The organism is Pseudarthrobacter sp. NamB4 (genome assembly GCF_005796185.1).
Lineage (GTDB): Bacteria > Actinomycetota > Actinomycetes > Actinomycetales > Micrococcaceae > Arthrobacter.
The window spans coordinates 56,273-113,943 of sequence record NZ_VAHM01000007.1 but is presented as its reverse complement, the minus strand read 5'-3'; the positions used below and the strand labels follow the sequence as shown (position 1 = coordinate 113,943).

At 65.3% G+C, this 57,671-nt stretch carries 48 protein-coding genes and 2 pseudogenes (2 of these 50 running past the window's edge); 37 read left to right on the top strand and 13 right to left on the bottom strand.

What is annotated here, in order from left to right:
• From FDW81_RS08735 to FDW81_RS08685, 11 genes are all read left to right on the top strand, one after another.
• Window positions 1–876 carry the 3' portion of a dihydroorotase gene (locus tag FDW81_RS08735; RefSeq protein ID WP_138133798.1) on the top strand. Its footprint begins 465 nt before the window's first position, so the window shows 876 of its 1,341 coding nt (coding positions 466–1,341); its start codon lies beyond the left edge, outside the window; the stop codon is at window positions 874–876.
• Complete coding sequence (locus FDW81_RS08730; RefSeq protein WP_138133797.1) at window positions 876–1,394, top strand: hypothetical protein; 519 nt, start codon at window positions 876–878, stop codon at window positions 1,392–1,394. Before FDW81_RS08735 ends, FDW81_RS08730 begins: the two co-directional genes overlap by 1 nt.
• A 4-nt stretch (window positions 1,395–1,398) precedes the next feature.
• Window positions 1,399–2,667, top strand: a complete 1,269-nt coding sequence (carA, locus tag FDW81_RS08725; RefSeq protein ID WP_138133796.1) for a glutamine-hydrolyzing carbamoyl-phosphate synthase small subunit — start codon at window positions 1,399–1,401, stop codon at window positions 2,665–2,667.
• Window positions 2,667–5,981, top strand: coding sequence for a carbamoyl-phosphate synthase large subunit (carB, locus tag FDW81_RS08720; protein ID WP_138133795.1), 3,315 nt, complete (start codon window positions 2,667–2,669; stop codon window positions 5,979–5,981). The genes carA and carB overlap by 1 nt, the downstream gene beginning before the upstream one ends.
• Complete coding sequence (pyrF, locus tag FDW81_RS08715; RefSeq protein ID WP_138133794.1) at window positions 5,974–6,852, top strand: orotidine-5'-phosphate decarboxylase; 879 nt, start codon at window positions 5,974–5,976, stop codon at window positions 6,850–6,852. The genes carB and pyrF overlap by 8 nt, the downstream gene beginning before the upstream one ends.
• Window positions 6,853–6,963: 111 nt before the next feature.
• Window positions 6,964–7,281 (top strand): integration host factor, actinobacterial type, encoded by a 318-nt coding sequence (gene mihF, locus FDW81_RS08710; protein ID WP_171027145.1) that lies wholly within the window; start codon window positions 6,964–6,966, stop codon window positions 7,279–7,281.
• Between the two features lie 45 nt (window positions 7,282–7,326).
• Window positions 7,327–7,920, top strand: coding sequence for a guanylate kinase (gene gmk, locus FDW81_RS08705; protein WP_138133792.1), 594 nt, complete (start codon window positions 7,327–7,329; stop codon window positions 7,918–7,920).
• 15 nt (window positions 7,921–7,935) lie between these two features.
• The gene (gene rpoZ / locus FDW81_RS08700) at window positions 7,936–8,196 is read left to right on the top strand and encodes a DNA-directed RNA polymerase subunit omega (RefSeq protein WP_003800778.1); all 261 of its coding nucleotides are present in this window, start codon (window positions 7,936–7,938) and stop codon (window positions 8,194–8,196) included.
• Between the two features lie 39 nt (window positions 8,197–8,235).
• Window positions 8,236–9,483, top strand: coding sequence for a bifunctional phosphopantothenoylcysteine decarboxylase/phosphopantothenate--cysteine ligase CoaBC (gene coaBC, locus FDW81_RS08695; RefSeq protein ID WP_138133791.1), 1,248 nt, complete (start codon window positions 8,236–8,238; stop codon window positions 9,481–9,483).
• An 86-nt stretch (window positions 9,484–9,569) separates the two neighbouring features.
• Entirely contained in the window at window positions 9,570–10,805 is a 1,236-nt protein-coding gene (metK, locus tag FDW81_RS08690; protein WP_240720091.1) for a methionine adenosyltransferase, read from the top strand.
• Window positions 10,806–10,906: 101 nt separating this feature from the next.
• Window positions 10,907–13,084, top strand: a complete 2,178-nt coding sequence (locus FDW81_RS08685; RefSeq protein ID WP_171027144.1) for a primosomal protein N' — start codon at window positions 10,907–10,909, stop codon at window positions 13,082–13,084.
• Here the strand turns inward: FDW81_RS08685 and FDW81_RS08680 are convergent.
• The 4 genes from FDW81_RS08680 to FDW81_RS08665 are packed head-to-tail and all read right to left on the bottom strand — an operon-like array spanning window position 13,081 to window position 16,972.
• Window positions 13,081–14,184: a glycosyltransferase family 1 protein gene (locus FDW81_RS08680; RefSeq protein ID WP_138133790.1), complete on the bottom strand. Its 1,104-nt coding sequence runs from the start codon at window positions 14,182–14,184 to the stop codon at window positions 13,081–13,083. The genes FDW81_RS08685 and FDW81_RS08680 overlap by 4 nt on opposite strands.
• Window positions 14,181–15,107, bottom strand: a complete 927-nt coding sequence (locus FDW81_RS08675; RefSeq protein ID WP_138133789.1) for an alpha/beta fold hydrolase — start codon at window positions 15,105–15,107, stop codon at window positions 14,181–14,183. The genes FDW81_RS08680 and FDW81_RS08675 overlap by 4 nt, the downstream gene beginning before the upstream one ends.
• A gap of 10 nt (window positions 15,108–15,117) precedes the next feature.
• On the bottom strand, window positions 15,118–15,987 hold the full coding sequence (locus FDW81_RS08670) for an aldo/keto reductase (protein WP_138133788.1): 870 nt from the start codon (window positions 15,985–15,987) through the stop codon (window positions 15,118–15,120).
• A 10-nt stretch (window positions 15,988–15,997) separates the two neighbouring features.
• On the bottom strand, window positions 15,998–16,972 hold the full coding sequence (locus FDW81_RS08665; protein WP_138133787.1) for a sugar-binding transcriptional regulator: 975 nt from the start codon (window positions 16,970–16,972) through the stop codon (window positions 15,998–16,000).
• A 125-nt stretch (window positions 16,973–17,097) separates the two neighbouring features.
• On the opposite strand from FDW81_RS08665, the gene FDW81_RS08660 reads away from it, so the two are divergent.
• The 9 genes and pseudogenes from FDW81_RS08660 (at window position 17,098) to FDW81_RS08620 (ending at window position 29,944) form a co-directional block, all read left to right on the top strand.
• Window positions 17,098–18,924, top strand: coding sequence for a glycerol-3-phosphate dehydrogenase/oxidase (locus FDW81_RS08660; protein ID WP_138133786.1), 1,827 nt, complete (start codon window positions 17,098–17,100; stop codon window positions 18,922–18,924).
• A gap of 93 nt (window positions 18,925–19,017) precedes the next feature.
• Complete coding sequence (locus FDW81_RS08655) at window positions 19,018–19,767, top strand: MIP/aquaporin family protein (protein ID WP_138133785.1); 750 nt, start codon at window positions 19,018–19,020, stop codon at window positions 19,765–19,767.
• 75 nt (window positions 19,768–19,842) lie between these two features.
• Window positions 19,843–21,357 carry a glycerol kinase GlpK gene (gene glpK / locus FDW81_RS08650; protein ID WP_138133784.1) on the top strand — a complete coding sequence of 505 codons (1,515 nt, stop codon included), beginning with the start codon at window positions 19,843–19,845 and terminating at the stop codon, window positions 21,355–21,357.
• Window positions 21,358–21,761: 404 nt separating this feature from the next.
• Complete coding sequence (gene leuS / locus FDW81_RS08645; protein WP_138133783.1) at window positions 21,762–24,296, top strand: leucine--tRNA ligase; 2,535 nt, start codon at window positions 21,762–21,764, stop codon at window positions 24,294–24,296.
• Window positions 24,297–24,360: 64 nt separating this feature from the next.
• The gene (locus FDW81_RS08640; protein ID WP_138133782.1) at window positions 24,361–25,347 is read left to right on the top strand and encodes a DegV family protein; all 987 of its coding nucleotides are present in this window, start codon (window positions 24,361–24,363) and stop codon (window positions 25,345–25,347) included.
• 48 nt (window positions 25,348–25,395) lie between these two features.
• Entirely contained in the window at window positions 25,396–26,349 is a 954-nt protein-coding gene (locus FDW81_RS08635) for a helix-hairpin-helix domain-containing protein (RefSeq protein ID WP_138133781.1), read from the top strand.
• Window positions 26,350–26,373: 24 nt separating this feature from the next.
• Window positions 26,374–28,397 (top strand): annotated as a pseudogene (locus FDW81_RS08630) (ComEC/Rec2 family competence protein).
• Between the two features lie 464 nt (window positions 28,398–28,861).
• Window positions 28,862–29,140, top strand: a complete 279-nt coding sequence (locus tag FDW81_RS08625) for a hypothetical protein (protein WP_138133780.1) — start codon at window positions 28,862–28,864, stop codon at window positions 29,138–29,140.
• 333 nt (window positions 29,141–29,473) lie between these two features.
• A complete protein-coding gene (locus FDW81_RS08620) occupies window positions 29,474–29,944 on the top strand; it encodes a hypothetical protein (RefSeq protein ID WP_138133779.1) in 471 nt (156 codons plus the stop codon).
• A 465-nt stretch (window positions 29,945–30,409) separates the two neighbouring features.
• Here FDW81_RS08620 and FDW81_RS08615 read toward each other — a convergent pair whose 3' ends face one another.
• A complete protein-coding gene (locus FDW81_RS08615) occupies window positions 30,410–30,838 on the bottom strand; it encodes a cupin domain-containing protein (RefSeq protein WP_205754604.1) in 429 nt (142 codons plus the stop codon).
• A gap of 471 nt (window positions 30,839–31,309) precedes the next feature.
• Here FDW81_RS08615 and FDW81_RS18705 point away from each other — a divergent pair.
• The 3 genes and pseudogenes from FDW81_RS18705 to holA all read left to right on the top strand — a co-directional run.
• Window positions 31,310–31,579 (top strand): annotated as a pseudogene (locus tag FDW81_RS18705) (phosphotransferase); the annotation flags it as partial.
• A 54-nt stretch (window positions 31,580–31,633) separates the two neighbouring features.
• Window positions 31,634–31,825, top strand: a complete 192-nt coding sequence (locus tag FDW81_RS18420) for a hypothetical protein (RefSeq protein ID WP_240720085.1) — start codon at window positions 31,634–31,636, stop codon at window positions 31,823–31,825.
• A 243-nt stretch (window positions 31,826–32,068) separates the two neighbouring features.
• Entirely contained in the window at window positions 32,069–33,085 is a 1,017-nt protein-coding gene (holA, locus tag FDW81_RS08605) for a DNA polymerase III subunit delta (protein WP_138133778.1), read from the top strand.
• A 91-nt stretch (window positions 33,086–33,176) separates the two neighbouring features.
• Here the strand turns inward: holA and rpsT are convergent, their stop codons facing one another.
• The gene (gene rpsT, locus FDW81_RS08600; protein ID WP_138133777.1) at window positions 33,177–33,437 is read right to left on the bottom strand and encodes a 30S ribosomal protein S20; all 261 of its coding nucleotides are present in this window, start codon (window positions 33,435–33,437) and stop codon (window positions 33,177–33,179) included.
• A 187-nt stretch (window positions 33,438–33,624) separates the two neighbouring features.
• A complete protein-coding gene (locus tag FDW81_RS08595) occupies window positions 33,625–34,209 on the bottom strand; it encodes a type II toxin-antitoxin system PemK/MazF family toxin (protein ID WP_138133776.1) in 585 nt (194 codons plus the stop codon).
• 183 nt (window positions 34,210–34,392) lie between these two features.
• Here FDW81_RS08595 and lepA point away from each other — a divergent pair, with 183 nt between their 5' ends.
• A complete protein-coding gene (lepA, locus tag FDW81_RS08590; RefSeq protein ID WP_171027143.1) occupies window positions 34,393–36,246 on the top strand; it encodes a translation elongation factor 4 in 1,854 nt (617 codons plus the stop codon).
• A gap of 36 nt (window positions 36,247–36,282) precedes the next feature.
• Window positions 36,283–37,512, top strand: a complete 1,230-nt coding sequence (gene hemW / locus FDW81_RS08585; RefSeq protein WP_138133775.1) for a radical SAM family heme chaperone HemW — start codon at window positions 36,283–36,285, stop codon at window positions 37,510–37,512.
• Between the two features lie 125 nt (window positions 37,513–37,637).
• On the opposite strand, the gene FDW81_RS08580 is transcribed toward hemW, so the two are convergent.
• Together FDW81_RS08580 and FDW81_RS08575 are read right to left on the bottom strand one after the other, a co-directional pair.
• A complete protein-coding gene (locus FDW81_RS08580) occupies window positions 37,638–38,057 on the bottom strand; it encodes a DUF4870 domain-containing protein (protein ID WP_138133774.1) in 420 nt (139 codons plus the stop codon).
• Between the two features lie 152 nt (window positions 38,058–38,209).
• A complete protein-coding gene (locus tag FDW81_RS08575) occupies window positions 38,210–39,064 on the bottom strand; it encodes a DUF3097 domain-containing protein (protein WP_138133773.1) in 855 nt (284 codons plus the stop codon).
• Window positions 39,065–39,238: 174 nt separating this feature from the next.
• Between FDW81_RS08575 and hrcA the strand changes: the two genes are divergently transcribed.
• The 3 genes from hrcA to FDW81_RS08560 all read left to right on the top strand — a co-directional run bounded on the left by hrcA (window position 39,239) and on the right by FDW81_RS08560 (window position 42,243).
• Window positions 39,239–40,252, top strand: a complete 1,014-nt coding sequence (hrcA, locus tag FDW81_RS08570; protein WP_138133772.1) for a heat-inducible transcriptional repressor HrcA — start codon at window positions 39,239–39,241, stop codon at window positions 40,250–40,252.
• Between the two features lie 81 nt (window positions 40,253–40,333).
• Window positions 40,334–41,461, top strand: a complete 1,128-nt coding sequence (gene dnaJ / locus FDW81_RS08565) for a molecular chaperone DnaJ (RefSeq protein WP_138133771.1) — start codon at window positions 40,334–40,336, stop codon at window positions 41,459–41,461.
• Between the two features lie 2 nt (window positions 41,462–41,463).
• Window positions 41,464–42,243, top strand: coding sequence for a 16S rRNA (uracil(1498)-N(3))-methyltransferase (locus FDW81_RS08560; protein ID WP_138133770.1), 780 nt, complete (start codon window positions 41,464–41,466; stop codon window positions 42,241–42,243).
• Between the two features lie 24 nt (window positions 42,244–42,267).
• On the opposite strand, the gene FDW81_RS08555 is transcribed toward FDW81_RS08560, so the two are convergent.
• Window positions 42,268–43,215: a GerMN domain-containing protein gene (locus FDW81_RS08555; protein WP_240720104.1), complete on the bottom strand. Its 948-nt coding sequence runs from the start codon at window positions 43,213–43,215 to the stop codon at window positions 42,268–42,270.
• Window positions 43,216–43,573: 358 nt separating this feature from the next.
• Here FDW81_RS08555 and FDW81_RS08550 point away from each other — a divergent pair, with 358 nt between their 5' ends.
• The 5 genes from FDW81_RS08550 to FDW81_RS08530 all read left to right on the top strand — a co-directional run bounded on the left by FDW81_RS08550 (window position 43,574) and on the right by FDW81_RS08530 (window position 49,078).
• Window positions 43,574–44,662: a PhoH family protein gene (locus tag FDW81_RS08550; protein ID WP_138133768.1), complete on the top strand. Its 1,089-nt coding sequence runs from the start codon at window positions 43,574–43,576 to the stop codon at window positions 44,660–44,662.
• Window positions 44,659–45,132, top strand: coding sequence for an rRNA maturation RNase YbeY (gene ybeY, locus FDW81_RS08545; RefSeq protein WP_138133767.1), 474 nt, complete (start codon window positions 44,659–44,661; stop codon window positions 45,130–45,132). Before FDW81_RS08550 ends, ybeY begins: the two co-directional genes overlap by 4 nt.
• Window positions 45,129–46,460, top strand: a complete 1,332-nt coding sequence (locus FDW81_RS08540) for a hemolysin family protein (protein WP_138133766.1) — start codon at window positions 45,129–45,131, stop codon at window positions 46,458–46,460. Before ybeY ends, FDW81_RS08540 begins: the two co-directional genes overlap by 4 nt.
• Window positions 46,444–47,403 carry a GTPase Era gene (gene era, locus FDW81_RS08535; RefSeq protein ID WP_138133765.1) on the top strand — a complete coding sequence of 320 codons (960 nt, stop codon included), beginning with the start codon at window positions 46,444–46,446 and terminating at the stop codon, window positions 47,401–47,403. Before FDW81_RS08540 ends, era begins: the two co-directional genes overlap by 17 nt.
• Window positions 47,404–47,560: 157 nt before the next feature.
• The gene (locus FDW81_RS08530) at window positions 47,561–49,078 is read left to right on the top strand and encodes an LCP family protein (protein ID WP_240720083.1); all 1,518 of its coding nucleotides are present in this window, start codon (window positions 47,561–47,563) and stop codon (window positions 49,076–49,078) included.
• Window positions 49,079–49,171: 93 nt separating this feature from the next.
• On the opposite strand, the gene FDW81_RS08525 is transcribed toward FDW81_RS08530, so the two are convergent.
• Entirely contained in the window at window positions 49,172–51,124 is a 1,953-nt protein-coding gene (locus FDW81_RS08525) for a M13 family metallopeptidase (RefSeq protein ID WP_138133763.1), read from the bottom strand.
• A gap of 255 nt (window positions 51,125–51,379) precedes the next feature.
• Between FDW81_RS08525 and leuA the strand changes: the two genes are divergently transcribed.
• The 3 genes from leuA to FDW81_RS08510 all read left to right on the top strand — a co-directional run bounded on the left by leuA (window position 51,380) and on the right by FDW81_RS08510 (window position 54,828).
• Window positions 51,380–53,119, top strand: coding sequence for a 2-isopropylmalate synthase (leuA, locus tag FDW81_RS08520; RefSeq protein ID WP_138133762.1), 1,740 nt, complete (start codon window positions 51,380–51,382; stop codon window positions 53,117–53,119).
• A gap of 90 nt (window positions 53,120–53,209) precedes the next feature.
• Window positions 53,210–53,962, top strand: coding sequence for a DNA repair protein RecO (gene recO / locus FDW81_RS08515; protein WP_138133761.1), 753 nt, complete (start codon window positions 53,210–53,212; stop codon window positions 53,960–53,962).
• Between the two features lie 2 nt (window positions 53,963–53,964).
• On the top strand, window positions 53,965–54,828 hold the full coding sequence (locus FDW81_RS08510; protein ID WP_138133760.1) for an isoprenyl transferase: 864 nt from the start codon (window positions 53,965–53,967) through the stop codon (window positions 54,826–54,828).
• Between the two features lie 92 nt (window positions 54,829–54,920).
• Here the strand turns inward: FDW81_RS08510 and FDW81_RS08505 are convergent, their stop codons facing one another.
• A complete protein-coding gene (locus tag FDW81_RS08505; protein WP_138133759.1) occupies window positions 54,921–55,940 on the bottom strand; it encodes an alpha/beta hydrolase in 1,020 nt (339 codons plus the stop codon).
• A 75-nt stretch (window positions 55,941–56,015) separates the two neighbouring features.
• On the opposite strand from FDW81_RS08505, the gene FDW81_RS08500 reads away from it, so the two are divergent.
• Window positions 56,016–57,086, top strand: a complete 1,071-nt coding sequence (locus FDW81_RS08500) for a quinone-dependent dihydroorotate dehydrogenase (RefSeq protein WP_138133758.1) — start codon at window positions 56,016–56,018, stop codon at window positions 57,084–57,086.
• 116 nt (window positions 57,087–57,202) lie between these two features.
• On the opposite strand, the gene FDW81_RS08495 is transcribed toward FDW81_RS08500, so the two are convergent.
• Window positions 57,203–57,671 carry the 3' portion of a DUF3043 domain-containing protein gene (locus tag FDW81_RS08495; RefSeq protein WP_138133757.1) on the bottom strand. The gene runs 134 nt beyond the window's last position, so the window shows 469 of its 603 coding nt (coding positions 135–603); its start codon lies beyond the right edge, outside the window; the stop codon is at window positions 57,203–57,205.

Below are 57,671 nucleotides of genomic sequence, written 5' to 3'. Positions count from 1 at the left end.
ATTTGCGTCCACGATCCGCTGCTGATGCGCCGCGCGCTCGAGTATGTCAAAGCCTTCGATGGCGTGGTGGCCCAGCATGCCCAGGAACCGCGCCTCACGGCCGGCGCGCAAATGAACGAAGGCGAAGTGTCGGCCGTCCTGGGCCTCGCGGGCTGGCCGGCAGTGGCGGAGGAGAGCATCATTGCCCGCGACGTCCTGCTGGCCCAGCACGTTGGTTCCCGGCTGCACGTCTGCCACGTCTCCACGGCAGGGTCGGTGGAAATCATCCGCTGGGCCAAGGGACGGGGCATCAACGTCACGGCGGAGGTCACGCCGCACCACCTGCTGCTCACCGACGACCTCGTCCGCAGCTATGATTCAGTCTTCAAGGTCAACCCGCCGCTGCGCACGGATGCGGATGTCCAGGCGTTGCGCGCCGGCCTCGCGGACGGCACCATCGACGTCGTGGGCACCGACCATGCCCCGCACCCCAGCGAGCACAAAGAATGCGAGTGGGCGCAGGCTGCCATGGGCATGACCGGCCTGGAAACGGCGCTCTCGGTGGTCCAGCACACCATGATTGAAACGGGTTTGATGACCTGGGCCGATTTTGCCCGGGTCACGTCCACGGCGGCGGCGAGGATTGGCCGCCTCGCCGACCAGGGCCGGCCCCTGGAGGCAGGGGAACCTGCCAATGTCATCCTGGTGGACCCGGCCGCGCGCTGGACGGTAGACCCCTTCCGGATGGCCACCATGGGCCGCAACTCACCCTTCAAGGGAAGGAAGCTGCCCGGCAAGGTGGTGGCCACGTTCTTCAAGGGGCACCCCACTGTCCTCAACGGAGAACTCAACACGCCCTACGCGTTCACTGACGCCACCGCGGCAGGCGTAGCCTGATGGACAAAATTCTGCCCGGACTGGCGATGCTGGCGATTGTCGCCGTCGTCTTTGTCCTCCTTGCCATTGGCTGGCGCAACAGGCTGCGCCGCCAGTCCGACGTCGAACAGCTGCCTCCGGTGCCGGCGGCTCCCGGCCAGCCCACCGCCATCGCGGAGGGGCAGTACGTTGCCAGTACCACAGCAGGGGACTGGCTGGACCGGATCGCCGTGCACAGCCTCGGGATCCGGACCAACGCAACGCTCGCGGTGTACCAGCACGGCGTCCTCTTTGACCGTTCCGGGGCTCCCGCCCTCTACATCCCCGCAACGTCCCTCACCGACGTCCGGCAGGACAGCGGAATGGCCGGAAAGTTCGTGGAGAAGGACGGCCTGCTGGTGCTGGCCTGGCTTCTCGGCGCCCATGCGCTGGACACCGGCTTCCGCACCCGCCGTGCGGCGGACAAGGACATCCTCTTCGAAGCACTACAGCAATTGATCTCTTCAGCCCCGGCGGCTGACGCCAACAGTGGAAAGTAAGACAGTGACAACAAACACAGCAACCGCCTCCGCTCCGGCAGCCCCCGCGGCGCTCGTTCTCGAAGACGGCCGCATTTTCCGCGGGACCAGCTACGGCGCCACCGGAACCGCCCTGGGTGAAGCAGTCTTCGCCACCGGCATGACCGGCTACCAGGAGACCATCACGGACCCCTCCTATGCCCGCCAGCTAGTGGTGCAGACGGCGCCGCACATCGGCAACACCGGCGTCAACAATGACGACGCCGAGTCCCGCCGCATCTGGGTGGCCGGCTACATCGTCCGCGACGCAGCCCGCCGCCCGTCCAACTGGCGCTCCGAGCGTTCCCTGGACGAAGAACTCGCTGAGCAGGGCATCGTGGGCATCCAAGGCGTGGACACCCGCGCGATCACCCGCCACCTGCGCGAGCACAAGACCATGCGCGCAGGCATCTTCTCCGGCGACGCCGCCCGGGCAACGGACAAGGAACTCCTCGACGCCGTACTGGCCAGCGCCCCCATGGAGGGCTCCCGCCTGGCGGAGGAAGTGAGCGTGGACAACGCCTATGTGGTGGAGCCGAAGGACTACGGCTGGGAAGGGGACCCGCGCTTCAGCATCGCGGCGATCGACCTCGGTATCAAGGCCATGACCCCGGTACGGTTCGCCGAGCGAGGTGTCCGCGTCCATGTCCTGCCGGCCACGGCGACGCTCGACGACGTGAAGGCAGTCAATCCCGACGGCTTTTTCATGTCCAACGGTCCCGGCGACCCCGCCACCGCCGATGCGCAGGTAGAGCTGCTCCGGTCAGTCCTGGATGAGAAACTGCCTTACTTCGGCATCTGCTTCGGCAACCAGATCCTGGGCCGCGCCCTCGGCTTTGGCACCTACAAGCTCCGCTACGGCCACCGCGGCATCAACCAGCCCGTGATGGACCGCCGCACGGGCAAGGTGGAAATCACCTCCCAAAACCACGGCTTCGCCGTGGACGCACCGCTCGACGGCGCCACGCAGGCCCCGGAGGCACGCTACGGGCGCGTCGAGGTCAGCCACGTCAGCCTGAATGACGACGTGGTGGAAGGCCTCGCCTGCCTGGACATCCCCGCCTTCTCCGTCCAGTACCACCCCGAGGCGGCGGCAGGCCCCCACGACGCCGCCTACCTGTTCGACCGCTTCATCGACCTGATGAAGGGGACCCGGGACGGCAGAACCGCCAACCTGTCGAAGGACCCGGTTGACTCCGCCCACTCCGCCGGCGTTGATCACAAAAACGAAAACAAGACTGAGGACAAGAAGTAATGCCCAAGAGAACTGACCTTAAGAGCGTCCTGGTCATCGGTTCCGGCCCGATCGTCATCGGCCAGGCCGCCGAATTCGACTACTCCGGCACGCAGGCGCTTCGCGTCCTCAAGGAGGAGGGCCTGCGGGTCATCCTGGTCAACTCCAACCCGGCCACCATCATGACGGACCCGGAGTTCGCCGACGCCACCTACATCGAACCCATCACCCCCGAGGTGGTGGAGAAGATCATCGCCAAGGAACGCCCCGACGCGGTCCTGCCCACCCTGGGAGGGCAGACTGCCCTGAACACGGCCATTGCCCTGGACAAGAACGGCGTGCTCGAGAAGTACAACGTGGAGCTGATCGGCGCCAACATCGCCGCAATCGAGCTGGGCGAGGACCGCGAGAAGTTCAAGGGCGTGGTGGAGCGCTGCGGCGCCGAATCCGCCCGCAGCCACATCATCCACAGCATGGACGAGGCATTGAAGGCCGCTGACGACCTCGGCTACCCCATGGTGGTCCGGCCCTCCTTCACCATGGGCGGCCTGGGCTCGGGCCTCGCCTACAACGAAGATGACCTCCGCCGTATAGTGGGCCAGGGCCTGCAGTACAGCCCCACCAGCGAGGTGCTGCTCGAAGAGAGCATCCTTGGTTGGAAGGAATACGAGCTCGAGATGATGCGGGACAAGAACGACAACGTCGTGGTGGTCTGCTCCATCGAGAACTTCGACCCCGTGGGCGTCCACACCGGTGATTCGATTACCGTGGCGCCGGCCCTTACCCTGACCGACCGCGAGTACCAGCGGCTGCGGGACATCTCCATCGCCGTCATCCGCGAAGTGGGCGTTGACACCGGCGGCTGCAACATCCAGTTCGCCGTCGATCCCACCACCGGGCGCGTCGTCGTCATCGAGATGAACCCCCGCGTGTCCCGTTCGTCAGCGCTGGCCTCCAAGGCAACCGGCTTCGCCATTGCCAAGATCGCCACCAAGCTTTCCCTGGGCTACACGCTGGATGAGATTCCGAATGACATCACCCAGAAGACGCCGGCGTCCTTCGAGCCCACCCTCGACTACGTTGTGGTGAAGGTACCGCGCTTCGCCTTCGAGAAGTTCCCGGCCGCGGACAACACCCTGACCACCACCATGAAGTCCGTGGGCGAGGCCATGGCCATGGGACGTAACTTCACTGAGGCCCTGCAGAAGGCGCTGCGGTCGCTGGAGCAGAAGGGCTCGCAGCTGGACTTCAGTTCCGTTCCCGAATGGGAAGTGGCTGAGCTCATCGAAAAGGCAAAGCGCCCGACGACGGAACGGCTCCACCAGGTCCAGCGCGCCCTCCTGGGCGGCGCCACGGTTGAACAGCTCTTCGAGGCCACCAAGATCGACCCCTGGTTCCTTGACCAGCTGCAGCTCCTCAACGAGATCTCCCGCGAAATCCGCCAGGCCGGTGCGCTCACCAAGGAGATGCTGCAGCGTGCAAAGCGCCACGGCTTCTCTGACGAGCAGATCGGTGTCCTCACGCACAACTCCGAGGCTGTGGTCCGCGGAGTCCGCCAGGCGCTGGGCATCCGCCCGGTCTACAAGACCGTTGACACCTGTGCCGCCGAATTCGCCGCCTACACGCCGTACCACTACTCGGCCTATGACGAGGAGGACGAGGTTGCGCTGCACGCCAAGCCGTCCATCCTGATCCTCGGTTCCGGCCCCAACCGCATCGGCCAGGGCATCGAGTTCGACTACTCCTGCGTGCACGCCTCCATGGCACTGCGCAAGGCCGGCTATGAGACCGTGATGGTCAACTGCAATCCGGAAACCGTCTCCACCGACTACGACATCTCCACCCGCCTGTACTTCGAGCCGCTGACGCTCGAGGACGTGCTGGAGGTCATCGCGGCGGAGGAGCGCACCGGCGGCGTGATGGGCGTTTTCGTCCAGCTCGGCGGCCAGACGCCCCTGAAGCTTGCCCAGCAGCTGGCGGACGCCGGTGTGCCCATCCTCGGCACCTCCCCGGAGGCCATAGACCTTGCGGAGCACCGCGGCGCATTCTCCCGCGTCCTGGACAAGGCCGGCCTGACCTCGCCGAAGAACGGCACCGCCGTCTCCTTCGAGGACGCCAAGAAGATCGCCGACGAGATCGGCTACCCGGTCCTGGTCCGCCCCTCGTACGTCCTGGGCGGCCGCGGCATGGAGATCGTCTATGACGAGCCCAACCTGTCCCGCTACATCGCCAACGCCACGGAAATCACCCCGGACCACCCGGTGCTGATCGACCGCTTCCTGGAAGACGCCGTCGAAATCGACGTCGACGCCCTCTTCGACGGCACCGAAATGTACCTCGGCGGCATCATGGAGCACATCGAGGAAGCCGGCATCCACTCCGGCGACTCCGCCTGCGTGCTGCCGCCCATCACCCTGGGCACCAACGTCCTGGAGCGTGTGCGGACGGCAACCCGTGCCATCGCCGAAGGCGTGGGCGTCCGCGGCCTCATCAACATCCAGTTCGCCCTGGCTTCCGACGTGCTGTACGTCCTCGAAGCCAACCCGCGCGCTTCACGGACGGTCCCGTTCGTGTCCAAGGCCACCGGGGTGCAGATGGCCAAGGCCGCTGCCCTGATCGGCACCGGCGTCACCATCAACCAGCTCCGCACCGCCTACAAGATGCTGCCGGAAGTGGGGGACGGCTCCTCCCTGCCCCTGGACGCACCGGTCAGCGTAAAGGAGGCGGTCCTGCCATTCAGCCGGTTCCGCACCCTGGAAGGCAAAGTGGTGGACTCCCTGCTCGGGCCGGAGATGCGCTCCACCGGCGAGGTGATGGGCATCGACAAGCACTTCGATACCGCCTTCGCCAAGAGCCAGGCAGCCGCCAACAATGCACTGCCCACCGAAGGCAAGATTTTCGTCTCCGTCGCGAACCGGGACAAGCGCTCGGTGATCATGGGCGTCAAGCGGCTCTCCGACCTGGGCTTCGAGATAGTCTCCACCGGCGGCACCGCCGACGTCCTGCGCCGCAACGGCATCCAGGCCACCCCGGTCCGCAAGGTGGCAGAAGGCAGCAGCGCCGAAGGTGAAGGCACCATCGCCGACCTCGTCATTGCCGGGGAAATCGACATGGTCTTCAACACTCCGTCCGGCGGCGAGGCACGCAGCGACGGGTACGAACTCCGCGCGGCTGCAACGTCCATCGGCATCCCCTGCATCACCACCGTGGCCGAATTCAATGCCGCGGTCCAGGCGATCGAAGCGATGCGGACCTACGAATGGTCCGTCACCAGCCTCCAGGAGCACGCAGCTGCCTTGGCAGAGTCCCAGAAGGCGGCCCTGCAGCGTGCCTGAGCCGGTAACAGGCACTCAGCACGTACCAGGCGCCGGCCGGGAGCCCTTCGGCTCCCGGCTGGGCGCGGCCATGGCTGCCCGCGGACCGCTCTGCGTGGGCATCGACCCGCACCCGGCCCTGCTGAAGGCCTGGGGACTTGACGACGACGCCGCCGGGCTGAGGCGCTTTTCCCTGACAGTTCTGGAGGCGGTGGCTCCGCTCGCTGCCGCCATCAAGCCACAGGTGGCCCTGTACGAACGCCACGGTTCCGCCGGGATGGCCGTCCTGGAGGACCTCCTTGCGGAAGCGCGGGACGAGTCGGTGCTCACCATCGCCGACGCCAAGCGCGGGGACATCGGATCCACCATGGCCGCCTACGCTGACGCCTGGCTCCGCGACGGTTCCCCCCTTGCGGCAGACTCAGTGACCCTCAGCCCGTACCTTGGCTTCGAGTCGTTGCGGCCCGCGCTGGACCTCGCGGCGGACACCGGACGCGGCGTGTTCGTCCTGGCGCTCACGTCCAACCCGGAGGGCGCCTCCGTTCAGCACGTCGGGGGAGAGGATTCGGTAGCCCGCAGGATCACGCAGGCGGCCGCAACTGAAAATGCGCGTTACCAGGGCAGCATGGGTTCCGTGGGCCTGGTGGTCGGGGCCACTGTCGGCTCCGCAATCTCCGACCTGGACCTCGACCTCGCCGCCGTCCGGGGGCCGCTGCTGGCACCCGGCCTCGGGGCCCAGGGCGCTACGCCGGCTGATCTGCGTGCCACGTTCGGTACCGCGTATCCGCAGGTCCTGGGCACCTCGAGCCGGGACATCCTGTCCGCCGGACCGGAGCTGCAGGGACTTCGTGAGGCGGCCCGTCGGACGCTGGACGGACTCCGCGGCGAATAGCGGCCCGTTTCACCGGATGCATTGATTCGGGCACCACCAAAGGGTAGTTTCAGGACAGGTCCAAGGGCGGCCGCCCTTGGAAGAAATCCGCCGAATCCGGGGGTGTCCTCCATGGTCCTGCGACCCTTGTCAGCGTCGGAACGGGCTGAGGCCCTGACCAAGGCAGCAGCAGCCAGAGCAGCCCGCGCGGCCGCCAAGGAAAGCCTGAAGAACGGTGAGAGGTCCGCCGCCGACATCATCAACTCGGCATTGCAGGACGACGCCCTGGCAAGGATGAAGGTTTCAGAACTGCTGGAGGCGCTGCCCGGCATCGGGAAGGTCCGTGCCGCTGCCATCATGGGCCAGCTGGGGATTGCTGCCTCCCGGAGGGTCCGTGGCCTGGGCGTTCATCAGCGCCGGGCGCTGGTAGATTTTATAGACGAGAACTAGGGCGGGCCGCAGCCCGCCATACCCCGAACTTCGGCAAAGGAATACGTGAGCAAGAAACCTGGACTGACAGTCCTCGCTGGTCCGACGGCTGTTGGCAAAGGCACCGTGTCCACCTACATCCGCGACAATTATCCCGAGGTTTGGCTGTCCGTATCGGCCACCACGCGGGCTCCGCGCCCCGGCGAGCAGGACGGCGTCCACTACTTCTTCAAAAGCAAGGAGGAGTTCGAGCAACTCATCGCAGACGGTGAACTGCTCGAATGGGCAGTGGTCCATGGCCAGAACACCTACGGCACCCTGAAGAGCACGGTAAACCAGGCGATTGCCGAGGGGCGCTCGGTGCTGCTGGAGATTGATCTGCAGGGTGCCCGGCAGGTGAAGGCGGCCGTTCCGGACGCGCAGTTCGTCTTCCTGGCCCCGCCGAGCTGGGACGAAATGGTGCGCCGACTGGTGGGGCGCGGCACGGAAACGCCCGAGGAACAGCAGCGACGCCTGGAAACCGCTAAACTGGAACTTGCTGCTGAACCGGAGTTCGACCACACCGTCGTCAATGACGACGTCCGCCGGGCAGCGGACGAGCTTGTTTCACTCATGGGGCTGACCCCGCATCCACACCTGCCGGAACCGTCAGCCCGCTAGAAATTTGGAGAATTCGTGTCCACGAACCTTGAAGGCATCATCAACCCGCCGATCGACTCGCTGCTCGAGGCAGCCGACTCCAAGTACGGCCTGGTGATCTTCGGTGCCAAGCGTGCTCGTCAGATCAACGCTTACTACGCCCAGCTGCACGAGGGCCTCTTCGAGTACGTCGGCCCGCTGGTCGACACCAAGCTGAACGAAAAGTCGCTCTCGATCGCCCTCCGTGAAATCAACGAAGGCAAGCTGGTCTCCACGCCGATCGAAGCCGCAGAGTAATCCTGCTGCTGAACCTGACTTGCTGTTGACGGAGGTCACGTGCGCATAGTCCTCGGAGTCGGGGGAGGGATCGCCGCCTACAAGGTGGCATCGCTCCTCCGGCTTTTTACTGAAGCCGGGCATCACGTCACGGTCATTCCCACCGAGGCATCCACCCGGTTTGTCGGCACCGCCACCTGGGAGGCCCTGTCCGGGAATCCGGTCAGCAACAGCGTCTTCGACGACGTCCACCAGGTCAACCACGTCCGGCTGGGCCACGAGGCAGACCTTATTGTTGTGGCACCGGCGACCGCCGACCTGCTGGCGAAGGCTGCCACCGGCCAGGCCGGCGACCTCCTCACCAACACCCTGCTGATGGCGCGCGGGCCGGTCCTGTTCGCGCCCGCCATGCACACTGAGATGTGGCAGCACGCGGCAACCCGCGCCAACGTCGAAACCCTCCGGAGCAGGGGGGCTGCCGTGCTGGAGCCCGCTACCGGCAGGCTGACCGGGGCCGATTCCGGCCCGGGCAGGCTCCCTGAACCCGAGGTGATCTACGATGCTGCCATGGCCCTTGTGCAGGGCCAGTCAGATTTCCAGCTGCCGCTGGCCGGCCGGATCGTCACCATCAGTGCCGGCGGCACCCGCGAGCCGCTCGATCCCGTGCGCTTTCTCGGGAACCGGTCCTCGGGGAAGCAGGGCGTCGCCCTGGCGGTAGCGGCGAGGAACGCCGGTGCAACCGTCCGGCTGCTGGCAGCCCACATGGATGTACCGCCGCCGGCCGGGGTCGAGGTTGTGCCCGTGGAGACTGCCCTGCAGCTGCGGGAGGCAGCGCTGGCAGCGGCAGCTGATTCCGACGTCGTCATCATGTCTGCGGCCGTTGCCGACTTCCGCCCGACAGAGATCTCAGACACCAAGATCAAGAAACGCGATGACCATGCCGATCCGGTGATCACGCTGGTACGGAACCCGGACATCCTCCGGGAACTGGTGGAGCTGAGGAACCTGAAGGGCGCCGGAGCGGGGGAGAAGCAGCAGCTGATTGTCGGTTTTGCCGCCGAAACGGGGGACAGCCAGGGGGACGTGCTGGCCTATGGCGAAGCGAAGCTGCACCGCAAAGGCTGTGACCTGCTGGTGGTCAACCATGTGGGAACGGACAAAGTCTTCGGCCAGGACCACAACTCGGTGGTCATCCTGGCCCGGTCCGGTTCCGGACCGCAGGAGGCGACCGGAACCAAGACCGAGGTTTCAGCGGCCATCATCAGCCGCATCGGGCTTGAACTGAATTCCGTTTCGCCCCGCGCCTGAGTGTTTCAGGACACCTTTGCTTAGCACGGAGACATCTGCCGACGTCTCCGGGCGGGCGCGCAAACTTCAACCAGTAAGGTAATTAAGTGACTTTACCGCTGCACCTACCCCAGACGTCCTGGGCCTCGCCTTCCGCGCTTCGGCTCTTCACCTCCGAGTCGGTTACCGAGGGCCATCCGGACAAGATCTGCGACCAGATCAGCGACGCCATCCTCGACGCGTTGCTGGCCGCGGACCCGGAATCCCGGGTGGCAGTGGAAACCATGGCCACCACCGGCCTGGTCCATGTTGCCGGCGAGGTCACCACGGACGCCTACGTGGAGATCCCCCAGATTGTGCGCGAGACCATCCTGGGAATCGGCTACGACTCTTCCGCCAACGGTTTCGACGGCGCCCGCTGCGGCGTGTCCGTTTCCATCGGCCAGCAGTCCAACGACATCGCCGGTGGTGTCTTCAATTCCCTGGAGGCCCGCGAAGGGCGCCAGGAGGATGACTACGACCTCCAGGGCGCAGGCGACCAGGGTTTGATGTTCGGCTACGCCAGCGACGAAACCCCCTCCTACATGCCGCTGCCCATCTGGCTGGCCCACCGCCTGTCCGAACGGCTCACCGAGGTCCGCAAGACGGGCGAACTGGCCTACCTCCGCCCGGACGGAAAGACCCAGGTGACCGTGGGCTACGACAAGGACCTTCCCGTCTCCGTCGAAACCGTGGTGATCTCCAGCCAGCACGCCGAAGGCGCAAGCCTGGAGCAGCTCCGCGCGGACCTCGCATCAGTGGTCATCGAACCTGTCCTGGCAGGCGCCAATCTGGACATTTCCCGGGTCCGGAACATCCTCAACCCTGCCGGCGAATTCGTCATCGGCGGTCCCGTAGGTGATGCCGGCCTGACCGGCCGCAAGATCATTGTGGACACTTACGGCGGAATGGCCCGCCACGGCGGCGGCGCCTTCTCCGGCAAGGACCCGTCCAAGGTGGACCGCTCCGCCGCTTACGCCATGCGCTGGGTAGCCAAGAACGTGGTGGCTGCCGGCCTGGCCAAGCGCGCCGAAATCCAGATCGCCTATGCCATCGGCCAGGCCCGGCCCGTGGGCACCTACGTAGAGACGTTCGGCACCGAAACCGTTGATCCTGCCCGGATCAGCGCTGCGATCGCGGAGATCTTCGACCTGCGGCCGCGGGCCATCATCGACGCACTGGACCTGAAGCGGCCCATCTACGCCAAGACTGCGGCGCACGGCCACTTCGGCCGCGACGAGCCGGACTTCACCTGGGAGCGCCTGGACCGCGTGGACGAACTGAAGGCTTTCTTCAACGCCTAAAGTTCGGGGCGGCCGGGCTGCTCCTGCGCCGCCGGCAGCAATGTCCGTGCCCCGTGCTTTGATGGCCGTGTCCAGCCGGAAGCCGAACGGAGGTAACTGCCATGGCTGCTGACCCGCCCTTCGCTGCCGGGAAAACCGTCCAGCCGGCACTGGATCTCCCGGGCTCCGTGCAGCCGTCCCTGCTGCAGGGTTTCCCCCCGGCACCCCGGGCATCCGGGCCCCGGCTCGCCGAACACCTGCCGGTGGCCAAGGTGCTGGTGGAATCGACCCTTCCGCATCTGGACAGGCTCTTTGATTACGGCGTTCCGGACACCCTGGACAGCGCCGCCAGTCCCGGTGTCCGGGTAAAAGTCAAGTTCAACGGCCAGGAGCTCAACGGGTTCATTATGGAGCGCGTGGGCGAGTCCGACGCCGGCCACACCCTGGTGCCGGTGGCGAAAGTTGTTTCGCCGGTCCCCGTTCTCACGCCTGCAGTGCGGGAGCTGGTTTCCTCCGTGGCCGCCCGGTATGCGGGGACAGTCAGCGATGTGCTCCGCGTCGCCGTCCCGCCCCGGGTCGCACGGCTGGAGAAGGAGTTGGCCGCTCCGGCAGAGGATGCAGCGGCGAATGCGGAAGGGACTGCAGCGCCGGAAATCACTCCACAGAAGGCGGCGGCACCAGGTGAAGAGCTGGCCGGTGCCAGCTGGAGGATGTACCGCAACGGCACTGCCTTCCTGCGCCACGTGGCCGGGGGCGGTTCGCCGAGGGCAGTGGTGAACCCGCTGCAGGGTTACGGTCCGGGCGGGTGGCCGCAGCTGGTGGCAGAAGCCGTGGCCGCGGCCTGCTCATCGGGCCGCGGCGCCGTGGTGGTGGTGCCCGATTACCGGGACGTGGACCGGCTTGAAGATGCCCTGCGGCCCCTGCTGCCGGAAGAGGCAGTTGCCCGCCTGACGGCGGATGATGGCCCGACGCCCCGGTACCGGAATTTCCTTCGGCTCCTGACGGGGACGGCCCGGGTGGCCATTGGGACCAGGTCCGCGGCTTTCGCCCCTGTGCGGAACCTGGGCCTGGTGGCCTGCTGGGACGACGGCGACGACCTCCATATCGAGCAGCGTGCCCCCTATGCCCACGCCCGCGACGTCCTGCTCCTGCGTGCAGAGCAGGAGGGCACCGCCTGTCTCCTTGCAGGCCACGCACGCAGCACGGAGGCGCAGCGGCTGGTGGAAGCCGGTTGGGCGCTGGCGGTGGAGGCCAGCCGACCGGACGTCCGCCGGACTGTGCCGCGCGTCGTCAGTACTGCCGACAGCTTCGAACAGGAGCGGGATCCGCTGGCCAGGATTGCCCGGCTTCCCGGCGCAGCATGGCGTGCTGCCAAGGAGGGCCTGGAGCGCGGACCCGTCCTGGTGCAGGTGGCCCGCGCCGGGTACGCGCCGTCGTTGGCGTGCGAAACCTGCCGTGAGCCGGCACGCTGCGGCGCCTGCCAGGGGCCCCTGGCGCTGGCCGGGGCCAACGGCACCTCGGCGATGCCCCAATGCCGCTGGTGCTCCACGCCTGCGCCGGACTGGCGCTGCGGACACTGCGGCGGACGCCGCCTCCGCAAGGGAGCTACCGGTGTCATCCGCACGGCCGAAGAGCTGGGCCGGGCCTTTCCCGGCACCACCGTTGTCACTTCTTCCGGGGACCAGGTGAAGGCAGAAGTCGGTGCGGGCAGGGCCCTGATCGTCGCCACGGTGGGGGCTGAGCCTGTGGCAGCCGGAGGATATGCTGCCGCCCTGTTGCTTGATGGGGATTCCCTGCTGCGGCGCGAAACCCTCCGGGCCGGTGAGGACACCGTGCGGCGGTGGTTCAACGCGGCAGCGCTGGTTCGCCCTGCCACAGATGGCGGTTTGGTGGTGGTAACGGCCTCGGACACGGCTGCCGTCGGCGCCCTGCTCCGCTGGGACCCTGCCGGTTACGCCCATCGGGAGCTGGCCCTCCGGGCAGAGCTGCAGCTTCCCCCTGCGGTGCGCATCGCGTCGGTCACCGGGCCACGCGCCGCCGTCGAGCAGTACACCGCCGCGGTGGCGGCCGAACTCGGCTCCGCCGGCATCTTCTTGCGCAGCGCCGGCCCTGCACCCCTGGTGCTCAGTGGTCCGCCGTCCGCCCGCCGCTCGGTGGAGGATGTCCGCACCCTGCTCTTTTTCCCCTACGCCCAGGCGTCTGCCGTCACCCGCGTCCTGCGCGTCGCCCGGGCGGCGGCAGCAGCCAAGCGCACCATGGAGCCTTTCCAGCTCCGGCTCGACGGGGTTGACGTGCTTTAGCCGGGGCTGCCGTTGCGGGACGTGGCCTTGCGCCGCCCCAGCACCACGTCGTGGGCAACCTGCACCAGCTGGCGGGCGGACTCGTCCCAGCTGAATTCCTGTGCCCGGGCAAGGGAACGCCGGGAGAGGTCCTGCCAGCGGGTCTCGTCCTGCAGCGTTGTCACGGCAGCGGCAAACTGCCCGGGGGAGGCCGGGTCCACGTAGAGGGCAGCATCGCCCCCGACCTCCCTGAAGATGGGGATGTCGCTTGCTATGACGGGGGTGCCCAGGGCCATGGCCTCCACCAAAGGAAGCCCATATCCCTCCGCGCGGGACAGGCTGACAAGCGCTGTGGCCGACCGCAGGAACGTGTCGTACTCCTCGTCCGTGACGCCATTGTGGAACACTACGTGGGCATTCGGCGGCACGAGCCGTTCCAGTTCCGCACGGCGCTGAGGCGTGATGCGGCTGAGCAGGTGGAGGGTATAGCCCGGGAGCCCGGCCATGCCCGCCACCATGGTTTCCACGTTCTTGTATGGCATGAAGGAGCCCATGTACACCAGTGACTGGTCCGCTCCGGCCTCGGGGGAGCGGGGCTCCTGCGCCGGCTGCGGTGCGTTGCTGATGATCCGGACCGGGCGGCGGGTGAGCCGGTACTTTGCCATCAGTGCTTCAGTGGTCCTGCTGATGGTGGCAACAGTATCCGCCCGGTTGAGGAGAAGCCGCTGCGGCCAGTACGCCTTGTGGTAGAGCCGCCAGAGGAGCCGCACGGGCGCCGGCAGGAACCCTGGAGGGGTTGGGTGCTCGTAATAAATGAGGTCGTGGAGGGTCAGGACCAGTCCGTACTTGCGGCCCCACGTGCCCATCGTCTGCATGGGGCACACCACCACGTCAGCGCCGAGCTTGTTGATGGTGCCCGCCACAAAAAGCTCCCGCGGTGACAACGGGCTGCTGATCAGCGTGTAGGGAACGTCCGGCAGCAGGGCGAGTTGCCGGACGTCGGAAACCAGCATGGAGACGTCGGCGATTTTGGCTGTGGCGGCGATCAGGCTTGCCCCATAGCGGCTGATGCCGTCGTGGTGGTCGGTCTTGGTGAAACGTGCATCGATGAGGATCTTCACGCGGGATGGTCCTTAAGGAAGCTGCGGATGAAGGCGGCTGCCGGTTCGGGTGTTTCGTAATGGATGAGATGGCCGACGCCGGGAATCACCTGGAGTTCGCCGTCGGGGAGCAGCGCGGCCAGTCGGCGCTGGTCGCCGAGGACGGCAATTTCGTCCTTTTCGCCTGCTATCAGGAGCACCGGCAGGGTCAGCCGGGGGGCTACTTCTGCCACGTGGCTGGTGACCGATGCGGTGAACGACTCAAGCAGGCTCTCGCGGCTTGCAAAGGCGCTGAAGTAGGTGTGGTGCTGCCCGTGGATAAAACGCCGGAGGTCCCGGTCGCCGGTCTTGGCCATGGTTTCGCTCATCACCCGGACGATCAGCGGATTCCGCAGCAGGGCCAGTCCCACGGGCCGGGGAAGGCGCGCGGACAACCGGTAGTACAGCACCGCCAGGCGGGTCATCAGGCCTTTTGGTCCTTCAAGCGCCGGTGCTGCAATGGGATTGATGAGGATGAGGGGATGGACGGATCCAGGGTTGCCGGCAACATAGTGCGCGGCAATGATGGAGCCGAAGGAATGGCCCAGCAGGACGGTATCCGGGCCCAGGCCCAAGGCTGCCATGAACTCCGTTATGAACGAGCCGTAACGCTGCACGGAGTGCTCAGCCGACCTGAACGCCTCGGAGTCCCCAAACCCGGGAAGATCCGGCATGATGATGCGCATGTCGGGAAGCTGGTCTGCTACCCGCAGCAGCCCGTGGTGGTCTCCCCTGAAGCCGTGGATGACCAGGATGGTCCGCGTTTCCGGAGTGGCAGGCAAGGGTTCGTAGGTCCAAAATGCAACCTTGCCGCCGTCGAGCTCCACTGAGGAGGCAGAGGTGCGGGCGGCGAGGTCAGGGCTGAAGTAGGCAGGCGCGGCTGCTCCGGGGTGCGCTGTGGTCATCTGGTGCAGCCTAGCTGACGTGGTCCGGGTGTGAGCCGGTGCGGTGGCCGCGGTCCAGCCCTGCAAGCGCCGCCATGTCCCGTTCGGAGAGCTCAAAATCGAAGACGTTCAGGTTTTCACGGATGCGGGCTTCCGAGCTGGCCTTGGGGATGGCGATGTTGCCGAGCTGCATGTGCCAGCGGAGGATCACCTGCGCAGGAGTCTTGCGGCGTTCCGCGGCGCAGGCCTGCACCACGGGATCGGCGAGAACCTGGCCGCGGCCCAGGGGGCTCCACGCCTCGGTGCGGATGCCGAGTTCCTCGTGGATCTTGCGGAGCTCTGCCTGCTGCAGCCACGGGTGAAGCTCAATCTGGTTGACCGCGGGCACCACCTCTGCCGATTGGAGCAGCCGCTCAAGGTGAGCGGGCTGGAAATTGCTGACGCCGATGGCGCGGACTTTTCCTTCCCGGTAGAGAGTTTCCAGGGCGCGGTAGGTTTCCGGAAAAAGGCCCCGCTTGGCGCACGGCCAGTGGATCAGGTACAGGTCCACGTAATCCAGGCCGAGGTTGACCATGGAGGTATCGAACGCCCGCAAGGTCGCCTCATAGCCATGATCGGTGTTCCACACCTTGGTGGTGACGAAGAGGTCTTCCCTGGAGAGTGCCGGAAAAAGTTCACCTGATCCCCCGCGGTCCCCCTCCCCGCCCAGCTGCGAACTCATCCCGCGGGCCAGCCCGGTTTCGTTGCCGTACATGGCGGCAGTATCGAAATGGCGGTAGCCGGCGGCGAGCGCGATGGCAACCAGCTTTTCCGCGTCAGCTGCCGGGACCTTGTACAGCCCGAATCCGAGCTGCTGGATCAGCACGCCGTTGTTGAGGCTGAGCCGCGGAGAGGTTTTCATAGCCACGACTTTACCCACTCACTGTGGCGAGGCCCTCGAAGTCGACCAGGCGCCGTGCGGTGGCCTCATCTAGGATCAGGTCGGTCGCCAGGCCTGCGGCGAGGGCGCCGCGAAGCCCGTTGATCTTGGACACGCCGGAAACCACGCAGATCCTCCGCCTGACCTGGCGCAGGTCAGCAAGGGCAGGCCCTGTGGACCGTTCATTAAGGACAATGCCGTCCGAGGATCCGTCGCCGCGGAAGAAGACGGTGGCAACGTCGCCCACCACATCGGACGTGGCCAGGATATTGAGGTCAGCCTCGTCCAGGTATCCGCCGGCGTACACGTGGCTGGGATAGTCGGCATCCACGGAACCCACGCCGAAGATGGCGATGCTCATCTTTTCCTGGAGCTCGAGGATTCTTTGCACGCTGCGTTCATTCCACATGGCGGTTTTGGTGGCTGCATGGTCGAAAAATGCCGGCACGGGGAACTGTTCCACCCGTGCTCCGTAGGCGCTTCCAAACCGGCGCATGATGTCGCTCGCATAGGTGATGCCGGTGGTGTGCATGTTGCCCGCGCCGTTCAGCTGCACCACCACGCTGTCGTGGGTGATCTTGCGGGTGAGGTGCCGGCTGACGGCGCTGAGGGTTGATCCCCAGGCCACCCCGATGATCGCGTTAGAGTCCACCAGCGGCCCGATGGTCCTGGCTGCCTGCATGGCCACCCGGTCAAGTGTTTCCGCTTCATTCAATGTCTCCAGGACCGGCACCACATGTACATCCACCCCGAAACGCCGGCGGATCCTGCCCTCGAGCTCAGGTCCCGTGTCCAGCGGATTGCGGATCTGGATTTGCACCAGGCCGGAGTCGCGGGCGGCGGACAGGAGCCGGGAAACGGTGGATCTGGAAGTCCGAAGCTCCCGTGCGATCGCGTCCATCGTCAGGTCCTGCAGGTAGTACATTTGTGCAGCTCGAAGGGCATCTGAGTGCCTTGAAGCGTCCATGGCCGCTCCCTTCTGCACGTTTGTGCATAGTGCTTGACTCCATTTTCCATTAGTCCAAACAATAGTGGAGAACGGCGGCGTACCCCTGCGGTGCCCGCGCCATACGAAGCCCCAAGGGAGTCATTTTGGGACCCAAGGATTCAACCAACCCGCTTGTTGCGCCGGCGGCGAAGCCTGGCGCCGAGCGGAGCTCAGTCCATCATCTCCGCCGCCGGCCCCACGCGAAGGTGCTGGTGGTCGGAGGAGGCATCAACGGCGTGGGCACCTTCCGTGACCTTGCACTGCAGGGCGTGGACGTGGCCCTCGTCGAACGCGGGGATTACTGCCAAGGAGCCAGCGGCGCCTCCTCCCACATGATCCACGGCGGCATTCGCTACCTTGAGAACGGCGAGTTCCGCCTGGTGCGGGAATCAGTAGTGGAGCGCAACCGGCTCCTCCGGATCGCCCCGCACTATGTCAAGCCGCTGCAGACCACCATCCCCATCTTCAGCACGTTCTCCGGCGTGCTCTCGGCGCCTCTCCGTTTCCTGACGCACAGGCAGCACGGAAAGCCCAAGGAACGCGGCGCCTTCCTGATCAAGCTCGGCCTCAGCTTGTACGACTCCTTCTCGCGGGACGGCGGCACCGTGCCCCGGCACCAGTTCCGCAGCGGCGAACGGGCCCGCGCTGAATTTCCCAGACTGCGCTCCGACGTCAAGTACACTGCCACCTACTTTGACGCCTCGGTCCACAACCCGGAGCGGCTCACGCTCGATGTCCTCCAGGACGGTGAAAAGGCCGGGGACGCGGCAACGGGCGAAGGAAATGCCCAGGGCAACACCGCCCGGGCCAGCAACTACGTCTCGCTGCAGTCCATGACCGGGCAACCCAATCCTGGGACCGGGAGGGGCAGTACCGTCCGGCTGCGGGATGAGCTGACGGGTGAGGAATTCGACTTCACGGCAGATGTCATCGTCAACACCACCGGCGCCTGGGTGGACCTGACCAATGAAGCAATGGGCACCGACTCCACGTTCATGGGCGGCACCAAGGGTTCGCATATCGTGCTTGACCACCCTGACCTTCTCGACGCCTGCCGCGGCCGGGAGATCTTCTTCGAGCACACGGACGGCCGGATCGTCCTGATCTACCCGATGGGGGACCGGGTCCTGGTGGGTACCACCGACGTAGACGCGGACATGGCGGAAGATGCTGTCTGCACGGACGAGGAAATCACCTACTTCTTCGACCTGATCGGCCACGTGTTCCCCGACATCGCGGTAACGCGCGAACAGATCGTCTACACGTTTTCGGGAGTGCGGCCCTTGCCCCGCCACGATGCCACCCAGCCGGGGTTTGTTTCGCGGGACTACCGTATCGAGCGCAGCGGTCCTGCCGAGGGGACGGAGGGTGCCGGCGCTGTGGTGCTGAGCCTGGTGGGCGGTAAATGGACCACCTTCCGGGCCCTGGCTGAGCACTTGGCCAACGACGTTCTAGCCGAAATCGGCATGGAGCGCAAGGTGTCCACCGCGCAGCTTCCCATCGGCGGTGGCGCAGGCTTCCCTGCTGATGAAGCCGGAGTGCAGAAGTGGATCAAGGCGCACATGGGGTCCGGCCGGGACGCTGACCGTACCGCCGGCCTGCTGACCCGCTACGGCACCCGTGCGGAGGCCGTGATGGAGTATCTGGACGCGGCGCCGGACAGGCTGCTGCACTCGACCCGGGAGCTGAGCGCCCGGGAACTGGAATTCATGGCGGCGAATGAGCAGGTGGGACACCTCGTGGATGTCCTCATCCGCCGGACCTCGCTGGCCTTCCGCGGGCTGGTGACCGGCGAACTGCTGAATGAAGTGGCGGACGTGCTGTCAGGTCCACTGGGTTGGGGTGCTGCTGCCCGCGCAGCGGAGATCACGCATGCCCAGGAAGTGCTGCAGCGGTTCCACCGCGTAGAGACCCACAGCCTGGTCGCCTAGGGCCCGGCTGCAGGCCGGGGCGGCAGCCCGCCCCGGCCACCGGTCCTTCAACCCGCGAAGGGCCTCCATCAGAAAATAAAAAAGGAGTCAAAGATGTCTCTTGGAATAGTTTTCTTATCTGAAGTATTTGGAACGGCAATGCTGACCCTGCTGGGCTGCGGCGTCGTCGCCAACGTCGCCCTGAGGGGAACAAAGGGCAACAGCGGCGGGTTCCTGATGGTCACCTGGGGATGGGGTGTTGCCGTCTTCGCGGGCGTTTACGTTGCCGCACAGTCCGGGGCCCACCTGAACCCTGCGGTGACCCTGGGCCTGCTCCTCAACGGAAAGACCGAATACGCGCCAAACGTCCCGGTGGACGCCGTCTCCACGCTGACTTACTTCGGCGGCGAACTGCTGGGGGCATTCCTGGGTGCTGTGGTCTGCTGGCTCGCCTATAAGCAGCACTTCGATGCAGAAGAGGAAGTTGCCAGCAAACTGGGCGTCTTCTCTACCGGACCCGCCATCCGCTCCACCCCGTGGAACCTGGTCACCGAGATCATCGGGACCTTCGTCCTGGTCTTCGTGATCCTGACCTTCGGCGGGACCCCGTCAGGCCTTGGACCGCTTGCCGTTGCACTGCTCGTCGTCGGCATCGGCGTGTCCCTCGGCGGCCCCACCGGGTACGCCATCAACCCGGCCCGCGACCTTGGTCCCCGCATCGCCCACGCCGTGCTGCCCATCAAGGGCAAAGGCTCCAGCGACTGGGGCTATTCCTGGATTCCGGTGGTGGGCCCGCTGGTTGGCGGAGCCCTCGGCGGCCTCGTGGCCAGGATCGTCCCCATTATCGCCACCGCCGCAGCCTGACTTTCCCTATTAGCGCAACAAATCCACTGCTCAAAGCCGCAACAAGAAGAGCCGCAACAAGACAAGGACGTCATTATGAACCAGTACGTGATCGCCATCGACCAAGGCACCACAAGCACCCGCGCCATTATTTTTGACCACAGCGGCGCAATTGTCTCCTCCGGCCAGATGGAACACGAACAGATTTTCCCCCAGGCAGGCTGGGTGGAGCACGACGCCACGGAGATCTGGAACAACACCCGTGGGGTCATCGGCTCCGCCCTCTCCAAGGCGAACCTGACACGGCATGACATCGCCGCCGTCGGCATCACCAACCAGCGCGAAACCGCCGTGGTGTGGGACAAGACCACCGGCAAGCCCGTGTACAACGCCATCGTGTGGCAGGACACCCGCACCCAGAACATCGTGGACGAACTGGCCAGGGACGGCGGCGCGGACCGCTTCAAACAGAAAGTGGGCCTGCCGCTGGCCACCTACTTCTCAGGCACCAAGATCAAATGGATCCTGGACAACGTGGACGGTGCACGTGAGAAGGCAGAAGCCGGGGACCTGGTCTTTGGCAACACCGACGCCTGGGTGCTGTGGAACCTGACCGGCGGCGTGGATGGCGGCGTCCACGTGACCGACGTCACCAACGCATCCCGGACCCTGTTCATGGACCTCGAAACGCTGCAGTGGGACGACGAAATCCTCGGCATCTTCGGCGTACCACGCAGCATGATGCCGGCAATCAAGTCCTCCTCGGAGGTATACGGCACCGTGCACAGCTCCCAGCTGCTCCGCGAGACGCCCGTGGCGGGCATCCTGGGCGACCAGCAGGCCGCCACGTTCGGCCAGGCCGCCTTCGAAACCGGTGAAGCCAAGAACACCTACGGCACGGGCTGCTTCCTGATCTTCAATACCGGCGAAGAGATCGTCCACTCCAAGAACGGGCTGCTGACCACCGTGGGCTACAAGCTCGGGGATGCAGCGCCGCACTACGCCCTGGAGGGATCGATCGCGGTCACGGGCTCGCTCATCCAGTGGCTGCGGGACAACCTGGGCATGATCAGCAGCGCGCCGGAGGTGGAAACCCTGGCGGCATCGGTGGAGGACAACGGCGGCGTCTACATCGTCCCTGCCTTCTCCGGCCTCTTTGCCCCCTACTGGCGCTCGGATGCCCGCGGGGCCATCGTGGGCCTGACCCGGTTCGTGAACAAGAACCACATTGCCCGGGCAGCGCTTGAGGCCACCGCCTTCCAGACCCGCGAGGTGCTGGACGCCGTCAACGCGGACTCCGGCGTGCCGCTGAGTGAGCTGAAGGTCGACGGCGGCATGGTCGCCAACGACGCACTGATGCAGTTCCAGGCGGACATCCTGGGCGTTCCCGTCATCCGGCCCAAGGTGGTGGAAACCACTTCGTTGGGAGCTGCCTACGCGGCAGGCCTGGCCGTCGGGTTCTGGAAGGACCTGGGCGAGTGCTCTGCCAACTGGTCGGAGGACAAGCGCTGGGAACCGCAGATGGACAAGGCCGAGCAGGAACGCCAGATGCGGCTCTGGAAGAAGGCAGTCACCAAGTCCATGGACTGGGTCGACGAGGACGTGAGGTAGCCAGTCAAATAGCAGTTCGTGGTTGCGGCGGGCCCCCGTCTCACCACGCAAGGAAGGCGGGCCCTGCCCCGCCCGCTTCGCGGTGCCCACCACACCCGGGCGAGGGGCCGCCTTCCTTGCTTTCGCTATAGTCACCCTTCAACCACGAACAGTAAGTGTTCCCTGCGACCTCAGCCGCTCGTTTGCGACTTACGCTTGGGGGTGGCCGAGGTGCGCTAAAGTGGGTCTATGCGTGCGATCCTTCTGCTTACTTAGCCGCCCGGTATCCGGAACGACGGATAACGTGCGGCAGCCCCTCCATGGCGAGGGGCTTTTGTGTGTCCGGGCCAGTTCCCGGGCCGGCAGCAGCAGGATCAGGCCGTTATGGCAGCACAGATGCCGTAACAGAACAGAAGAGGGCAGCAGTGGGCGTTCAGCCGGAGACAGAGACCGGAACAGCAGCATCAGTGTCGGCGGAAGTGCCTGAGGAGGGCACCTACAGTTTTACCGCCATGGAGGCCAAGTGGCCGCAGGTGTGGGAGGACCTCAAGGTCTTCACCCCCCTCGACGACGGGTCCCGCGAACGCCGCTACGTGCTGGACATGTTCCCGTACCCGTCAGGCGACCTGCACATGGGCCACGCCGAGGCGTTCGCCATGGGGGACGTCGTGGCACGCTACCTTCGGCAGAAGGGCTATGACGTCCTGCACCCGATCGGCTGGGACTCCTTTGGCCTGCCGGCGGAGAACGCAGCGATCAAGCGGAACGCCCACCCCAGCGAGTGGACCTACGCCAACATCGACACCCAGGCTGCCTCGTTCAAGCGGTATGCCATCTCGGCCGACTGGTCACGCCGGCTGCACACCTCGGACCCCGAGTACTACCGCTGGACGCAGTGGCTGTTCAAGCGCTTCTACGAGCGGGGCCTGGCCTACCGCAAGGACTCTCCGGTCAACTGGTGCCCCAAGGACCAGACGGTGCTGGCCAACGAACAGGTAGTCAACGGCGCCTGTGAACGTTGCGGCACCACCGTGACCAAGAAGTCGCTCAACCAGTGGTACTTCAAGATCACGGACTATGCGGACCGGCTGCTGGATGACATGGAACAGCTCCGCGGCCACTGGCCCGAGCGCGTCCTGGCGATGCAGAAGAACTGGATCGGCCGCTCCGAGGGTGCCCACGTCAACTTCGTGATCGAGGCCGACGGCGGCAAGCCCGCCAGGGAGGTCACGGTCTTCACCACCCGCCCGGACACCCTCTACGGTGCAACATTCTTCGTGGTGGCCGCCGACGCGCCGCTCGCCGTCGAACTCGTCACGGACGAGCACGCTGCTGCCCTGGACGAATACCGCGAAAAGGTCAAGGTCCTCTCCGAGATCGAGCGCCAGTCCACCGAGCGGGAGAAGACCGGCGTCTTCACCGGCCGCTACGCCATCAACCCGCTGAACGGGGAGAAGCTGCCGGTCTGGGCCGCCGACTACGTCCTGGCCGACTACGGCACCGGCGCCATCATGGCCGTCCCCGCCCACGACCAGCGCGACCTCGACTTCGCCCGGACCTTCCACCTGCCCGTGCGGGCAGTCCTCAACACCGGCGGGGAGGACCCCGCGGCCTCGGGTGTTGCCACGGCGGGGGAGGGCACCCTGATCAACTCGGGTGACCTGGATGGCCTGCCCAAGGCCGAGGCCATCCCGGCCGCGATCGCCATGCTTGAGCGTCAGGGGACCGGCGAGAAGTTCGTGAACTTCCGCCTCCGTGACTGGCTGCTCAGCCGCCAGCGGTTCTGGGGCACCCCGATCCCCATCATCCACTGCCCGTCCTGCGGGGAGGTTCCGGTGCCTGACGAGCAGCTGCCCGTCACCCTGCCTTCGGACCTGCGCGGTGAGGATTTGGCACCCAAGGGCACCTCGCCCCTGGCCGCAGCCGAAGCCTGGGTCAATGTGGAGTGCCCCTCCTGCCACGGCCCCGCCAAGCGGGATACGGACACCATGGACACTTTCGTGGACTCGTCGTGGTATTTTCTGCGCTTTGTCTCGCCGCACTACACCGAAGGTCCATTTGATCCGGAGAAGATCAACGACTGGATGCCCGTGGGCCAGTACGTGGGCGGTGTTGAGCACGCCATCCTGCACCTGCTCTATGCGCGATTCTTCACGAAGGTCATCAACGACCTCGGAATGATTAAAGCCAACGAGCCCTTCAGCGCGCTCCTCAACCAGGGCCAGGTGCTCAATGGCGGCAAAGCCATGAGCAAGTCCCTGGGCAACGGCGTGGACCTGGGCGAGCAGCTGGACAAGTACGGGGTGGACGCCGTCCGCCTCACCATGGTTTTCGCTTCCCCGCCCGAGGACGACGTGGACTGGGCCGACGTCTCGCCCTCCGGTTCGGCGAAGTTCCTGGCCCGCGCCTGGCGCCTCGCCCAGGACGTATCCAGCGAGTCCGGCGTTGACTTCACCAGGGGTGACCGCGCACTGCGGTCCGTCACGCACAGGACTATCGCCGACGCCGACGAACTGCTCGATGCCAACAAGTTCAACGTGGTGGTGGCCAAGCTGATGGAGCTGGTCAACGCCACCCGTAAGGCCATCGACTCGGGTGTTGGCGGCTCGGACCCAGCCGTCCGTGAAGCTGCCGAAGCCGTTGCCGTTATCCTGAGCCTCTTCGCGCCGTACACGGCGGAGGACATGTGGAGCGTCCTGGGCCACCCTGCCTCCGTTGCCAATGCAGGATGGCCCACGCACGACGAAGCTCTGCTTGTCCAGGACACCGTCACCGCCGTGGTGCAGGTCCAGGGCAAGGTTCGGGATCGCTTGGAAGTTTCTCCCTCGGTGTCGGAGGACCAGCTGCGTGAGCTGGCGCTGGCCTCGGAGAACGTGCAGCGCGCCCTCGACGGCCGTGGCATCCGCACTGTCGTCGTCCGCGCGCCTAAACTGGTCAACATCGTCCCGGCCCAGCGGTAAGCAGCCACGCCGGGACCCCGCCGCCGGAACAGCTCCGGCGGCCCGATGACCTTCAGGAGGCCGCGTGCAGGACGCCAATGCAGCAGCCTGGGCGTGGTTCCGTGCACGAATAACGGGCCTTCGCTCCGCGCCCAAGTCCGGAGCCGCCGTCGTCCGTACTGCAGTGGTGACCGATTCCGCCGCTGCGCTGCCCCGGGAATGGGTGGCCGCGCTTTCCGGAGACGGCGTCCTCACGGTGATTCCCATGCCCGTGATGGTGGGCGAGGAGATTTACGGCGAGGGCGAGGACGACATTTCCGAAACCATCGCACTGGCCCTGGCCAGTGGAACACCGGTGAAGACGTCCCGGCCCTCACCGGGACAGTTTGAGCAGGCCTACCGGACCGCCCGTCGACGGGGCTTCGAGGCTGTGGTTTCGGTCCAGATCTCCGGCGAACTCTCGGGCACGGCAGACGCAGCCCGGCTGGCCGCAGCGCGGGTGGACATCCCGGTGGAGGTTGTTGACTCCCGGACGGTGGGGATGGCACAGGGTTTGGCCGTCCAGGCGGGCGTCCGTGCAGCTGCCGGCGGCGGTGGCGCTGCAGCGGTTGCCGCTGCCGCAGCCAGCCAGGCAGCCCGCACCAACGTGTACTTCTATGTGCCCAGCCTCGAACAACTACGCCGCGGGGGACGCATCGGCGCGGCGGCGTCGCTGCTCGGGACGATGCTGTCCATCAAGCCCATCCTGGCCCTCGACGGCGGCCGGATTGTCCCGCTGGAGAAGGTGCGGTCTACCGCCAGGGCCGTGTCCCGGCTGGAGGAGATCGTCGCCGCCGATGCTTCCGCCCGCCCGGCTTCGGCGGTCCGCCTCGCAGTTCACCATTTCGGGAATCCCGAGGAGGCAGCAGGCCTGGCCGGACGGCTGGCGGCAGCTTTGCCCGGCTGCCCTCCCGCCCAAATCAGCTCACTTCCCGCGGTCCTTGCCGCCCACGCGGGGCTGGGGGTCCTGGCCGTGATCGTCGGGGAGGAACCGACCGGTGCCGGCAGTCTTTCGGCCGGGCTTTCCACATAGCAGCCAGCTGGCCTGTTGGGTCCGTCCGGGTGTTTCTAGCCTGAAGCTATGGCACGCCGGGACGCTGGAGCAGCAGGTCCTCCGGCGCGCCATGCCAGGAACCGCCTCCAGGCCGCGCTCGGCGAATCAGCCCGGGGGCTGCTGCTGGAGGGCGACGGGAACGAGCCCTTCGTATACCGGGGCCAGACGGCTGATGGCGCGGCCAGTTCCCGGGACGCACCAGCCAAGCCCGGGCGGGACGCTGATCCCGCCGCTCCTGCCGCAGCAGGTCCGGTCCTTCGGTGGCGGGTGGGGCTGCGCCTTTCGGTCTTCCTAGGCATCCTTGCCGTTCTTGCCGGGGCGTGGTTCTGGTGGCAGGCGGCCTCCGGGCGGCCCGAAATCCTGCCGCTCAGCGGCGTCAGCACCGGGGGCGCGGCACCTGGCGGGCCAGTGGGAAGCGCAGTTGCGGAAAGCGCTGGGACCGGTGACCAAGCCGGGACCGACGACCAAGCCGGGACGGACGACCCCTCAGGGGATGCTGTACCCGCCGGGGCTGTCGTGGTCCATGTCGCCGGGGCGGTTGCCAGCCCCGGCGTGGTTAGGCTGGCGGCAGGAAGCCGGGTCCATGACGCTATTTCTGCAGCCGGAGGTGGTGTCCCCGGAGCCGACCTGAACCGGCTGAACCTCGCCCTTGTTGTGCAGGACGGGCAAAAGATCCACGTTCCGCGGGAAGGGGAGGAAGAAACCGTGGCCGGCCCGGACGCCGGTGGCCAGGAGGGGGAAGCCCAGGGTGGGGCAGGCCTGGCTGGCGAGGGCGGGACACCGGGAGGGGCGAAAGTAAACCTCAATACGGCGGGCGTGGACGAACTGGATGCCCTGCCGAAGGTTGGCCCGGTGCTCGCCCAGCGCATCGTGGACTGGCGCAAGGAACACGGTAAGTTCAGCAGCGTACAGGAGTTGGATGCGGTGGACGGGGTAGGACCCAAGATGCTCGAAGCGTTGCTGCCGCTGGTGACGGTGTGACCAGGGATTCGGCAGGCTGCTCCAATGGGTAGCGGCAGCGGAACCTCCCGCACGAGTCCCTGGAACCGTTATGTGGAGGCGGCGGTTAAAGGCGAGGCAGCTGCGCCCCGGACTGTGGTGGAGCAGGAGACTGCAGCCGGCCTCCTCCCCGATGCTGCCGGCGTCCCGCAGGTCCGCTCCGCATCTGCTGCAGGCCGCCGTCGAACCCTGACGCTGCCTGCTGCCTCCCTGCGCCGGCTCCGGAGTCAGTGGACCCGGCCGCTGGAAACCGTATGGAAAGCAGCGGTGGCGGAATTGGCGGGGAACAGTGCCGTAGCGGGCAAAGACACACCGCGCCGTCGTACAGATGTGCGGCTCGCCCTGCCCGCGGCAGCAGTCTGGGGCGCGTCAATCGCCGGGCTCTGGCTGCAGCCGGCCCCGTTGGCCGGGCTGTGCTGTGCACTGATCGCCTTTGCCGTGCTCTTGCTTTGCCGTGCACGCCGGCAGCCCTCACCCGGCTGTCGCCGGCGGCCGAGTGCGGGGATGACGGGCCAAAGTTCGGCCCGGCGGAGCTTCCTCGCCACGGGGGCGGCAGCGTTCTTCCTTGCAGCGGCCGCGGCAGCGCACTCGGCGGTGGCGTCCACCCATCGCTTCGAAGGCCCCCTGTCAGAGGCGGTTGCGGCAGGAAAATCAGTGGTGGCCGTAGTTGAGGTCGGCGGGATCCCCCGTGCCCTGACTGCGCCGAACCAGGCTGGCCCGCCAGCCCGCTGGTCGGTACCCGTCCGGACCCGGGACATCAGCACCGGTGGCGTGCAGCTCCGCACCCGGGCGCAGATGGTGGTCATGGGCAGCGGCGGTTGGGCCTCGTTGGTGCCGGGCCAGCTGGTCCGTGTGACAGGGAAGCTGCGGCCCCCTGATCCCGGGAGAGAGGAGGCGGCCGTCCTCACTGCCTCCTCCGGGCCTGGGTCAGTTGCGGCCGGACATCCCGGTTCAACAGCAATGCTGCAGGGAGCAGTCAGGGAGCTGCGGGAACGTTTTGTCGCCGCGGCGTCTTTCCTCGCCCCCGATCCCCGCGGCCTGCTCCCGGGTATGGTCACAGGAGATACCAGCGCCTTGGATGAGGGGTTGAAAGCTGCCATGAAAAACGTGGGCATGACTCACTTGACTGCTGTCAGCGGGGCCAACTGCAGCCTGGTCCTCGGGGCGCTTCTGTTGGGGTGCCGAAGCTTGCGGCTGCCACGCGTGCCGGCAGCCGTGCTGGCGGGAGCTGGCCTGTGCCTGTTCGTGGTTCTTGTGGGGCCCGATGCGAGCGTCCTGCGCGCAGCCCTCATGGGTGTGGTGTCCGTTATCGCGCTGGCCAGCGGGAGGTCCGGGCGTGGATTGAGCTTTTTGTGCCTTGCTGTGATCGGCCTGCTGCTGGCCGATCCCGGGCTGGGGTCCAGTTTCGGATTCCTCCTGTCCGTCCTGGCTACCCTGGGGATCATCATCCTGGGCCGGCAAATCATCGACTGGGTGCCGCTGGTCATTCCGCGCTGGGTGGCTGCGGCCGTTGCTGTCCCGTTGTCCGCGCAACTGCTGTGCGGCCGGTCACCGTGCTGCTGCAGCCCCAGTTCTCCACGTACTCCCTGCTGGCAAACGTCATTGCTTCACCGCTGGTTGCACCCGTGACGCTGCTGGGAACCGCAGCGGTGCCGCTGGTGCCTTTGGCCCCGTGGGCAGCAACAGCACTGATTGGTGTTGCTGGAACCTTCAGCGGCGGAGTGGCCGCGACCGCCAGGTTCACTTCGCAGCTTCCGGGCGCATCCCTCCCATGGCCCGAGGGCGTTCCAGGCCTGCTGACCATGCTGCTGCTGTCAGTGCTCACGTTCGCGGTTGTCTGGGCTGGGGCGCATCCAGGACGGCTTGCCGCAGCTGTTCTTGCCTTGCACGGGCGCGTAGTCATGCTCCTGGAAGTCATGGGATCACGGTTCACAAAATCCGCGGCGCGTCGCGGCTTCCGGCCCGTCACTAAGCACCGACAAATCCTTTCCCGTCCTCCGGAGGGGGCCTGGAGCAGAACCAGCAGGTAGCCCCATCTGCCGCCGCCCGTGGGTCGACGTAAGGGACGCTTTCCTTCGTGGAGCCTCTGACCTCGTTGCCGGCAGCCGTCAAATTTGCCGCGCTGGCCACGGCCGTCTTACTGCGTGGGACACCGGCTTCGGCAGCACGGCCCGGAACGTGCTAACTGTCAGCGCTGAGGATGACCCGGCATTCAGCCGGATCGCAGAGCAGTGGCTCCGGGCAACCCCGGCCCCGGATGCGTCCTGGAAGTTCGCCGCTGCTCTCCAAACCTAGGTGCGGTCACCGAGCCAGCGCAGCCCCTCGGGAAACCAATCCTCTAAGCGTCCAGACTTATCCTGCCGCCCAAACCTGCACGAGAGACCGTTCGACGACTGCGGTCACCACCAGGTCCCTCATCCGGTCGCGACCTGCGAGTAGACCCGGAACCGATACAGGCCCGGCTTCTCGATCGTGCCCGGATCAAGAAGGTCTGGTGAAAGGCACGATCGGAGTCGCCCTCGATACCGTCGTCCTGATTCCAGCCGAGGTCGAACTGTCCGTAGTCGCTTCCAACAATTTGGAGTACCGTCCGGTCCTCACCAATGGCGCGGGTGATGCAGTCTTCCTGCTTGAGTGCTTTGAGCATATGGCCGGCTGCAAGCCAAGGGCGGATTATGGAAATCACCGACAGTTGAAACGGGTTTCGCCAGGATCGCCGGGGCCGATCAGGTCAAGGGGGGCGTATGAGCGCGAGTATTCCGGTGGCGGCTAAGAAACCACGTACCGCGGCACTGCCCAAACACCCAATTCCTGTTCCTGGGCCACCCAAGAAGCCTTTCGAGCGGCCCCGGGCAGCCCAACAAAGTCTGCCTTCCAGCCGGCGCGAACATGAGGTACGGCGGTTGATCCGCGATCTCGCCGCCCTTGCGGCCTCTCATCGTCCACGCATTTCACGAAGTGATTCGCGCGATTACGGCTCCCTGTGATCGTGGGAGTCATGGGTATCTCGCTTGCAAAGAGTCCCGGTGTTTCGGTTCCAAAGACCCTGTTGCGGCACTTCTGCCAGCCCTAGTCTGGCATCATCCATCACATCAAGGAGGCATACATGCGCACATCAGAAACAATGACCGAAACTGAGCGGCTCCATCGTCTCTCCGAAAACCTCATGAGTCAGCTGGGCAAGGGCAGGGAATGGGCCACGCCCGGGGTCCAGGCTGCGCTCCAAAGAGCGGTGGCCGGACTGGATACAGGGATTGAGACTGCCTCCCCGCGCCTTCAGGCGCTGTTGCGCAGGTTGGCCGACGAGCTTGCTGGCAGTGTGGAGACGCTCACTCCCCAATTCCAGGAACGGTTGCGGCGTGTAGGCCCGAAAGCCGCCCCAGTCCCGGTCCCGCCTGTCCGATCGGCATCCAAAGCCCGGTGGTGGATCCTTGGACTGGTTGCCCTGGCAGCCGGGGCAGCACTGTGGCGCTCCCTGCAGTCTTCCAAAGAAGAGTCAGCGCCGTTGGTGAGTGATGAGGAAGCCAGCAGCCCAGATCGGAACCTCGACACAGACCTTGCCGCCGGCCGGATCTAGAAGCGACGACTGGGGAAGCGGCAGGAGGAGGTTTGAAAGCCATGACGCCGGCCGGTCTGGCCGAAACAGCTCATCTAACTGGTTCCCCACGGTTTGCGCTGCCCGGAAGTGCACCCATAGGTCGTGGTCTTCCATGACCCGGGCAGCCCCTTCTCGCAGCTCTGTTTGGAGGCTAAGTATTTCAGAATGCAGCTCGGAGTTCCGTTGCAACCAGGCGCAGTCTTTCGAGGCTGATCCGGCGAGCCCGATAAGTATTGCCGAAGCCCTGCCTAACTTTCGGGCCAAGTTATCTGTCAGTTCAATCATGCGAATCCCCCAACTTCGTTATGTACCTAGACCTACAGATGGATACCTGCGGTAAGGCTCCCCCGGGCGGCGGCTGCGGCCCTGCACCATCCATACTGTGAGGTTCTCGACTCTTGACTTGTAGGGTGACCTGCCTTCAGAGGACAAGCCCGTGCCGCTCTACCAGCGGCATCGTTGCCTCGAAGTCCACCTCGGTGCCGTACTCGGCCGCCAGAGCGGGAAGTGTATCCGGGGAGTATTCGCCACCAGCTCGGCGAGTCGGCGGAACAGCGCCTCAATGCCGGCAGAAACGATTATCTCCAACACACGAAGTTCGTCGTCGCCGGCATTCCAGAAGGTGTGCCAGCGTCGGCGAGGTTCAGCCACCTCCCCGATAACCCCGAGCGTGCCGGCCAGCACGTACGTGTATTCGTCTTCGCGGCTGTGCCTGTGCATCGGGGCGGCCAACGCCTTGGGGGCGAGCACGTGTTCCATCAGTGCCACGCGTCCGGAGGAAGCCGCGCTCTCGATAAGGTACCTGTCGAGCAGTCCAGGCTCTCCGGTAATGTCACCTTCACCCGCGCGGACGACGTGAGGACCAGACAGCATATCCGTACCGCAATGGTATGTCCGTGGGAATCCGTGCGGATACCCACGTAACTTGGGACCGCTCGGCCTGGTTCAAGACGGGTTGCCACAGTCTCCACCAAAGTGCGGTCATCGGAGCCAGAACTGACCCGTTAGCCTGCTGGGCAATCCTGGCACCGGAACCGGCTCAGTGCCGGACAAGCTGCGTTCGTGGAGGCCCGGCTCCCGGGCGTTCGCTTCCTGAATGATCTTTCCTGGAATCTCGCGGACACCGCGGTGCTCGAGTGTCGCACGGGGAGCTCAGAGACGTAGTCAAGGTTGCGGGACCTTCGAATCACCGCATAGGGCGTGAGATAGACGCGCACGGGTCCTTTACCGGCGTCTGGACCTGCGAGGACAGGGCGCCCAGGCTCGTACATGCCGACCGCTCTCTAAACCTCCTGGTGACGGATTACCTGGAAGGTTGCCTTGCAGAGGGAAGTGCAGCCGAACATGACGCAGACACATACCTGCAAGCGGGAATTCTCCTGTGCATTCCACTCCCAAACGGTACGGACTGACTTGCGATACGAGGCCGCAGCTCCGGCTAAGGCGATGGCCTGGCTGGACACGCACAACCGCATCCAGAAACCCCTGGCAGCGCAAGTGCGAGCCGTACTCGCCGCATACCGACCGGAGCCGGTAGCGGTCGTGCCGACCCACGGTGACTGGCAACCACGCAACTGGCTCATAAACGGAGCTGAACTGAGGGTCATAGACTTCGGTCGGTTGCGTTCAGCCGGCCATCACCGATTTCTGCCGCCTGGCCGTGCAGCAATGGCGCTCCCGTCCCGAACTGCAGGTGCCTTTTTCGAAGGATACGGTCCAGATCCAGGGGAGAGCAGGCTCTGGAACCTAACGCTGCTGCGCGAAGCTGTCTCCACCGCCGCCTGGGCTCTCCAGGTCGATGACCACGAGTTCGAGAAACAGGGTTACCGGATGCTCCGTGACGCCCTGGCCATTTGCTGAAGCACCCCAGCCAAAGGACCCGTTTAATGGGCCTGCGTCTGCCGGAGCCTCCGACCTTGTCACATGTCCTCGTGTCCCTGCTGGATCACTGCATAACGACGGAACCATCCACGAACGGCAAACGCTGAGGCACCCACTGCCCGAAAACGAGCAGCACGAAGGCCATGACAGTTCCAGCTTGGAGCAGAGGGCTGGACATGGCAGGCTGGGATACTCCACAAACCTTCCCGGAAGGAACCCGCGATGGCCGCTGTGCAAAAGCGAGCAACCCGTTCCACGGCATCGAATCCGGCCCCCTGGCGGGATGTGAGTCCCGCATCAATCGTCCTGATCAGCGGCCCCGAGGAGTACCTGGGGATCAGGGCGATGGACAGCATCCGGACAAAGGTACGGGCAGCAGCGCCGGACGTGGAGCTGAGCCGCATCAACGCTGCCGCCTATGAGGCGGGGACCCTCCTCATGCAGGTCAGTCCGTCCCTTTTCGGTGAAAGCAAACTCATCGAGGTCGAAGCCGTCGAGGCCATGAACGACGCCTTCCTGGCGGACGCGCTTGACTACCTGGGGCATCCTGAGTCCGACGCTGTCCTGGTCCTCCGGCACAGCGGGGGAGCCCGGGGAAAGAAGCTCCTGGATGCGGTGAAGAAGGCGGGCTGGCCTGTAGTGGACTGCCAGCCGCTTAAGAAGGACGCTGAGAAGGTAGCCTTCGTGTCCGCGGAATTCAAGGCGGGCGGCAGGCGCATTGAACAGGAAGCAGTCCAGGCCCTCGTGAACGCCGTGGGAGCCAATCTGTCAGAACTTGCGTCGGCGTGCAGCCAGCTGATCGCCGACGCGGGCACCACTGTCACCACCGACATCGTGGACCGGTACTACGGGGGCCGCATTGAAGCGACGGCTTTCAAGGTCGCCGACGCGGCAATGGCCGGCAATGCCCCCTTGGCGCTCTCAACACTCCGCCACGCCCTGGCTACCGGTGCGGACCCCGTTCCCTTGGTAGCTGCGCTGGCCGCCAAGCTCCGCACCGTAGCGAGGGTTGCCGGTGCTTCCGGATCCTCAGCGCAAATCGCCGCAGAACTTGGAATGCAGCCCTGGCTGGTTGAGCAGGCGCAGCGCGAAGTACGCCAATGGTCGCCGGAGGGCCTGGTCCGGTCGATCCAGGCCACGGCCGAGGCCGACGCCCAGGTCAAAGGACTCTCCCGTGACCCGGTCTATGCAGTGGAACATGCGGTGACGGTGATTGCCATGTCCGTGCAGGGCCGGTAGCGCTGCCGTTCCCTCCGGCAGGGCTTTAAAGACGCGTGGCCGGCACCCGAGGGTACCGGCCACAGCCTTCAGTCCAAACGAACTGGAAACCTTACAGTGCGTTGACCTTCTTGGAGATCGCCGACTTGCGGTTCGCTGCGTTGTTCTTGTGCAGAACACCCTTGCTGACAGCCTTGTCCAGCTTGCGGCTGGCAACCTTCAGGGCAGCAGCAGCTGCATCCTTGTCCGTGGACTCAACGGCGGTGTTGACGGCGCGGATGGCCGTCTTCAGCTCGGACTTGACTGCGTTGTTGCGCAGGCGTGCCTTCTCGTTGGTGAGGATGCGCTTTTTCTGGGACTTGATATTCGCCACGTGTGAACTCTCTTTTTAATGCGGAAATGGTCTAGAGGGCTTTCAGATTGGCCATTGACTGAGCGGCGTGGGGATACCTATGGCGGCCAACCATCAGTGGCCGTCGACCTGCACGGACACACAGCTCAAAATAATAGCAGGTCAGCGGCGTCGCTGGCCATTTCCAGGGTCCGTCAACCTGCAGTGCCTACGTCCAGCCATGCAGCCGCCGCAGCCCCGCCGCAACATCCTCGAAACGGGCGGGGTCGAGCACTGCCCCTTCCCGCCGGATATTCTCTTCCCGCAGCTGCAGGATACGGTCGATCCGGGCCTCGCTGGGTCGGTTTTGCCGGTCCCATCCGCCTGCACCGAGGTCCACATAATCTCCAGAGGAAGAAGATGCCGAAACACGGTCCCGACTCGTAAGCATCAGTCCCAGGAGATACTGCCCGCTGCGCCCCACCAGGAGGACAGGCCGGTCTTTTCCGCGCGTGTGGTCCTCCTCATAGGGGACCCACGCCCACACCACTTCACCAGGGTCCGGGTTGCCGTCCGGCTGCGGGGCATACCGAACGGCAGCGCGGCCCCGGAAATCACCGGGATAATCAACTCCGGGGGAGCGGGGTGCAGCGGCAGGCATTCCGGCAGATGCCTTGCCATTGGTCTTCCCGGGAACCCTGTGGGAGTCCGGGCGGGCCCCCTGACGTGCTCCAGGGGCGGGCGGGCGCGAATTCTGGAGCAACCTGAGCCCTGCTTGGACTGCGGACGTCAGCGAACGAAGATTGAAAGCCATCCGCCCACCCTATCGCCGGACACCGCACGCTCCCTCGCAGGAAACAAACACCACCCCTGCCCGGATGCGGTGCGGTGGGCCGGGACGTGGGACACTGGAGGTTGAAGAAGTGCGGCATAACCGCGGGTGCCCTTGGTGCGGCCTGTGGCTTGGCCGCGGAAATGCCAACAGTAAGGATTCTGCGTGTCTCCCATGGCCCGCACCGCCCCGGTGCCCGCCGCGACAGATCCGGCCATCATCCGGAATTTCTGCATCATCGCGCACATTGACCACGGTAAGTCCACCCTGGCCGACCGCATGCTGCAGTCCACCGGCGTGGTGCAGGCGAGGGACATGAAGGCCCAATACCTGGACCGCATGGATATCGAACGTGAACGCGGTATCACCATCAAGTCCCAGGCCGTCCGCATGCCATGGGAAGTGGATGGCGTCAGTTATGCCCTGAACATGATCGACACCCCGGGCCACGTTGACTTCACCTACGAAGTCTCCCGGTCCCTCGCAGCCTGCGAAGGCGCGGTCCTGCTGGTGGATGCTGCCCAGGGCATTGAGGCCCAGACCCTGGCCAACCTGTACCTGGCCATGGAAAACGACCTCACCATCATTCCGGTCCTGAACAAGATCGACCTTCCCGCCGCCCAGCCGGAGAAGTATGCAGCGGAACTGGCCAACCTGATCGGCGGCGACCCCGAGGATGTCCTCCTGGTCTCCGGCAAGACGGGTGTGGGAGTCGAGGCCCTTCTGGACAAGATCGTCACGGATCTTCCCGCACCAGTAGGTAACGCTGACGCGCCGGCCCGTGCCATGATCTTCGACTCCGTCTACGACACCTACCGCGGCGTGGTGACCTACGTCCGTGTGGTGGACGGCATGCTGCACCCGCGTGAACGCATCCAAATGATGTCCACCCGGGCATCCCATGAGCTCCTGGAGATCGGCGTCAGCTCCCCGGAGCCCACCCCGTCGAAGGGCCTGGGCGTCGGCGAGGTAGGTTACCTCATCACCGGAGTGAAGGACGTCCGCCAATCCAAGGTTGGCGACACCGTCACCAACCTGGCCAAACCGGCGTCGAAATCCCTTAGCGGCTACGCGGATCCCAAGCCCATGGTGTTCTCCGGCCTTTACCCGCTGGACGGCACTGACTACCCCGTACTCCGCGACGCTTTGGACAAGCTCAAGCTCAACGACGCGGCGCTGATCTATGAGCCCGAGACCTCTGCCGCGCTGGGCTTCGGCTTCCGCGTCGGTTTCCTGGGGCTGCTGCACCTGGAGATCGTCCGTGAACGCCTGGAGCGCGAATTCAACCTGGACCTGATTTCCACCGCGCCCAACGTGGTGTACGAAGTCACCCTGGAAGACAAGAGCGTTCTGACGGTGACCAACCCGAGCGAATTCCCGGCCGGCAAGATCAAGGAAGTCAGGGAACCGATGGTGTCCGCCACCATCCTTGCCCCGAACGAATTCGTCGGAGCCATCATGGAGCTGTGCCAGGGCCGCCGCGGGCAGATGAAGGGCATGGACTACCTCTCCGAGGACCGGGTGGAGCTGCGCTACTGGATCCCGCTGGCCGAGATCGTCTTCGACTTCTTCGACATCCTCAAGTCCAAGACGCGCGGCTACGCCTCACTGGACTGGAAGGCCGACGGCGAACAGGTCGCCGACCTGGTCAAGGTGGACATCCTGCTACAGGGCGAGCAGGTGGATGCTTTCAGCGCCATCACCCACAAGGACAAGGCCTACGCCTACGGCGTGATGATGACAGGCAAGCTCCGCGAGCTCATTCCGAGGCAGCAGTTCGAGGTGCCCATCCAGGCGGCCATCGGCTCACGGATCATTGCCCGCGAAAGCATCCGGGCTATCCGCAAGGACGTGCTGGCCAAGTGCTACGGCGGAGACATTTCCCGTAAGCGCAAGCTGCTGGAAAAGCAAAAAGAAGGCAAGAAGCGGATGAAAATGGTGGGCCGCGTGGAGGTTCCCCAGGAGGCCTTCATCGCTGCCCTCACCACCGACGAGTCCAAGGACAAGGCCAAAAAGTAGTGAACACAGCGTCCGGCAACACCGGAGGCCCCTGCAATGCCTAGCACCCTTCCCCTTGGCGACCCTGCACCGTCGAACGGCCTGCTGCCCGGACAGGCAACAGATGGTGTGGCGGACCGCGCGTTCGGGCTGTATGTGCACATCCCGTTTTGCGCAGTCCGCTGCGGTTACTGCGATTTCAACACCTACACTGCCACGGAACTCGGGGGCGGTGCTTCCCAGGACGCCTATGCGGCCACCGCTTCATCAGAAGTGGTGTTCGCGGCAAAGGTTCTTGCCGAGTCGGGCCTTCCCCAGCGGAAGCTGGGGACAGTGTTCTTCGGCGGGGGAACCCCCACGCTGCTCCCCGCCCATGACCTGGCCATGATCCTTCGGACGGCCATTGGCCAATGGGGGCTTGAAGAGGGTGCAGAGGTCACCACCGAGGCGAACCCGGATTCCGTCACCCCCGAGTCGCTTGCCGTCCTCAGGGAAGCGGGCTTCACCCGGGTGTCCTTCGGCATGCAGTCCGCCGTCCCCCACGTCCTCAAGGTCCTGGACCGTACGCACACCCCAAGCCGAGTTCCCCAGGTGGTCCGGTGGGCGCGGGAAGCCGGCCTGGACGTGAGCCTGGACCTGATTTACGGCACGCCGGGGGAGTCCCTTGCCGACTGGCGCCACTCCCTGGAGACTGCCCTGTCCTATGAGCCGGACCACATCAGCGCCTACGCCCTGATAGTGGAGGACGGCACCAAGCTGGCCGCCCAGATCCGCCGTGGCGAAGTGCCCGGAATTGACGACGACGACCACGCCGACAAGTACGAACTCGCCGACCAGCTGATCACCGAAGCCGGCCTGGGCTGGTACGAGGTCAGCAACTGGGCACGGACGCCGGAGCACGCCTGCCGGCATAACCTCGCCTATTGGCGCGGCGACGACTGGTGGGGGATCGGACCAGGCGCACATTCCCACGTCGGCGGCGTCCGCTGGTGGAACGTCAAACACCCCACAGCCTATGCCGGGCGCCTGGCACAGGGCCTTTCACCGGCAGCAGGCAGGGAGACGCTGGACCAGGAGACACGGAACGTTGAACGCGTGTTGCTTGAGGTGCGCCTCCGGTCCGGACTCGATATTCCCACGCTGAGTCCGGCGGGGCGGCACGAGGTTGCCGGGCTGATCGCGGACGGGCTGGTGGATCCCGCCGCGGCGTTCCGGGGAAAGCTGGTCCTGACGCTTCAGGGCAGGCTGCTGGCCGATGCGGTGGTCCGCAGAGTCCTGCCGGACTGACGCGGAGATCCCTTCGGAACACTCCCAGGCTCGCCTCGGGGGCCTTCGGAACGCCGCTCACCGCACCCTAACCTCGCAGGCTGGGCCGGGAGCCCTGCGGGCGTGACCCCGGGTCGTTGCTTTGGCTACTTAATCCAGCGGAGGTTGTACTGGTAGCGGTGCGGCTGGCCGCGGTTGACGTGGATGCCGGCGGCGACCGAGTAGCAGGTCAGCGCGATCCAGATGAGGGTGGCAATCACGGCAAACACATTGCCGATCACCGGAACAAAAACCAGGATGTTGGCCACTACTGCCGCTACGGTGGGCGGGAGGCTGAAGTTCAGCGCCTCCTTGGACTCCTGCGCCGTAAAGGGCCCCCGGTCGCGGAAGATCAGGTAGATCAGCAGCGCGGGAACGCAGCCCAGGATGCCGCCAAAATGTGCCATGGTGGCCCACTGCCGGTCCTCGCTGGCTGTCAGGGGCAGCGCATTCGCCGGAACGCCATGATATTCCGAACGGCCCTGGCCGCCCTGGCTGTCCCTGTGATCGCGTGCGTTTTCTGCCACAGTCTGTTCCTTCTGAAGTGCAAATGGTGCTGACTAAGAGTGCTTGTTCAATGCGCCCGGCCTGCAACTGTCACAGGATCCGCAATACCAAGAATACTGGCTGCCGGCCGCCTTCTGCCGCCGGGCACGGCGGTGGCGGGGAAACGCGGGTCCTACGGAACCGTCAGGAAGTCGATGACTTCCTCAACCCTTCCCAGCAGGGAGGCTTCGAGGTCGGCGTACGTCCGGACCGCGCCCAGCAGCTTCTGCCATCCCAGGCCGATGTCTTCCTTCGTTTCATGCGGCCAGCCAAAGGCTGCAAGGATTCCGGTTTTCCAGTCCTGCCCGCGAGGCACCACCGGCCACTTCTCAATGCCCAGGACAGCAGGCCGGATAGCCTGCCAGACGTCCACGTAGGGGTGGCCCACAATGAGCACGTTGCCGGCGGCACCGGGAGAGGCCATCACAGCGTCCGCAATGCGGGACTCTTTAGAGTCGGGCACCAGGTGGTCCACCAGTACGCCCAGTCGCCGGCCCGGGCCGGGCCTGAACCCGGCCACCGCTGCCGCGAGGTCATCAATGCCATGCAGCGGTTCGACGACGATGCCTTCCACCCGCAGGTCATCTCCCCAGACCTTCTCCACCAGTTCGGCGTCGTGCTTTCCCTCCACCCAGATGCGGCTTGCCTTGGCCACCTGGGCACGCTGGCCGGCCACACGGACGGAGCCGGAGGCAGTCCTGCCGGCAGCGACGGAGGCGCCCGTTGCCTGCCGCGGGGCGGGAGGCAACAGTTTGATCGGCTGGCCTTCGAGGAGGAACCCGAACCCCAACCGGAAAGACCTGGACTTGCCGCGGCGGTCCTCCAGGGCCACCACGTGCATCCCGCCCGACTTTTCCACCCGGCTCACGGCACCTACCCAGCCGGACTGGACGTCCTCCAGCACCATCCCCCGTTCAACGGGCACCTCAGCCGGTTTGGCCTTCTGCGGGGCGGACATGTCCTGGGGTCCCCAATTCTGGTACTGCATGGATTCACTCCGCCTAGCGCTAGATCACCGTCCGGAATTTCGCCCGGAGCGGTACCAATGCTAGCAACGGGGCGAGTCATAATAGACTGTTAGCACTGAGGCATGTCGAGTGCTAACCATGGTGGTGGCACAGCGCGGGCGGCGCGCCGCCTGAACCCTGGATGGAGGTGGAGTGTGAGCGAGCCACGCAAACTGGAAGTACTGCGGGCCATCGTGGAGGACTACGTCCACTCCCGCGAGCCTGTTGGGTCGAAGGCCCTGGTGGAGCGCCATCATCTTGGCGTGTCCAGCGCAACGATCCGGAACGATATGGCCGCTTTGGAGGAAGAGGGCCTGATCACCGCTCCGCACACCAGCGCTGGCCGGATCCCCACGGACAAGGGCTACCGGCTGTTCGTGGACCAGATTTCGGCAGTCAAGCCGCTGTCGCAGGCAGAGCGCCGGGCCATCCAGTCGCTGCTGGAAGGATCGGATGACCTTGACGATGTGCTGGACCGCACTGTCCGCCTGCTGTCCCAGCTGACCAACCAGGTTGCGGTGGTCCAGTACCCGCACCTGAACCGTGCGCTCGTGCGCCATATCGAGTTCGTCCTCCTCGCCCCGCGGAAGGTGCTGGTGGTGCTGATCGCCAACAGCGGCAAGGTCGAGCAGCGCGTTATCGACGTCGGCCAGGACCTGGGGGATGAGGCACTCGGTGCCCTGCGCTCACTCTTCCTGGGATCCCTTACCGGTACCCCGCTCAGCCAGCTCGCCCAGTCCCTCCCTGCAGTGGTGGCCACGGCGGGACCGGGGCAAAGGCAGGCTGCGCAGGCGCTGGCGCGTGGGCTTGAAGGCCTTGCCCACAGCAGCCGCGAGGAGCGGATGGTGATGGCCGGCACGGCAAACTTGGCGCGGTCCAATGTCGACTTCCCGCTGAGCATAGGGCCCGTGCTGGAGGCGCTTGAGGAGCAGGTGGTCATGCTGCGCCTGCTGAGTGAGATGGCGCAGGACCATCGCGGAATAGCTGTCAGCATTGGACGCGAAAACCCCTACGACGGGCTTGCCGAGGCATCCGTCGTTGCCACGGGGTACGGCCCGGGCAGCGCAGCGAAGATCGGCGTGCTGGGCCCCACTCGGATGGACTATCCAACCACTATGGCCGCCGTCAGGGCAGTCGCCCGCTACCTTTCACGAATACTGGGGCCCTGACACCACAACCCGGCACCCGGACAGGCAGAGCATTTCCTGCAGTCAAACTGCAGGCAGTACAACAAGGAAGAGATACGAACTTTGAGCAGCCACTACGACGTCCTTGGAGTCTCACGGGAGGCCACGGGAGAAGAAATCAAAAAGGCCTACCGGAAATTGGCCAGGAACCTCCACCCCGACGTTAATCCCGGGGAAGAGGCAGCCGACCGCTTCAAGGCAGTGACCCATGCCTACGAAGTTCTCTCGGATCCCCAGAAGCGCCGGGTGTATGACACCACGGGCAACGAAAACGGTACCGACAACGGGTTTGGCGGCGGCGCCTACGCCGGCCAGGGGTTCGCGTTCCAGGACATTTTCGACACCTTCTTTGGTGCGGGCGGCACGTCCGGCCCGGCCTCCCGGGTCCGGCGCGGCCAGGACGCGCTCATCAGTGTGCGGATCGAACTCCGCGATGCTGTGTTCGGTGTCAACAAGAAGCTGGAAGTGGACACCGCCGTCACCTGCCCCACCTGTGAGGGTTCATGCTGCCGCCCGGGGACCCATCCCGAACGCTGTGATATCTGCGGTGGCAGCGGACAGGTCCAACGTGCCGTCCGCTCCATCCTGGGGCAGGTCATGACCGCTGCACCCTGCGGAACCTGCGAGGGCTTCGGTACCGTCATCAAAGATCCCTGCAACGAGTGCAGCGGGCAGGGACGGATCCGCAGCCGCCGTTCGCTCACCATCAAGGTTCCTGCCGGTGTGGCCACCGGAACCCGCATCCAGCTCTCCGGCCAGGGCGAGGCCGGGCCAGCAGGCGGACCTGCGGGTGACTTGTATGTGGAGATCCGCGTCAACAACGACCCCACATACGTCCGGGACAACGACGACCTTCACGCAACCCTGCATATTCCCATGACGGCAGCTGCCCTGGGCACTGAGGTGAGCCTCGAAACCTTCGACGGACCCCAGGAAATCGACGTCAAGCCCGGTACCCAGTCGGGTGAAATCATCACCCTGCGCGGACTCGGAGTGACCCATCTGCGCGGCTACGGCCGAGGGGACCTCAAGGTGCATCTCCAGGTTGAAACGCCGGCCAAGCTTGACGCCGCCCAGGAAGAGCTCCTGCGGCAGCTGGCCAAGATGCGGGGGGAACAGATTACGGAGGGCAAGCTGGCGGCCAGCGGAGGCATGTTCGCCAAGCTCCGTGACCGGCTCGGTAACCTGTAGCGGTGAGCAACCCCGTCTTTTTCGCCCCTCCCGGGACACTGGAGCAGATGGCACCAGGCGGAATCTTCGTCCTGGAAGGGCCCGAGGCCCGTCACGCCGTCGCAGTGAAACGGCTCGCACCGGATGAGTATGTCGACATCGTGGATGGCGCCGGAACGCGCATGAGCGGAAGGGTGCTCACAGCGTCGCCCGGAAGCCTCAAAGTGGAGTGCACTGCCCTGGCCGTGGAGGAACGGCCCCGCATCAGGCTGGTGCTGGTCCAGGCCCTGGCAAAAGGTGACAGGGACGAACTGGCCATCGAGACGGCCACCGAACTCGGGATTGATGCCGTCATACCGTGGCAGTCCGAAAGGTCCATTGTCCGCTGGAAGGGCGACCGGGCCACCAAGGCGCACGCCAAGTGGCAGTCCGTTGTCACCGCAGCTGCAAAGCAGGCGCGGCGGTCGTGGGTGCCGGAGGTCCGGTCGCCTGTGGACACTGCCGGGCTGGCGGGACTTGTTGAGGCCGGGGAACTTGCAGTCATCCTGCATGAGGACGCCGTCAGGCCCCTGCGGACCGTGCTGGAAGCCTGGAAGTTTCCGGACGGAACGGAACCAAGGGAGGTGCTGCTGATCGTGGGACCGGAAGGTGGCATCAGTCCCCGCGAGGTAACCCGCCTCTGCGGGAAAGGCGCCGTCACAGCACTGCTGGGGCACCATGTGCTGCGCTCATCCACGGCCGGACCTGCCGCCGTCGTCCTTGCCAGCGACGTGCTGGGCCGCTGGGCTGCTCCTGGCCGCTAGCTGTACCAACGGCGAGCCTGCCGGCTAGCGGACTTTGAAGCTCCGTGAGTCTTCATTCGGGTCAGGCTGGTCCGCGGTATCGGCCTGGGCCACCCGCAGCTCGTACTCGCCCGGCGGCAGCGTGAGGGCGAGAGTGAAAACGCCTGCTTGGGCGGCCTCGGCGGCTGCGGCTGCTTCTCCAGTGACGAACGGAGCCTTGCTGCCGTTTTCTTCAGCCTTCAGGACCTGCCACCGGACTTTCCCGCCCGCCGAGGTACTGCGCCCCGTGACCTTGACACTTCCGGCAGGGAGCTCGGAGTTTTCCTGGGGATCGATAATCCAGACGGGCGCCACCACACCGGCAGCCCTTGCCATCAGATCGCCCAGCTGGACATGGCCAAAAGCAACGTAATCCGTGTGCCCGTCCACCAGGATCCGCACCCGCATCTGCTGCCCGGAGTCGATAAGCCCTGAACTGGCAGCTGCGGCAGTGGCTGTATACACGAGTTGCTGGACGGCGCGCGCTGCCATGTCGGCGTCGAGGTTGCTGTTGAAGGCGTCCTCGGACACATCCACTGTGATGACATCCTTGCCTGAGATGGAGGTTGCCAGGTTGCTGGGGTTCTGCCACGGGGTGAAGAAGTCCGGGTCCAGGGGCTTCTCGGACATCATTGCCCGCAAGGCCCGCGTCACGGGGTTCTCCTGGTCGGGAACATCCCTGAATTCCCGGAACAGGAAAACGTTGCTGTTCGTGCGGCCAATCCAGTACACCGGCGCCTTGTTGGAGGATTGGGTCGTTTCCAGGGGCGCGCTGGTGGAGGGCACAGTGCCGGTGATCGCCGGACTCGACGCAAGGGCTTCAGTGGGCGAAGGATCCGGTTCGGCAAGGCAGCCCGACAGAAGCGGGACTACTGTCAGAACCGCTGCCAGGAGGGCCGGGCGCACTCGGCCGCCAGCCCGTCCTGCCCTTCGGGGCGCAGCAGTTTCCGGCACTTTTGTTGCCCAGTCCTTTCGTGCATCGCGGGCCGCTCCCCACAGCGGCGGTCCCAGCGCAAGCTGGATTTCCAGCATGGCACAGGGTGCTGTGCCAATTTGCAGTTCAGCGCCTCCCGGCGGTGAACTGCAACGCGAACGATATGGGGCCGATATGAACTTGATACCTAAGCACGGATGTTGTCCCCTTCCGGAAGCAGCATCCTCCACTGCTGCGGCGCTTCCGGTATCAAGTTTTTACGTTGTCCTGGCGTAAGATGGAAGGATCGCTGGGCAAGGCGTACCGGACGGCTCGCCGGCTCCCGGCGGTGTCATTGTTTTCGGACTTGAGGGGATTACGGGCCTGCGGGCCAACACCATGACTGAATCAGCGAATGGAAAGCGCCGGCTCAACACGGGAGAAGGCGCTGCGGGGGAATTTCCACATTCCCTCCCCGGCAGCCGTACCGAGGTAGTCCTTTTCGACAACTCCGATCAGATGGTCCAGTCCCTGGGCAGCCACGATGAAGCCCTTCGTTTCATTGAGGAGCAATTTCCGGACGTGAACTTCCATGTCCGCGGCAACGAGCTTTCCATCACGGGGCCGGCCAGTGACGTGCCCCGGATCATGCGCCTCCTCCACGAGGTTCGTGGACTCGTTGCACGGGGCACGGTGATCAGCCCGGCGGTGCTGCAGCAACTCGTGGCACTCCTGAGGACCCAGTCCCTGCAGAACCCGGTGGATGTGCTGACGCACGACATTCTCTCGAGCCGCGGAAAAACCATCCGGCCGAAGACCCTCAACCAAAAGAACTACGTTGACGCCATCGATGACAACACGGTGATTTTCGGCATCGGCCCGGCGGGAACAGGCAAGACCTACCTGGCGATGGCGAAGGCTGTCCAGGCCCTGCAGCAGAAAGAGGTCAGCCGCATCATCCTGACGCGCCCGGCGGTGGAAGCGGGGGAGCGGCTGGGATTCCTTCCCGGAACCCTGAGCGACAAGATTGATCCCTACCTGCGACCGCTCTATGATGCGCTGCACGACATGATGGACCCCGAGTCCATCCCCAGGCTGATGGCCGCCGGGACCATCGAGGTTGCTCCCCTTGCCTACATGCGTGGACGGACGCTTAACGACGCTTTCATCATCCTTGATGAGGCACAGAACACCACCCCTGAGCAGATGAAGATGTTCCTGACGAGGCTGGGGTTCGGTTCCAAAATGGTGGTCACCGGCGACGTCACCCAGGTTGACCTGCCGTTCGGAACCCGCTCGGGGCTTCGCATAGTGGAGGAGATCCTGCAGGGCATCGAGGGCGTCAGCTTCTCGGTGCTGGACGCGGCGGACGTCGTCCGGCACCGGCTCGTCGGGGACATCGTTCACGCGTACGGTATTTGGGATGACGCCCAGCGCAGCCGGGTGAAGCACTCGGCAGGCAGCGGCAAACGGGGGGAACACGCGTGAGCATAGAGGTCAACAATGAGTCCGGCGTCCAGGTGGATGAAGCAGAACTCGTAGCGTTGTCCCGGTACATTTTCGAACAGCTATACATCCATCCGCAGGCCGAGCTGTCCATCCTCCTGGTGGATGAGCCTGCTATGGAAAAGCTCCACATCGAACTCATGGATGAGCCAGGTTCCACTGACGTCCTGTCCGTGCCCATGGACGAACTCACTCCTGGCACTCCGGACCGGCCAACGCCGCAGGGCATGCTCGGCGACATCGCTATCTGCCCGCAGGTGGCCCGCGTGCAGGCCCGGAACGCCGGCCATGCCCTGCAGGAGGAGATGCTCCTGTTGACGACGCACGGCATCCTGCACCTGCTCGGTTACGACCATGCCGAACCCGAGGAAAAGGCAGAGATGTTCGGGCTGCAGCGCGAGCTGCTGTCCGGATTTACCGGCAAAGAAGCACCTGCCGAGACCACCCAGTGACGCCACTGCTCCTCGTCGCCATGGCCTTGGCTTTCCTGGCTGTGGCGGCGGTGCTGACCGCGGCCGAGGCCGCCTTCAATTTCATCCCGCGCCACGATGCCGAGGAAGCCCTGCTCAAAAGCCGCGGCAATGCATTGCGGCGGATCCTCGCCCAGCCTGTGGCGCACATTCGCGCCCTGAGGTTCTGGCGTATCTGGTTCGAAATGGCTTCCGCCGTTGCCGTTGCCGTCCTGCTCTACAGCCTGCTGGACAATGTGTGGCTCGCCGGCCTGGCGGCCACCGGCATCATGGCCCTGCTGGGCTTTGTCATCGTGGGAGTTTCCCCACGTCAGCTAGGCAGGCTCCATTCAGCCGCCGTCGTTCGCTTCACCGCACCGATGATCCGTTTCCTCACCTGGATCCTGGGTCCCATCCCGGCCTGGCTTGTGAGGCTTGGAAGCTCGGCCGCCCCCGGCGCCCCCGGTGGAGATGAAGCCTTTTTCAGCGAGCAGGAGTTCCGCGAGCTCGTGGAGCGCGCCAGCGAGTCGGACATGATCGAGGACACCGAAGCGGAAATGATCCAGTCGGTCTTCGACTTCGGAGACACACTGGTCCGGGCCGTCATGGTGCCCAGGACGGACATCCTCACCATCGAGGCGGGATCGAGCCTGCGCCAGGCCATGTCCCTCTTCCTTCGCTCCGGCTATTCCAGGATCCCGGTCATCGGCGAAAGCACCGACCAGATTCTTGGCATCATCTACCTCAAGGATGTTGCAGCGGCCATCCATGAGCTGGGACCGAACGAGGAACCCCCGCTGGTGGATTCCCTCGCACGGGAAGTACGGTACGTACCCGAATCGAAACCCGTCAGCGACCTCCTCCGCGAGCTCCAGAAAGAGTCGACGCACGTGGCCATCGTTATCGACGAATACGGCGGGACTGCCGGCCTGGTCACCCTCGAGGATCTCATAGAGGAAATCGTCGGCGAGATTGTGGACGAATACGACACCGAAAGTGCGGAGGCCGTGGAACTCGGCGACGGCTCTTACCGGGTCAGTGCCCGCATGGGCATAGATGACCTGGGTGAGCTTTTTGACATTGAGCTGGAGGACGACGAAGTGGACACCGTCGGCGGCCTGCTCGCCAAAGCACTCGGCCGGGTCCCGATCGTAGGCAGCACCGTGGAAGTCCAGGGTGTGTCCCTCCGGGCGGACAGGCTGGAAGGCCGCCGCAACCGCGTCAGCCACATCATTGCGGCGCCGCTGGCAAAAGAAGACACTGACCTTGAAGACCTCTTCCAAGAGGCGGAAGCAACCCAGCAGGGAGTTTCACGTGAGCAAGAAAAATAAGGCCGAAAGCCAGGACGATTTCGGCGGTTTCCGCGCAGGCTTCTCCGTCCTGGTGGGCCGCCCCAACGCAGGCAAGTCCACCCTGACCAATGCGCTGGTGGGCAAGAAGGTGGCCATCACTTCCGCCAAACCGCAGACTACCCGCCACACCATCCGTGGAATCGTCCACCGGGAGGATGCCCAGCTCATCCTGGTGGACACGCCCGGCCTCCACCGCCCCCGCACGCTCCTGGGCAAGCGGCTGAACGAGCTCGTTGCCGACACGCTGGCCGAGGTGGACGCAATCGGGTTCTGCCTGCCGGCGAACGAAAAAATCGGCCCGGGGGACAAGTTCATTGCCGCCCAGCTGGCTGCTGTAGGCCGCAAGCCTGTTATCGCCATTGTCACCAAGGCCGACCTGGTGGACCGCCAGGCCCTGACCGAGCAGTTGTTGGCCGTGGCTGAACTGGGCCGGGAAGTCATGGGGGAGGAGGGCTGGAAGGACATTGTCCCTGTCTCCGCCAGCGACGGGTTCCAGGTGGACACCGTGGCAGAAGTCCTCATCGGCCACATGCCGCCGTCGCCTCCGCTGTATCCGGACGGTGAACTCACGGACGAGCCGGAGGCTGTGATGGTGGCGGAACTTATCCGGGAAGCGGCGCTGGAAGGTGTCCGGGATGAGTTGCCCCACTCGCTGGCCGTAGTGGTGGAGGAAATTGTTCCCCGCGAGGACCGTCCTGAGGACAGCCCGCTTTTGGATGTCCGGGTCAACCTGTACGTGGAGCGTCCGTCGCAGAAGGCGATTATCATCGGCAAGGGCGGCAGCAGGCTCCGGGAAGTAGGCAGCAACGCCCGCAAGGGCATCGAAGCCCTCCTGGGTACGCGCATCTACCTTGACCTGCATGTGAAGGTGGCAAAGGACTGGCAGCGGGACCCGAAGCAGCTGGTTAAGCTGGGCTTCTGATCCGCTCCAACCGGGTACTGGCACATGCCACCCGGCTTTTTCCCAGCCTGGACCACTAAGATGGGCCGGATTTCGTATTTAGAGGAAGGTTCTCCACGTGGGGTTAGGCCGCGATAGACGCGACAACGGGTCCGCTGTGCCAAACGGGCGGGGCCCCGTGTCCCGCCACGCCGGGGACGGTGCCGTTGGAGCAGCCCGCCATCTTGGGCCCCTCCGGGGTAAACCCGTATGGCTCAAGGCCGTCACTGCCTTCCTTGCACTCGTTCTCGTGGGCGGCCTGGCGTTCGCCGGCTTTTGGTACCTGCGCCTCCAGAACAACATCTCCAAGGCCCCGCTGAACGCAGGCGGCAGCAACGCCGAGTCCGTCAGCGACGCCACGGGACGCATGCAGATCCTGATCCTTGGCTCGGATACGCGCGACGGAAAGAACGCGGAGTATGGAACAGCGGACGATTCCAGGGGCTACGGCAAATCGGATGTCATGATGTTGATGGACATCTCCGAGGACAACAAGCGCGTGAGCGTGATCAGCTTTCCCCGGGACCTGCTGGTGGACATTCCGGAGTGCAGGGATGAGGAAACCGACCGGGTCTATCCCGCCCGCAGCGGCATAATGATCAACGAAGCCATGGCTGAGGCAGGCATAGGCTGCGCTGTGGACACCGTCAACCAGCTCACCGGCCTGGAGGTGGACCACTTCATGATGGCTGACTTCAATGCGGTCAAGGAGCTGTCCAACGCCGTCGGAGGCGTGGAAGTGTGCATCAGTGACGCCGTCTACGACCCCGATTCGCGGCTCCGGCTGCCTGCCGGTACCTCGGCCGTGCAAGGCGAGATGGCCCTGGCCTTCCTGCGGACACGCCACGCTTTCGCTGACGGCGGTGACCTGGGCCGGATCAAGGCCCAGCAGGGCTTCCTGTCGTCCTTGACCCGCAAGATCAAGGACGAGGGCACACTGTCCGATCCCGGCAAGATGCTGAAGATCGCTGACGTGGTAACCCAGAACCTGACCGTGGATGAGGGCCTGGCATCCGTGCCCACCTTGCTGACCATCGGCAACCGGCTCAAGGACATTGACATCAGCAAGGTCGCGTTTGTGGCGGTACCCACCATGCCGGCAGTTGCCGACGCCAACCGGCTCCAGATCGCCGAGCCGGCCGGCTCGCAGCTCTTTGCCGCCCTGCGCCAGGACGTGGACCTGACCGATCCGACCGCCCCTGCCACCCCCGCGCCAACGGAAACGGCGGCTCCGCCGTCAGCCGCGCCGACAGAGACGGCTCCGCCCCTGCCGCCCTACGACAAGGCGCTGCAGCCGGTGACGGTGGCCAACGGTTCCGGCGTCCCTGGCCGGGCGCAGGAGATTGTGCAGGCGCTGGTTTCGGGAGGATTCACCCAGGCAGCCCAGTACGAGGCGACCGTGGTTGAGCAGTCGGTGGTCTATTACGGTCCGGGCTTTGCAGATGTCGCAGCGGACGTTGCCGCCCTGTTGGGCATCCCTGCCGGGCAGATGGTCCCGGCGCCTGCGGTGTCAGGCGTGCAGGTCTATCTTGGGACGGACTTCGCCACGGGCACTGCCTATGAAGCGGCACCGGCATTGCCTGAGAACATCGTCAACCAGACCGCCGGAGATGCCTCCTGCCAGCAGGCGAACCCGGCGCTCATCGTCCAGGGCTAGCTTCCCGGTCCGGCCAGCGGGAAACCGGCCGCACCGACCCAGCTCAAAAAACAGTGGGGCCGGCCAGATGGCCGGGCCCCATTGCAGGTCCTGCTACCAGATGCTCACCCGTTCCGCCGGCGGCATCCACATGCCGTCCTGCTCGGTGACGCCGAACGCTTCGTGGAAGGCGTCCAGGTTCTTTGCGATGGCGTTGGTGCGGAACTCATTGGGGGAGTGAGGGTCCGTCGCCAGGCGGCGGATGGCCTCTTCCGGCCTGATAACCTGGCGCCAGCCCGCCGCCCAGGAAGCAAAGAAACGCTGCTCCCCGGTCAGGCCGTCCAGCACCTCCGGTTCCTTCCCGCCCAGGCTGATCCGGTAGGCCTTGTAGGCGATGGCCAGTCCTGCGAGGTCGCCGATGTTTTCGCCCAAGGTGAGCCGACCGTTGACGTTGTGGCCAGGTGCTGCCGAAGGTGACAACACTTCGAACTGGGCCACCAGCTGCGCCGTGAGCTTTTCGAAGGCCGCGCGGTCCTCCTCCGTCCACCAGTTCCGCAGCGCCCCGCCGCCGTCGAACTGCGACCCCTGGTCGTCAAAACCGTGGCCGATCTCATGGCCGATCACGGCACCAATACCGCCGTAGTTCACGGCGTCATCCGCATCCGCGGTGAAGAACGGTGGCTGCAGGATCGCCGCCGGGAACACAATCTCGTTCATCATCGGGTGGTAATACGCGTTGACTGTCTGCGGCGTCATCAGCCATTTGCTGCGGTCCACCGGCTTGCCCACTTCATCAAGGTGGCGATCCACGTCGGCGTTGTGCGCCCGCTCTACGTTGCCCAGCAGGTCGGCGGGGTCAATTTCCACTGCCGAGTAGTCAATCCACTGGTCCGGGTATCCGATCTTGGCCCGGAAACCCTCCAACTTCCGCAGCGCCTCGGCTTTGGTTGCTTCCCCCATCCAATCGACCCCGGTAATGCTGCGGCGGTAAGCCTCGATGAGATTGGCAACGAGCGTCTGCATCCGCGCTTTATGGGACTCGGGAAAGTGCCGGGCGACATATATCTGGCCCACGGCCTCGCCCAGCGCTGCCTCGACGACGGCAACACCCCGCTTCCAGCGGTCCTTGTTCCGGGGAGTGCCGCTGATAGTGGTTCCGTAGAAGGCGAAATTGGCATCCACGAAGGCCGAGGAAAGGTACGGAGCCGCTGCACTCACCACCCGCAGGGCAAGCCATTCCTGCCAGTGCTCCAGTGGTTCAGAATCGAGGAGGGCGGCTGCGCCGTTGAAGAACGGCGGAGTGCTCACCACGATTTCCTGCCGTTTTTCCTTGTCGATCCCTGCAGCATCGAACCAAGTGCCCAGCAGCGGGAACAGTTCGGACGCCTCCTCCGCTGTTTTCAGGTTGTAGGTCTTCTGAGGGTTGCGCAGGGTGACGTTGTCCCAGTGGTGGGACGCCAGCTTGGTTTCCAGCTGCACCACACGCTCTGCGGCGGCACCCGCGTCGGCAACGCCCGCCAGGTCCAGCATTGTCTGCACGTGCCCGGCATAGGCCGTGACCATCGGCAGGAACTTTTCTTCGCGGTAGTAGGACTCATCCGGAAGTCCGAGGCCGCCCTGCCCGGTGTACAGCAGGACCCGGTCCGGGTTGCCCGCGTCCGGGGCCGGGTAGATGTAGAAGAGCCCGCCGACATCGGCGCGGAACAGCCGGCCGGCCAGGGCGACGAGTTCCGCAATGGAGGTGGTGGCAAACACCTCCGCAAGGCGCCCACGGATCGGTTCCATGCCCTTGGCTTCCACTGCTGCCTCGTCCATGAAGCTGGTGTAGAGGTCGCCGATCTTGCGCTCGATCCCGGTGGCGGCGTCACCCTTGGCGGCTGCTTCCTCGATGATGTCGCGGACCGCGATCTCGGAACCGTCGCGGAGGGCCGTGAACGTCCCCTCGAGCGGCCGGTCATCGGGGATCTCCGTGGCCTTCAGCCATGCTCCGTTGACGTGCTGGTAAAGGTCATCCTGCGGGCGGACCGTGTGATCAATAGTGGACAGGTCGATCCCCGAAATGGGCACTGAAACTCCTTCTGATGAAGAGCCATGCAGGGGAGAATTCCCCGCGCAGCGTCTGCATGGTGGACTTTGCTGACGGTAGTGCCCCTTCATCTTACGCACCCGTGTTACCCTCAAAAGGTGCGTGCAGAGCTCCTTCTTCTTAGCTGCCGCGGCGAGGCCTCAGACGCGATCTAGCGCAAGGCCCACCCTCGCTGCGGAGTTTGTGTTGCCCGGCCACCCTTTTAACTTGGAACCACAGAAAAGGCCCCGATAGTAATGCGAAACGCACAGAAGCCCTCCGGAATGCCCGTCCACCGGTACACGCCCTTCCAGGACCTGATCAAGGTTGAGATGCCGGACCGCACCTGGCCGGACAAGGTCATCACCAAGGCCCCGCGCTGGTGCGCGGTTGACCTCCGTGACGGCAACCAGGCCCTGATCGACCCCATGAGCCCGGCCCGCAAGATGAAGATGTTCGATCTGCTGGTCCGCATGGGATACAAGGAGATCGAGGTTGGCTTCCCGTCCGCGTCGCAGACCGACTTCGACTTTGTCCGCCAGCTCATCGAGGGCAACCACATCCCGGACGACGTCACCATCCAGGTCCTGACCCAGGCCCGCGAACACCTGATCGAGCGGACATACGAAGCCCTGGTGGGCGCCAAGCAGGCTATCGTGCACCTCTACAACTCCACCTCGGTGCTGCAGCGCCGCGTGGTCTTTAACCAGGACGAGGACGGGATCCTCGATATCGCGCTGCAGGGTGCGCGGCTGTGCAGGAAGTACGAGGAAACCCTCGTGGACACCCACGTGACTTACGAATATTCTCCGGAGTCCTTCACCGGCACTGAGCTGGAATACGCGGTGCGCGTGTGCAACGCCGTCGCGGATGTTTTCGAGGCCTCCGCGGACCGCCAGGTGATCATCAACCTGCCGGCGACCGTGGAAATGGCCACGCCAAACGTCTACGCCGACTCGATCGAGTGGATGAGCCGGCACCTGCATCCGCGGGAAGGCATCATCCTCTCGCTGCACCCGCACAACGACCGGGGCACCGGCGTGGCGGCGGCGGAACTGGGCTACATGGCCGGTGCGGACCGGATCGAAGGCTGCCTGTTCGGCAACGGCGAACGTACCGGCAACGTAGACCTGGTCACCCTGGGCCTGAACCTCTTCGTCCAGGGCATCGATCCCATGATTGATTTCTCCAACATCGACGAGGTCCGCCGGACGGTCGAATACTGCAACCAGCTGCCCGTCCCCGAGCGTTCGCCTTATGGCGGGGACCTGGTGTTCACTGCTTTTTCCGGCTCCCACCAGGACGCCATAAAAAAGGGCTTCGAGGCGCTGGAGCGCGACGCTGCCGCCGCAGGCAAGGCTGTGGAGGACTTCACCTGGCAGGTCCCGTACCTGCCGGTGGACCCCAAGGACCTGGGCCGCAGCTACGAGGCCGTCATCCGGGTCAACTCCCAGTCCGGCAAGGGCGGTGTGGCCTACCTGCTCAAGAACGAGCACAGCCTGGACCTGCCCCGCCGTGCCCAGATTGAATTCTCCGGCGTGATCCAGCGCCGAACAGACACTGTGGGCGGCGAAGTCAGCGGTGCCCAACTCTGGCAGATCTTCCAGGACGAGTACCTGCCGTCCGGCAAAACCGACGGGCAGTGGGGACGCTACTCCCTGGGTGCGGTGAAGACCGAGACGGACGACGACGGCGGCATGACGCTTCACGCTTCGCTCGACGTGGATGGCGTGCAGGTTCAGCGTACGGGCACCGGCAACGGCCCCATCGCCGCGCTGCTGGGCATCCTGCGGGAAGACGGCGTGGATGTCCGCGTCCTGGACTACAGCGAGCATGCGCTCTCCGAAGGCGGCAATGCGATGGCAGCCGCGTACGTCGAATGCGCGGTAGGGGAGCGGGTCCTCTGGGGCGTCGGCATCGACGCCAACACCAGCATGTCGTCCCTGAAGGCCGTTATCTCCGCCGTGAACCGCGCCATCCGGGACGCCCAGGCCTGACCGCCGCCCTGTTGCGCCACCGCGGACCTGCCGCGGCGGCCCAGCAGGCATGCGGGAAGCCGTACCCGCAAAGAATGGGAAGATAAAGGCGTGGCCCAACACTCTTTCGCCTCCCGCGCTTACCGGGACGACGCCGTCGTGCTTCGAACCCACAAGCTGGGCGAGGCGGACCGCATCATCACGCTGCTGACCAAGCACCACGGCCAGGTGCGTGCCGTCGCCAAAGGTGTCCGGCGCACCAGCAGCCGGTTCGGGGCACGGCTTGAACCCTTCATGGTGGCCGATCTCCAGTTGGTGTCCGGACGGAACCTGGACATTGTCACCCAGGCCGTGGCCAAGGGCGCATATGGCGGCAGCATCGCGGCCGATTACGCCCGTTACACGGTAGCGGCGGCAATGACCGAGACTGCAGAGAAGCTCACCGACGTGGACGGTGAGGCCGGAACGGCGCAGTACACCCTGCTGGTGGGTGCACTCGCCGCACTGAGCCGGGATGAGCACGCTGCGGGGCTGATCCTCGATTCCTACCTCCTGCGGGCCGTGGCCACCGGCGGCTGGGCGCCCAGCTTCACCGCCTGTGCCCGCTGCGGGACGCCAGGCCCGCACTCCGCTTTCTCCGCGCCCTTGGGAGGAATGGTCTGCAGTGGCTGCAGGCCACCCGGGTCCCCGGCTCCGGCGCCTGAAACGGTGGCCCTGCTCGCGGCCCTGCTGTCCGGCAACTGGGCCACGGCGGACCAGTCCCTCCCGGTGCACCGGAAGGAGGCTGCCGGCCTGGTGGCGGCCTACCTGCAATGGCACCTCGAACGAGTCCTGAAGTCCCTCAAACATGTGGAGCGAAGCTGACAGTGGCCCTCGGCAAGAAGAACACCGCGTCCCGAAAGCGCACCCACCCGGTGGTTGCACCGTATCCGCATCCCTCCGGGGCGCTGCCGCCCTCCATCCCGGCAGAATTCATCCCCCGGCACGTCGCCGTCGTAATGGACGGCAACGGCCGCTGGGCCAACCAGCGCGGCCTGCCAAGGATCGAAGGGCACAAGGCAGGGGAACCGGCGCTGCTCGACGTGATGGCAGGGGCCATCGAGCTGGGCATCGAGTACGTCAGCGTCTACGCCTTCTCCACGGAGAACTGGCGCCGGTCGCCCGAGGAAGTCCGGTTCCTGATGGGATTTAACAAGGACGTGCTGCGCCGCCAAAGAAACCAACTCGACGAATGGGGTGTGCGCGTGCGCTGGGCCGGACGGCGCCCGCGGCTTTGGGGTTCGGTCATCAAGGAGCTGGAGGAGGCCGAGGAATTCACGGCAGGCAACAGCACCTGCACGTTGACCATGTGTGTGAATTACGGCGGCCGCGCGGAGATTACCGATGCTGTGTCCGCCATCGCCGAGGAAGTGGCTGCGGGCAGGCTCAAGCCGGGGGCCGTTACCGAACGGACCATCCAAAAATACCTTGACGAGCCCGACCTGCCCGACGTGGATCTTTTCCTGCGCAGCTCGGGCGAGCAGCGGCTGTCCAACTTCCTGCTCTGGCAGTCCGCTTACGCGGAGTTCGTCTTCATGGACATCCTGTGGCCCGACGTGGACCGCCGGACGCTCTGGGCGGCCGTTGAAGAGTACGCGCAACGCGACCGCCGTTATGGCGGGGCAGTGGATGCGGCACCCGCAGGCACCTCCACCCCGGGCACGTCCGGGGCCAATGCTCAGGCGGGGTAGCCCCTCAGCCACGCGGCCAGGTCCCTGTAGGCCTCCTCCCGCACCCCGCGGTTTCCGGAGTGCCTCAGCAGTGTCCCGCCCGGTGCGGGCGGTCATCGCGCTTCCCTGCCCATCCCTTCGTTCCCGGCTCCCGGTGGCTGCGGCCCGCCATCGCCGTACGCCCTGAGCCAGCGCGCCAGGCGGGCGTACGCGTCGGCACGCACCGCCGCGGGGGAGAGGAACACATCATGCAGCGCGCCGTCGATCCGTTCCACGGTTACAGTGCGGCCAAGGGTGAGGGCACGCGCAGCAATCACGTTGACGTCAAGGACGGCATCCCTCCGCCGCATCTCCTCCGACCAGAAGAGCCCGTTGGCGCTTCCGCGGGACAGCAGGACAAGGATGGGAACCTCGATGTCCAACCCGCGCGCCACCTTCGTGTGGCCGGCCAGCACGGCACTGAGCCAGCCCGCCCGCACGGGAAACGCCATCGGTGGGCGGTAACGGTCATCCAGGGACCACTCGCCGTCGGCCGAACTGCTGATGGTCCGCCAATAGAAGCCCCGCTCCGGAAGCCGGAGCACGGCCTCCGGACGGAACCGGGCAACAGGCCCCACCATGCTGGACGCCGCCCGCCGGACCAGTGAACTGCCATGCATCTCAAGCCAGGGGCTGTTCAGCACGAGCCGCGACACCTTGTCCGGATGCCTGCTGGCCCACAGGACAGCCACCAGCCCTCCCGTCGAATGGCCCATGACGGTCAAAGACGGGTCGCCGCCCTCCTGGTTGATCAGGTGGCAGGCGGCGTTGATCTCGGCGTCGTAGTCCTCGAGGTTGGCCACGTAGCCGCCCGGGAAGTCCGGGCGCAGGCTGCGGCCGTGGTTGTGCATGTCAAGTGCGTAAAAGTCATAACCGGCCGAGGACCAGAAGCGGGCCAGGTCGATATTGAAGAAGTAGTCGCTCCAGCCGTGCAGGAAAAGGACCGCCCTGCCGCGCGGGGGAGGGGAAGGCAGTGTGACGGCGGCCGGACGGAACCGGACCAGGGTGGCGGTGCGCTCCACGCCGTCGGGCCCGGCGGCGAGGAAGGCATGGGACTCGAATTCATCGCCCAGGATGTCCTGCTGCCATTCCATGGCTTTATGCTAATCCGCTCCGGTTTTGGTCGGGCGCGTTTTGGCCTGCGGGCCCCAAGACGGAAAACTAGAGGCATGCGCGTTTACCCCACTTTTTTCAGGCTGGCCTTTTCATGGATGGACGCCGAGCGCGCCCACAAAATCGGGTTCACGGGTATCAGGCTTGCGCATCGCTCGGGCGCGGGGAAGGTCCTCGAGAAGCTGACGGCACCCGACCCGTCACTGCAGACGACGGCTTTCGGCGTCACCTTTCCGTCGCCGTTCGGGCTTGCTGCCGGCTTTGACAAGGAAGGGCACGGTATCGAGGCCCTGACGGAACTCGGGTTTGGGCATGTGGAAGTGGGCACCATCACTGGACAGGCCCAGCCGGGCAACGAAAAGCCGCGATTATTCCGCCTGGTCCAGGACCGCGCCGTCATCAATCGGATGGGCTTCAACAACGACGGCGCCGCCGCCGTCGCCCCCCGGCTCAGGTCCGCCCGTGCTGCGCTCCAGCGACGGCACCCCGGCGTCCGCCCCATCATTGGCGTCAATATCGGAAAGACCAAGGCAGTGGAACTGGCAGACGCTGTTGAGGACTACCTCGTCAGCGCCCGCAGCCTTGCGCCCGCTGCTGACTACCTGGTGGTCAATGTAAGCTCGCCCAATACCCCCGGGCTTCGGCTGCTGCAGGATGTGGAGTCACTCCGCCCCCTGCTCAGCGCCGTCGGCGGGGAAGCCGACAGGGCAGCTGGACGGCACGTCCCCCTGCTCGTCAAGATCGCGCCCGATCTCGCCGACGAGGATATCGACGACGTCGCGCGCCTCGCGCTGGACCTCAAGCTGGACGGCATCATTGCCACGAACACCACCATCTCCCGTACGGGGCTGACGTCGTCTATGGAGCAGGTGGAGAATTGCGGTGCGGGCGGGCTTTCCGGTGCTCCACTGAAGAAGCGGTCGCTGGAGGTACTGCGCCGGCTCAAGAAGACCACGGGAGACGCGCTTACCCTGGTTGCCGTCGGCGGTGTCGAAACAGCGCAGGACGTGCAGGACAGGCTGGACGCCGGCGCAACCCTGGTCCAGGGCTACACGGCTTTCCTGTACGAGGGGCCCTTCTGGGCAGCCCGCATCAACCGGGAGCTGGCGAAAAACCGACGGTCCTGAACTCTTTGGGGCGGTCCTGGAACCGTTGAAAGTGAAAACCCCGGCGGGTCGCCCGCCGGGGTTTTGCTGATTCTTATGGTGCCTCCGGGCTTCTTCCTGAGCCGGACGTGGTCGGTTCAGGAAGGGTACTGCCCGCGTTTGACCTGGGGCTTGGGCAGCCGGAGCTTACGGAACTGCAGGGAACGCATTGAGCCGTACCAGACGGTCCCGCGTTCAACCTCGCCGAATTTCGCGGTCAACCGTTTGCGGAGCTGGCGGGACAGGACGAACACGTCCACAAAGACGGCAAGGAACATCACCCAGAAACCGCCCAGCACGTAGATCATCAGGTCACTGGACGCCGGCACCACCAGTGACACGAGGACGAAGACCAGTGCACCGAACATCAGGTACTCGCCAAGGCTGAACCGCGCATCCACGAAATCGCGGGCAAAGCGTTTCTGCGGGCCCTTGTCACGCAGCGGCAGGAATCTTTCGTCCCCGGTATCCAGGGCCTGGCGCATCTTCAGCCGCTGGTCCTGAATTGCCTGGCGCTCGGCGGCCTTGGATGCTTTGCGGTCCTCCGGGACCAGCGGGCGCCTGCGG

Coding starts and splice junctions, on each gene's coding strand:
- FDW81_RS08730 (WP_138133797.1), top strand. CDS start 876: ATGGACAAAATTCTGCCCGGACTGGCGATGCTGGCGATTGTCGCCGTC.
- carB (WP_138133795.1), top strand. CDS start 2,667: ATGCCCAAGAGAACTGACCTTAAGAGCGTCCTGGTCATCGGTTCCGGC.
- mihF (WP_171027145.1), top strand. CDS start 6,964: ATGGTCCTGCGACCCTTGTCAGCGTCGGAACGGGCTGAGGCCCTGACC.
- FDW81_RS08685 (WP_171027144.1), top strand. CDS start 10,907: ATGGCTGCTGACCCGCCCTTCGCTGCCGGGAAAACCGTCCAGCCGGCA.
- FDW81_RS08675 (WP_138133789.1), bottom strand. CDS start 15,107: ATGACCACAGCGCACCCCGGAGCAGCCGCGCCTGCCTACTTCAGCCCT.
- FDW81_RS08670 (WP_138133788.1), bottom strand. CDS start 15,987: ATGAAAACCTCTCCGCGGCTCAGCCTCAACAACGGCGTGCTGATCCAG.
- FDW81_RS08665 (WP_138133787.1), bottom strand. CDS start 16,972: ATGGACGCTTCAAGGCACTCAGATGCCCTTCGAGCTGCACAAATGTAC.
- FDW81_RS08655 (WP_138133785.1), top strand. CDS start 19,018: ATGTCTCTTGGAATAGTTTTCTTATCTGAAGTATTTGGAACGGCAATG.
- glpK (WP_138133784.1), top strand. CDS start 19,843: ATGAACCAGTACGTGATCGCCATCGACCAAGGCACCACAAGCACCCGC.
- FDW81_RS08635 (WP_138133781.1), top strand. CDS start 25,396: ATGGCACGCCGGGACGCTGGAGCAGCAGGTCCTCCGGCGCGCCATGCC.
- FDW81_RS08620 (WP_138133779.1), top strand. CDS start 29,474: ATGCGCACATCAGAAACAATGACCGAAACTGAGCGGCTCCATCGTCTC.
- FDW81_RS08615 (WP_205754604.1), bottom strand. CDS start 30,838: ATGCTGTCTGGTCCTCACGTCGTCCGCGCGGGTGAAGGTGACATTACC.
- FDW81_RS18420 (WP_240720085.1), top strand. CDS start 31,634: ATGGCGCTCCCGTCCCGAACTGCAGGTGCCTTTTTCGAAGGATACGGT.
- holA (WP_138133778.1), top strand. CDS start 32,069: ATGGCCGCTGTGCAAAAGCGAGCAACCCGTTCCACGGCATCGAATCCG.
- FDW81_RS08595 (WP_138133776.1), bottom strand. CDS start 34,209: ATGGCTTTCAATCTTCGTTCGCTGACGTCCGCAGTCCAAGCAGGGCTC.
- hemW (WP_138133775.1), top strand. CDS start 36,283: ATGCCTAGCACCCTTCCCCTTGGCGACCCTGCACCGTCGAACGGCCTG.
- FDW81_RS08575 (WP_138133773.1), bottom strand. CDS start 39,064: ATGCAGTACCAGAATTGGGGACCCCAGGACATGTCCGCCCCGCAGAAG.
- FDW81_RS08550 (WP_138133768.1), top strand. CDS start 43,574: ATGACTGAATCAGCGAATGGAAAGCGCCGGCTCAACACGGGAGAAGGC.
- leuA (WP_138133762.1), top strand. CDS start 51,380: ATGCGAAACGCACAGAAGCCCTCCGGAATGCCCGTCCACCGGTACACG.
- FDW81_RS08505 (WP_138133759.1), bottom strand. CDS start 55,940: ATGGAATGGCAGCAGGACATCCTGGGCGATGAATTCGAGTCCCATGCC.
- FDW81_RS08500 (WP_138133758.1), top strand. CDS start 56,016: ATGCGCGTTTACCCCACTTTTTTCAGGCTGGCCTTTTCATGGATGGAC.